This is a genomic window from Pseudomonas sp. NFACC56-3 (genome assembly GCF_900100025.1).
GTDB lineage: Bacteria > Pseudomonadota > Gammaproteobacteria > Pseudomonadales > Pseudomonadaceae > Aquipseudomonas > Aquipseudomonas fluorescens_AA.
The window spans coordinates 56539-113052 of sequence record NZ_FMTK01000005.1 but is presented as its reverse complement, the minus strand read 5'-3'; the positions used below and the strand labels follow the sequence as shown (position 1 = coordinate 113052).

Genomic DNA, 56514 nt, shown 5'->3' with positions numbered 1-56514 from the left:
AAGGCGCATTGGTCGAAAATCATCTTCACCGGCAGGGGCCAGCCGCCGCAGGCGGTTTCGAGCGGGGCGGAGGTCAAGAAACGTATCGCAGAGAACCCCGACACCATCGGCTATATCGAGGCGCGGGAGCTGGACGGCAGCGTCAGGGCACTGCCGCTCGAGTCGCAATGAGTACGGGCCTCTACGTACCGAGCCCCGTGTCAGCCGCCTGGGCTTGCAGCAACAGCTTGAACTGATCGGCGGGCACCGGTTTGTTGAAGTAAAAACCCTGGAACTCATCGCAGGCGTTGTCCCGCAGGAAATCGGCCTGCTCCTTGGTTTCCACACCTTGGGCCACCACGGTCAGGCTGAGGGTGCGGCCCATCGCGATGATGGCCTCGGTCAGGGCCTTGTCTTCCGACACGCTGCTGATATCGCAGACACACGAGCGGTCGATCTTGATGACATCCAGCGGAAACTGCTCGAGCGCCGAGAGCGACGAATAACCGATCCCGAAATCATCGATGGCGATGCGGACCTGCAGGCGCTTGAGCCCGGTCAACACACCCAACGCCCTCTTGACGTCCTGCATGAGCAGGTTCTCGGCAATCTCCAGCTCCAACAGGCGCGCGTCCATACCGGTTTCGGCCAGTATCTCGGCCAGGTCCGTCAGCAGGTTCTCATCGGCAAACTGCCGTGCCGTGAGGTTCACGGCGACCCCCAGGTGTGGCAGCCCCTGTCGTTGCCAGGCGACGTTCTGCCGGCAGGCAGTCTTGAGCACCCACTTGCCGATCGGCACAATCAAACCGGTCTCTTCCGCGACCGGGATGAATTGCATGGGCGCCACGATCCCCAGGTCGGGATGATTCCAACGCAGGAGCGCTTCCATACCGGTGATCTGGCCACTGGGAATGTCCCGCTTGGCCTGGTAATACAGTTGGAACTCCTGGCGCTCCAGCGCGTGGCGCAAGCTCAGCTCCAGCGTCAGCCTTTCCAGTGAGTCCGCGTTCAGCTTCGCGGAGTAAAACTGGAAGTTGTTCTTGCCGCATTGCTTGGCCTGGTACATCGCGATATCGGCGTTTTTCTTGAGTGTCTGCTCATCCAGGCCATCCTGTGGGAACACACTGATACCAACGCTGGCGGTCACACGGAACTCCTGGCCCTGGAGGTTGAAGGGCCGGGCAATGGCGGTCAGGATTTTTTGGGCGGTAGTCGCCACGTCGTGGTCCTGAGACAGCTCCGGCAGCAAGATCACGAATTCGTCGCCGCCCAATCGGGCCACCGTATCGCTGCCGCGCAGACACGCCTCGAGGCGCTGCGCGACCTCCTTGAGCAGTTGATCGCCGGCATCGTGCCCCAGCGTATCGTTGACTTGCTTGAAGCGGTCGAGGTCAAGAAACAGCACCGCCAGTTGCCGATCATAACGGCTGGCCTCGCGGATGCTCTGGCTCAACAGCTTGCTGAACAGACTGCGATTGGGCAAGGCCGTAAGGCCGTCGTGATAGGCCAGGTACTCGACACTTTCCGCGTAGGCGATCTTGGCTTCGCCGGCGCGCAAGCGGCTTTGCACCAGTTGCCAGCTCATCCGGGCGAGCAGCCCCGCCAGCAACACCAGCATCAGGCTGCCGCCCGCGGCGCGCCACAGATAGGTGCGCGCTTGCTGGTTCACTGTGGCCAGTTGTTCTTCTTCGGACAACCCGACGATCACCGCCAGTGGAAAGTCGTAGAGCTGGCGGGCACTGGTGTAGCGCCACACACCGTCCCCTGCATTGGTTGTGCGTACGGCTTCGGTGTTTTCAGTGTCCGGTACCACGGTTGCGTAATCGATCGAGTCGCCGGCCGATACCTCCTCTCCACTGCGCCGTGCTCGAAAAACACCGTCAGTTCCTAACAGGCCGAGCAAACCGTGGTTGCCGAGTTTCGAGGCGTCATAACTGCTGACGAAATAGGCCGCATCGACCTCGACCATGGCGATCCCGGCGAACGCGCCCTCCCCACCATCGAGCCGTCGGCTGAAACGCAATTTCCACTCCCCCGTCACCGGGCTTTTCCACGGGCGGCTGATCGACAGCGCCGTGTCCGGGCCCAGCGTTTGCAGCTCATCCTTGGCCATTCGGCTTCCGGCTTCGCTCGGCTGGGTACTGGCGACGACCCGGCCGCTGGCGTCGACCACACTGACGTCGAACAAGTAGGGAGAAGGCAACAAGGCGCGTGCCTTGAGCTTGGGCAGCGGGTTGGGCTGCCGCTCGGACTCGTAAGTGTATTTGACCAGCTTGAGGGTCTGATCGATTTCACGCACAGCCCGCAGGATCTGCGCTTCATAGGTAGCGCCGACTTCCAGGCTCGCCTCGGCGATCGCCTGCTGCGCGCGGGCCTGTTCGACCTTGATCAGGTACAGGGTGCCCGACCAGATCACCACCAACAGCAGAACAGCCAGCAGCGGGAACAGGATGTAGGCTTCCCTGGCCTGGCCGAAACCGCGCCTGAACCAATGGCTCGTCCCATCGGCCAGGGGGTTTTCATGATGGACGATATCCGGGGCCGACGTCATTACACTCGCCCGTTGGATCGCCATGGTGTGCTCCCTGCCTTGTTCACTGCTGACAGCCTGCGGTATCCGATGCAGCCACGGCGCGAGGCGTCCGCAGTCCCTGATCGCCGGCACGGAAAGATTCCGGACCTGCTGAAAACTATAGACCACAAACCGTTCCCGCCACGGCCAATCGCACGCCGACCGCGGCTTTGCGTGGGGTATGAATGACGAAGTGCAGTTGACGCCCTTGACTTATTGGTCCAGTTTCTAATGCAACCGTGTCCGCAGTTTTCGTGCAGGACGCTCAGCTTGATAAACCCGGTTCGTTAATCAAAGGGTCTTTGCAAGCCTATGAATGATGTCAGTAGCCCCTCCTTCCCTGCCAATGATCACCCATGGTCATTCCTGTGTCGTTGATTCCCCTGGTGGTGTGTGACGACTCCAATATGGCGCGCAAGCAGGTGTTGCGTGCACTGCCGACAGACTGGCCGGTTTCGGTCACCGAGGCGAGCAATGGGCGCCAGGCCATGGACGCCATACGCCAGGGCCTGGGCCATGTGGTGTTGCTCGACCTGACCATGCCGGAAATGGATGGCTACCAAGTGTTGAGCGCCTTGCGTGACGAAGGCTTGAAAGCGCAGGTCATCGTGATTTCCGGTGACGTCCAGGATGAGGCGGTGCGCCGCGTGCATGAACTGGGCGCGCTGGCGTTCCTGAAAAAACCGTTCGATGAAAACGACTTGCGCCAGACGCTGGCGCGGCTGGGGCTATTGGCCCAGGGCAGCCAGGTGCCGTTGCAGAATCGTTCGGCCACGAACACGGCCATCAGTTTCCACGATGCGTTCCGCGAGACGGTCAACGTGGCCATTGGCCGGGCGGCGGCCCTGATCGCCAAGGTGCTGGGGGTCTTCGTGCAATTGCCGGTGCCGAACGTGAACCTCCTCGAGGTCGGGGAGTTGCACATGGCCTTGACCGACGTCGGCAGCTCCCAGCAACTCACCGCGATTTGCCAGGGGTTTATCGGCAGTGGCATCGCTGGCGAAGCCCTGTTGATCTTCCATGACTCGGAAGTCGCCGACATTGCGCAATTGATGCAGCGCCAGAGCGCCGACTATTCGGACCTGGAAATGTTGCTGGACCTTTCCAGCGTCCTGATCGGTGCCTGCCTGAGCAGCATTGCCGAACAGATCGACGTGGTGTTTTCCCAAGGCCACCCGCAGATTCTCGGCCAGCACGCAGCCATCGAGGAACTGATCCGGGACAACAGCAAACACTGGAAAAAGACCCTGGCGGTGGAAATCAGCTACAGCCTGGAAGGGCACGATATTCGTTTCGACCTGTTGCTGTTGTTCACAGAGGACTCCATCGAACGGTTGACCCACAAACTCGCCTACCTGATGAACTGAGCCATGAGCGAATCCATCGATCTGAACGAATTCCACTGGTTGCTGGCCATCGTTCAGAGCATCGACGTCGGCGTGGTGGTGCTCGACCGCGAGTACCGCGTGCAAGTCTGGAACACCTTCATGGAGAACCGCTCCGGGGTGCAGCCCAAGGACGCGCACAACCAGGATTTTTTCAGCCTGTTCCCTGAAATCGATCGCCAATGGTTCAGCCGCAAGGTAGAAAGCGTCGCGACCCTGGGCACGCCAGCGTTCACCGTCTGGGAGCAGCGGCCGTACTTGATGCATTTCAAGAGCTACCAGCCGATCACCGGCCAGGAAGCGTTCATGTACCAGAACACCACGCTGTTGCCGCTGCGCTCGCCCGACAACACCATCAAGCATATCTGCCTGGTGATCTATGACGTCACCGATGTCGCCACCAACCGGCATCAGCTCCAGGCCGCCAACACACAGCTGCAGCGACTCTCCAGCACCGATCGGCTGACGGGGCTGTACAACCGTGGTCATTGGGAGAGCAACCTGAAAGCCGCCTACGCCCGGCACCAGCGCTACGGCCATGCGTTGAGCCTGGTCATGCTCGATATCGATCACTTCAAAAGGGTCAACGACACCTACGGTCACCAGGCTGGCGACAAGGTCATCGAGCACGTCGCCAGGCTGCTGCACGAGCATGTGCGCGAGTCCGACGTGGCCGGGCGTTATGGCGGTGAAGAGTTCGGCGTGGTGCTCTCGGACACCGACAAGGCCGGCGCACAAATTTTCGCCGAGCGCCTGCGCAAGGCTATCGAAGCGCTGGAAGTGCAGTTCAACGGCCAGACTATCCGCTTCACCGTCAGCCTGGGAGTGGCGGACCTGAGCCAGCCCTCGAACGACCACGCCGAGCTGATCGCCAGGGCCGACCAGGCGCTGTATACCTCGAAGAAGACCGGGCGCAATCGGGTGACAGTACACGATTAACGTGCCCACTTTTTTCCAGGATGACGGTGAGAGTTGATGCCCACCACATGGGTTCATTGGCACCCACTTGCCAGCTTTACCCTATTTACCCAGCAACTTGAGCGTCACCCCATTCGTCCAGCCGAAGCCGTCCTGCAATTCATATTCGCCACCTCCCCCGCCGTCGCCCCGTCCGGACAGGTCGTATTTCTCCACCAACCTGTTTTCCTTGCGGTAGAGGTTCTCGACTTGCTGCAAGAAGCGATCGCCTATCTGTTGCGCCAGCGCGGTGTGCCCGTAGCGGTCCAGTCCTTCCACCGCGACCCATTGCAGCGGTGCCCAGCCATTGGGTTCGTCCCACTGCTGGCCAGTGTTGACCTGGGTGGTGGCGATACCGGCGGCACGCAACAGGCCATCACGGACCGCATCGGCGGTGCGATTGGCATGTTCGATGCTGGCCAGGCCCGTGTACAACGGGAAAAGCGTCGCGGCCGTGAGCGGCTGGCGTTGTTGCTGGCGTTGCCAGTCGTAGTCCACGTAGAAACCTTTGTCGGCATTCCACAAGTGCTGCTCGATGGCCCGCTGGCGCAATTCGGCGCGCCGGCCGTAAGCCTGGACGCACAGGGTGTTCTGCACCGTCTCGCAGGCTTTGGCGATGGTCTGTTCCAGATGATAGATCAGGCTATTGAGGTCCACGGGCACAATGGCCGTGGTGCGAATACTCGCCAGGTTCTGGCCATCGTCCAACCAGCGCGAACTGAAGTCCCAGCCACTTTCGGCGCCAGCGCGCAGGTCACGCCAGACTTCCTCCTTGGGCCGGTCCGGCGCCTGCTCGGCGGTGCGGACATCTTGCAACCAGGATTCCTGTCGAGGCGTCGGGCTGGCATCCCAATAGCGGTTGAGCACACTGCCATCGGCGAGTTTGACCACGTGCCGATCTGCAGCACCGGGCTTGAGTGCCTGGGCACCCGCCATCCAATAGGCATACTCCTTCTGCAACTGTGGCAGGTATCGCCCATAGGCCTGGTCACCTTCGATACGCGCCTGCAATTCCACCATGTAGGCGAAGAATGGCGGCTGCGACCGGCTCAGGTAGTAGGTGCGATTACCGTTGGGAATGTGGCCGTAGGTGTCGATCATGTAGGCAAAGTTATCGGTCATCTGGCGGACCTGGGCCTTATTGCCACTCTGCTCGAGACCCAGCATGGTGAAATACGAATCCCAGTAATACATCTCGCGAAAGCGTCCGCCAGGTACTACATAGGGCTGCGGCAAGGGCAACAAACTGCTGTAGGCCGGCACCTGGCTGTAGGATCGGCTCAGTATCGGCCAGAGGCTGTCGATGTGTTCCTGGATCGGAGCGCCGGGCTTGGGCGCCGGGCTTTCGGCTTGGCCAGATTCAATGAAGTTGTCTTTCACGAAAGCCTCGATATCGAAGCCGTCGCGGTCACGTCGGGCCAGGTAGTCGGCGCGGATCTGCGCCGGATCACGGTTGGGCAGTGCGTCCACGAAATGCTTCTGGTCGCTGAACACCTGCCCACGCTGCACCGCTTCAAAGAGCTCGGGGTAGGCCTGGTCGGGGGGAAGATTGGCCCGTCCCTGGGCGTCGACGTAGCTCCATGTGACAGGCGGTTGGCTCGAACAGGCCACGCACAGCAGCGCGGCAAAGGAAAGGCTGGTGAGGTCGATCGGTCGCATCAAAGGGTCCATCCTGTTTTTCGTTCCTGACGAACGAGTGACCTGCAGGAATGGACCTGGGTTCAGTCAACGATGCAGTGTCGGGCGACGCCCAGATGAAGAATGCCCTGACGTGGGAAGCCGCCATCGCGAGCAAGCTTTGCTCCCACAGGTTTGAGGCTCAACTGACAGGCATTACTTTCCTAGGCCGCTTTTTCAAACTCCATCAATGCCGCCAACACCAACGGGTGCAGGACAGCGTCAGGATGTTTCGTTTGCCAGGCCATCAAGTCGCGACACATGGTTGGCGTCCAGAAGTTCTTGATGTGCTGGTACACACCACGCACCGCCACCGCATGGTCCGGCTCACTGGCGAAATACTGACCGATCTGGTTGGCCATCTTGATCAAGCTGTCAGAACTCATCGACGCACCTCGGCTTTTTCGGCATGGCGACGCTCCCTCAGCAGGCGGCCTTGTTCGTCACTGAAGGCCTGGTAACGCTTCTGCCATTCCGAAGGTTGGCTGACCCGCACAACCTCCACCGCTGTCACCTTGTATTCCGGGCAATTGGTGGCCCAGTCGGAGTTGTCGGTGGTGATCACGTTGGCGCCCGATTCCGGGAAGTGGAACGTGGTGTAGACCACACCCGGTGCCACCCGCTCGGTCACCCTGGCGCGCAGTACCGTCTGCCCGGCACGGCTGCCGATACCGACCCAATCTTCGTCGACGATCCCGCGGTTCTCGGCATCGGTCGGATGGATTTCCAGACGATCCTCCTCGTGCCACGCGACGTTTTCGGTGCGCCGGGTCTGGGCGCCGACGTTGTACTGGCTGAGGATGCGGCCGGTGGTCAGCAGCAGCGGGTAGCGGTTATTGACTTTCTCTTCGGTGGGCACGTAGCCGGTGAGCATGAAGCGGCCCTTGCCGCGCACGAACTGCTCGATGTGCATGGTCGGCGTGCCGTCCGGCGCGGCATCGTTGCAAGGCCATTGCAGGCTGCCGTGGCGCTCAAGTTCGGCGTAGCTGACGCGGGTGAAGGTCGGCGTCAGGCGGGCGATTTCATCCATGATTTCCGAAGGGTGGTTGTAGTGCATCTTGTAGCCCAGGGCATCGGCCAGGGCGATGGTGGCCTCCCAATCAGCCTTGCCGGCCAATGGGTCCATCACCTTGCGAACGCGGGAGATACGGCGTTCGGCGTTGGTAAAGGTGCCGTCCTTCTCCAGGAACGAGCTGCCCGGCAGGAACACGTGGGCGAACTTGGCGGTCTCGTTGAGGAAGATGTCCTGGACGATCACGCATTCCAACGCGGACAGCGCGGCCGTCACATGTTGGGTGTTGGGGTCGCTCTGGGCGATGTCTTCACCTTGGCAATAAAGCGCCTTGAAGGTGCCGTCCAGGGCCGCTTCGAACATGTTCGGGATACGCAGGCCCGGGTCAGGTTGCAAGGTAATGTTCCAGGCCTGCTCGAACTCGGCACGGACCGCTTCGTTGGAGATGTGCCGATAGCCTGGCAACTCGTGGGGGAACGAGCCCATGTCGCAGGAACCCTGGACATTGTTCTGCCCACGCAGCGGGTTCACCCCGACACCTTCGCGACCGATGTTGCCGGTCGCCATGGCCAGGTTGGCGATGCCCATGACCGAGGTGCTGCCTTGGCTGTGCTCGGTGACGCCGAGGCCGTAGTAGATGGCCGCGTTACCGCCGGTGGCGTAGAGCCGTGCCGCGGCGCGGATCTGCTCGGCAGGTACACCGCAAACCGGGCCCAGGACCTCGGGGGAGTTTTCCGGCTGGCTGACAAAATCGCGCCAGCGGGCGAAGTCCGACGCCTCGCAGCGGGCCTCGACAAAGGGCTGGTCGATCAAGCCTTCGGTGGCAATGACATGGGCCAGCGCGTTGAGCATCGCCACGTTGGTGCCGGGGCGCAGTTGCAAATGCAGTTCGGCGCGGGCGTGGGGCGAATCCACCAGATCGATGCGCCGTGGGTCGATGACAATCAGTCGCGCGCCCTGGCGCAGGCGGCGCTTGAGCTGAGAACCGAACACCGGGTGCGCGTCGGTGGGGTTGGCGCCCATCACCAGAATCACGTCGGCTTTCATCACCGAGTCGAAACTCTGGGTCCCGGCGGATTCGCCCAGGGTCTGCTTGAGGCCGTAACCGGTAGGCGAATGGCAGACGCGGGCACAGGTGTCGACGTTGTTGTTGCCGAATGCGGTGCGCACCAGTTTCTGCACCAGGTAGGTTTCTTCGTTGGTGCAGCGACTGGACGTGATGCCGCCGATGGAGTCGCGCCCGTACTTGAGCTGGATCCGCCGCAGTTCGCTGGCGGCGTAGGTGACCGCCTCGTCCCAGCTGACTTCCTGCCACGGGTCGTTGATGTGCTTGCGGATCATCGGCTTGGTGATGCGATCCGGGTGCGTGGCGTAGCCCCAGGCGAAGCGGCCCTTGACGCAGGAATGGCCGTGGTTGGCCTGGCCGTTCTTGTCCGGGACCATGCGCACCAGTTGTTCGCCTTTCATCTCGGCGCGGAACGAGCAGCCCACGCCGCAGTAGGCGCACGTGGTGATGACGCTGCGCTCCGGCTGGCCGATTTCCACGACGCTCTTGTCGATCAAGGTCGCCGTCGGGCACGCCTGCACACAGGCGCCGCAGGACACGCATTCGGAATCGAGGAAGTTGTCACCCCCGGCCGCTTCCACCCGGGAATCGAAGCCGCGCCCGCTGATGGTCAGGGCGAAGGTGCCCTGGATTTCCTCACAGGCACGCACGCAGCGGCTGCAGACGATGCACTTGCTCGGGTCGTAGTCGAAATACGGGTTGGAAACGTCCTTGGCCTCGTCCAGGTGGTTGGCCCCTTCGTAGCCATAGCGCACTTCGCGCAGGCCCACCTGCCCCGCCACGGTCTGCAATTCGCAGTTGCCATTGGCCGAACAGGTCAGGCAGTCCAGCGGGTGGTCGGAAATGTACAGCTCCATCACGTTGCGGCGCAGCGTGGCGAGCTTGGAGGTTTGCGTGCGCACCACCATGCCCTCGGTCACCGGCGTGGTGCAGGACGCGGGATAGCCGCGCATGCCGTCGATTTCCACCAGGCACATGCGGCAGGAGCCGAAGGCTTCAAGGCTGTCGGTGGCGCAGAGCTTGGGGATGGTGGTGCCGAGCAAGGCCGCGGCACGCATGACCGACGTGCCGGAGGCGACGCTGATTTCGCGCCCGTCGATGGTCAGGCTGACCTGCACGTCGCTTTCACGCGCCGGGGTGCCCAGGTCGATGTCGGTGCGGGGATCGAAGATGGTAATCATTGGTCGGCCTCCGTGGTCGCCAGACCGAAGTCGGCGGGGAAATGCTTGAGGGCGCTGGCGACAGGGTAGGACGTCATCCCACCGAGGGCACAGAGCGAACCGTATTGCAGGGTGTCGCACAGGTCCTGCAGCAACAGGGCCTGTTCCTGACGGGCACCGGCTTCAGTGCTGGCGATCAGGCGATCCACCACTTCCACCCCACGGGTGGAGCCGATCCGGCATGGCGTGCACTTGCCGCAGGATTCCTCGGCGCAGAACTGCAAGGCGAACCGGGCCATCTGAGCCATGTCCAGGCTGTCGTCGGCGACCACCACACCACCGTGGCCGAGCATCGCACCCATGGCGGCGAACGCTTCGTAGTCCAGCGGCGTATCGAACTGCGAAGGCGGCACCCAGGCACCCAACGGACCGCCCACTTGCGCGGCCTTCAGCGGGCGTCCGCTGGCGGTACCGCCGCCGTAACCTTCCACCAATTCTCGCAGGCTCAGGCCGAAGGCGCGTTCCACCAGGCCGCCGCGACGGACATTGCCGGCCAGTTGGAACGGCATCGTGCCCAGGGAGCGGCCCATGCCGAAGTCGCGATAGAACTGCGCGCCCTTTTCCAGAATGATCGGCACCGAGGTCAAGGTCAGCACGTTATGCACCAGCGTCGGCAAGCCGAACAGGCCTTGCAGCGCCGGCAGCGGCGGCTTGGCGCGCACCGTGCCGCGCTTGCCCTCGAGGGACTCCAGCAGCGCCGTTTCCTCGCCGCAGATATAAGCGCCGGCACCGACCCGCACTTCCAGCTCGAACGAGCGACCACTGCCGCCGACGTTCGCACCCAGGTAACCGGCCTCACGGGCGATGTGCAGCGCGTCGTTCAGGGTACTGACGGCGTCCGGGTACTCCGAGCGCACGTAGATATAGCCCATCGTCGCGCCTACGGCGATGCCGGCGATGATCATGCCTTCGATCAGCAGGAAGGGGTCGCCTTCCATCAACATACGGTCGGCGAACGTGCCGGAGTCGCCTTCGTCGGCGTTGCAGACCACGTACTTCTGCGGCCCCTGGGCATCACGCACCGTGCGCCACTTGATGCCCGCCGGGAACGCCGCGCCACCCCGGCCACGCAGGCCGGAGTCCAGCACGCTGGCGACGACATCCGCGCCGTCCATCTGGATGGACCGGGCCAGGCCCAGGAAGCCGCCCCGGGCACGGTAGTCGTCCAGAGACAGCGGTTGCGTGATGCCGGCGCGCGCGAACAGCAGGCGCTGCTGGCTCTTGAGATAGGGAATCTCCTCCACCGGCCCCAGGGCCAGCGGATGGCTACCGGGATCGCCTGCCAAGGCATCCAGCAGGCCCGGCACATCGGCCGGCGTGACAGGGCCGAAGCCCAGCCGGACGCCGGCGCTGTCCAGCTCCACCAACGGTTCCAGCCAGTAGAGGCCACGGGAACTGGTGCGCAACACCGTCAGCGGCAGCTGGCGACGTTCAGCCTCACGGACCAGCGCATCGGCCACCTTGTCCGCGCCCACGGCACGGGCTACCGAATCACGGGGGATACAGAGCGTCAGCATGCGCCCTCCTCCCTGCAATCATTGACCAACTGACGCAGACGCTCGGGCGTGATCCGGGCATGCAGCTCCCCGTCCAGTTCCAGGGCCGGCGAGCAGACGCAGGCCCCCAGGCAATAGACCGGCCGCAGGCTGATACTGCCGTCGGCGCTGGTGCCGTGATCGTCCAGCGCCAATTGCTCGCGCAACTGCGCAGCCAAGGCTTCGGCGCCCATGCTCTTGCAGGACTCGGCCCGGCACAGGCGAAGCGTATGGCGCGCCGGCGGCGTGGTGCGGAAATCGTGGTAGAAACTGATGACCCCGCGCACTTCAGCCAGGCTGAGGTTCAGGGCGTGGGCGATCTCCGGGATGGCGCTGTCGGGGACATACCCGCAGCCTGCCTGGATGGCATGGAGAATAGGCAGCAAGGCACCGGGGGTGTCCTTTTCGCGCGCAAGCACGCTATGGATCAAAGGCAGGTGAAGCGTCTCATCAGGCATAAACGTACCTCGGCATCTCGAACGACACCGCCGCATGGCGGCAGCCGTCCGGAGTCTTGGCTGCGGCGTCCGGCCCACGTCACGGTAGCGTGGCACATCCGATCGCCATTCTCGCTCTCCGGCCAGGTGTCTTTGGCGCACTTGGTCCGGGGCATCTTCACAGCTTGCCACTCCCGGGGGTTGGCGATTGCACATGGACGACGAAACGTGTCCTGAAAGCGACTCCTTGAAAGCCGTCCCCGTTAATCAGCGTGCTTGAACAAGTATAGGCATACGCCGTATCCGCTTATTCGAACCGTCACTGCGCCTTAATGGGCTTGGCGCAATGCATTGGCAACCAGCGTGAATGCAGGCGAAGGTTGCCGCCGGCTGGGATAGTACAAATAGTAGCCTGAAAACGGCGGGCACCAATCTTCCAGCACGCGCACCAGCCGCCCCTTTTGAAGTTGGCGAGCGCTGCGTGAAGCCCATGGCAGTGATCAGGAAAAATCCTGAGAAAACGGAAAGCTGATACCATCCGGCCATTGACACGCTGAGCAGAACGACATGAATCGCCGCAAGAAAATAAACCAGTTATTGAAGGCTAACGCCAAAAAGGCCAGTGCCAAGCTGGCACCCAAAAGCAAGAATCAATACATCAGCAAAGCCGACCGACTGAAACTGGCGGCTGAAGCCAGTGATGCGCCCATCACACCTGCGCAAAGCTGATCCACGTCCCCCCTTGAAGCGCTACGCCAAAACCGCCGCGCCTGGCTGCTGATCTCAAGCTTGCGCTTCAGTCCTGCCGGGCTGGCGCCCCTCCTCTCGAAATCATCTGCCCTCGGCGAAATTTCGGACCGTCAGTCACATTGCGTCTTGCGCTAAATATATGGAAATACGAATATGTATTTTTCCATATATCAGGTTTTCGAACGGACGGGAGAGGTGCAATGACTGAGTTTTCCAGCGAACCCCCAAATGACCTTCCAAATCTGGACCTGTCACTTTTCGATGTACCTACGCCGGAAAAGCTCGCGCAGAGCGCAGAACCACAGCACAAGCCGCGCATACTTCTACTGTACGGCTCAACCCGCGAGCGCTCCTTCAGTCAATTGCTGACCCGCGAAGCGGCACGCCTGTTGGAGCTCATGGGCGCCGAAACCGCAATCTTCGACCCCTCCGGGCTGCCGCTGCCGGACGATGCGCCCGTCGATCACCCCAAGGTGCAGGAACTGCGCGACTTGGTGGTGTGGTCGGAAGGCCAGGTATGGTGCTCGCCAGAACGCCATGGTTCGATGTCGGCGGTGTTCAAGGCACAGATCGACTGGATCCCGCTCGCCCTGGGCGCGGTTCGTCCCTCACAGGGCAAGACGTTGGCGGTGATGCAAGTGTGCGGCGGCTCGCAATCCTTCAATACGGTGAACCAACTTCGCGTGTTGGGTCGTTGGATGCGCATGGTCACGATCCCCAATCAATCCTCCGTCCCCAAAGCCTTCCTTGAGTTCGACGAAGCCGGGCGCATGAAGCCGTCGTCCTATTACGACCGGGTTGTCGATGTCATGGAGGAATTGATGAAGTTCACCTTGCTGGTGCGTGGCAGAGAAGCCTATTTGGTCGACCGCTACTCCGAGCGCAAGGAAAGTGCCGAAGCGCTGTCCAAACGCGTTAACCAGAGGTCCATCTAGGCGCAGCGGCAGAATCAGGATGTGCCGCGTTTGGCTTTTCGAGGCAAAATACGCCCTTGAACCGCAAGCAACGCATGGGTGAGCGCTATTACATCCAAACCCTCCAGCCCAACCCCGAGTCAGGGATCGAAACACCATGGATGAACGCCAAGCAGCCATCAAGCACAAGATCCGCGCCGTGGTGAGGAGTAGCGAATCCGACGAGATCACCTATCGATCAGAGTGGCTCGGTTACCTGCCCTTCCCGGTTTTTCAATGGGTTGAATATCAGGGCGAAAGCTTTTCCAGCGACTTCCCCTTCGATTGGACCCTTGAGGATTTGACCAGTCTTGAGCGGACGGGGTTCTTGGAAACACTGGAGGCTTACGAAAATCCGGAAGACCATTTTGATCGGGATATCAGGTATCGCGTTCATGTGGAATGCGCATAACGGTTGGCAGGGGAAAATGGACAACCTGAGGAAAGGAAATGGGCATTCTTGATCGCTTGTTCGGCGGCCGCTTCAGCCTGCCGCCACCGGAAGAAACGACTGTCAGCGACGCGGCGATCATGCGGGAGTTGCACCCCTATCGCTCCGGGCTCAAGGCCTTTGCTCAAGCCCTGTTGGCCCGCATGCCAGAGGGCGAACGCGCCCGGCTGGTCAGGCGTGTGCTGCGCATTTACGGCTCGGGCCAGGAGCCGGCCACGGCCCTGGTGGAAGGCCTGCTGGATGCAGACAAGGGCCAGAAGCTCGAACACTTGGCTTTGCTAGGCGTCGACTGGAAAGGCTTTGATGGTTTCGAATATCTGATGCCCTATCTGGTCAGCGCCAGCGGAGTGAAAGAAACTTACCCCTACCGCCATGAGGGCACGCTGTCGATGTTGGAGACGCTGGCCAATTTCGACCACTGGCTGGCGGCGTTCGATAAACGCTACCTGCACCTGGACTCCGGTGGCGACGAATACATCGGGTTCATCGCCGAGGCAGACCAGGTCGAAGCCATGATCGAACTCGCGCGGCAGGCAGGTCTTGAAGCGCACCTCGAGCGCTTCTGAACCAGAAGATGTATTCGCCGAGCATCGTTCTCCCGCTGAACGAAGCGAACAGCATGACAGTCGGAGCAACAGGACCCTCGACAAAGAAACCTGGCCCATGCTCCTACGCCCCACTGCCCTCGCGACCTTGTTCACCCTGGCTGCCGGCACCGCAACCGCTGCGCCGGAACCACTGCGCCTGGAAAGCCTGAAACGCTGTGGCGACCTGCTCGAAAGCCAGCACCAGGACTGGTGCCTGACAGCGCGCGGGTTGGGCGACGGAACGCCACAACTCAAGTTGGGCGCAAAGGCGCTACCCGTGGACACGGTCCAGCGTGACGGGGAAACCCTGCGCTTGCGCCTGGACAGCGCCGATTACCAGAGTGGCCCGCTCTGGCTGGAAGACGGCCCCCGCACCAGCAATGCCGCCTGGCTGACCTTGCGCAACAGTCATGTGCTGGCCGCCGGACCGGACGAAGTGGCGAAGAACATGGACGGCCTGACCACCTACGTCGACCTGGTCAGCGTGCTGATCGAAGAAGACCGTGATGGTCGTCAGGAAGCCGAGCGTCTGGCCCAGAAATATGGGGCGAAAGTGGTCGGTAGCATCGCGCCGCTGAACCTGTATCAACTTCGCCTGCCAGCCAAGGATCTGGTGCAGCGTGACGCCTTGGTCCTGCGTTTGGGCAGCGAGACCAGCGTGGATGCCGTGGTCACCGAGGAGTCCTCGGCCGAAGAAACCGAGCAGGCCCCTGCCCAGCCTGAAGAACCGAAGAAACCGGCCCTGGACTCCGACGAATGGGCCGCGAATCGTTTTCTCGACGCGGTGAATTATTACCAACGACGCATCCCCGGGCGACAACCGCCCATCCAGCCGCAACCGGTGCGCATCGGCCTGATCGAGCGCGATGTGGATTTCGACACGACGGATTTCGCGGACTACCTCGGCGCTTGCTCGCCACCGCGCACCTGCGTCTACGCCCGTGATGCGGACAGGCCGGACAACCACGGCACAACTGTCGCCGGCATCCTCGCCGCACGCTGGGACGACAGCGGCAACACCGGCTTTCTCCGTGGCCTGGACAAGGCCAGCGGTGGCTTCGAGGTCATCGTCGAACGTAATTCCGATGCCGGGATCACCGCCAACATCGCCGCCTCGGTCAACCTTGTGGAAGATGGCGTGCGCGTGCTCAATTGGAGTTGGGGCATCCATCGCGTCGGCGCCAAAGACATCAAAGGCGATGACGTCGACTCGCTGCTGCGCTCAGGCCTGGCCATGGGCGGCTACGAAGAACTGCTGGAAGAGTTTTTCCTCTGGCTGCGCAAGGCGCACCCCGACGTGATCGTGGTGAACTCCGCCGGCAATGGCTCCTCGTTCTCGGGTCGTGATGAATACCGCCTGCCCTCCTCCTTCATCACCGAGCAATTGCTGGTGGTCGGTGGGCACCAGCGCAGCGAACGCACCGACGTCGCCGTCGATGACCCGGCCTATGCGGTCAAGCGCAGCTCCTCGAACATCGACATGCGCGTCGACATCACCGCCGCCGCTTGCGCCCACGCCTCGACGACCAGCGCCGGCCAGGACAGCGCGGTGCATTGCGGCACGTCCTACGCCACCCCCATGGTCGCGGGCCTGCTGGCGGCGATGCTGTCCATCAACCCGCAATTGCAACCCGAGCAGTTGCGCATGCTGCTACGCCGCAGCGCCATGACCATCGGCGACAACCACGACTTCGAACAGATGGACGCCGAAGACCTCACCGCCCCCATCCTGCCGTCGGAGCGTCGCTACCAACTCAACGACAAGGACGTCGGCCGCTCGGCGCGGCTGGACATGCAAAAGGCCCTGGACCTGGCCGCGCAAAGCCGTGACCGCGTGCGCTGAACCGCTGGGTCATGGGGCCAGTCGGTGGATGGATCGCACCGAGTTCGAAGGAAAGTTGCAAGCCGTTACCTGCTGATGCCATTCGCCTTAAAGAGCCAGTCCAGTGCCTCTTGCACCGTTGGGGCAGCGACATCGGATGGGCTCGATTCGATCTGCCCGGCGGTGCGTTGAAACAGGTCTCTCACACCGGGAAGCACCGCTACAGGCATGTTGGCGGCACGCAACTGACGCTCGGCCTCTTCGACCTCTTTCAGGCGGCGCGGAGCATGGACAACGTGCGTGCGGATCAGGGCACCGAGAAAGTCGGGCAGACTCGCTTGATCAATGTCGCTCAAGGCGTCGTGCAGCTTGCCAGTCACCCCTTGTTTTTCAGCAGCCATGAAGCATTCGATCGTCAGGGCTTCCAGCCCTTTGGTGAAAACGCTACGCAGGATCTTCAGCGCCGCCGCGTCCCCCGCGACACCGTCTTCCACGGCCTTGAGTGGGGCTCCAGCGGACGCGAACAGCGTAATCGCCCGGTCCAGCCCCGCCCCCGCACCGAGCAGATTGGTTTTCTCGTGGGTCAGGGCAATAGCGCCAAGAATGGCGACGTCAACATAGGCAATGCCCAACGCCAAGGCGTGTGCGGCGGCGATTCTGATCTGGGCTGGATCGGCGGTGGTCATATCCACGAACAGCGCGTTCTTGCGCATGCTGCCGAGCGCCTGTTCGGCAACCGACAGGGAGACCGTTCCGAAGACGCACGACACCACCACATCGCACTCGGGCACTGCATCGGGGATGGACGTCGAAATATCCAGCCCCAATTGCGTTGCGAACGCCTGGGCACGAGGGGACGGCTTCAAATCACACAAAACGATGTCATGTCCCGCGCTTGACCAAGGCCGCGCATAGGTGAGGCCGACTTCGCCAGCTCCGATAATTCCGATTTTCATTGTTGAGGTTTCCGATTCAGTGCGCCGCATAGGCGCCTTTGTAAGTGCCGGCAGCAATTTGTGCCAACATCTCTGCCTCTTTTTGCTCGGTCGCCCAGCACCGTTGCAGCAGGCTTTCTGCCTCCGATGCCGGGAACGCCACGATGCCATCGTGATCACCCACCACGATATCGCCAGGTGAAACGAGCATGCCTGCGATGCTGACCGGCACGTTGATTTCACCAGGGCCGTTCTTGTACGGGCCACGATGGAATCCCGCTCGCGCGAACATCGGGAATGTTCCTTTCCCTATCGTCGCCAGATCACGAATGGCACCGTCCACTACGACACCGGCCGCACCGCGCTTTTCGGCGATTGCCGCCATGATGTCCCCCATCAAGGCCCGGCTGATATCGCCTCCGCCATCGACCACCAATACCTGGCCGGGACTGAGGATTTCCAGCGCTTGATGAATCGCACGGTTATCCCCGCAAGGGACTCTCACCGTCAGCGCGATACCCGCCATAGTGCCCTCTATTCGATGGAATGGCTTAAGCAGCGCGCCGGGTAAACGGTCCAGGCAGTCGCTGATAATGGAAGTGGACGTGCGGGTATAGGCCGCCAACAGGGTGCTGATGTCGGACGATGGAGCGATAGCGTTCATGTGGACTCCTCGGGTGTCTGATAGCTGCGAGGATAAAGAGGCTGCCAAATAGAAAAAGCGATATTATTCTATGACCATACATGCATTAAAGGAATGAACGTGATCACGCTTCGGCAACTCACTGCGCTTCACTGGATTGAACGCCTGGGCACCTTTGAGCGAGCGGCGGAACACCTGCATACCACCCAGTCCGCCATTTCCAAACGGGTGCAGGAGTTGGAATCGACCACCGGTCTTCAACTTTTCGATCGCACGCAGCGTGGCGCACGGCTCACTGCAACCGGCGAGGAGCTACTGGTCATTGCCCGGGAAATGCTCAGCCTTGCCGACCGGATCTCTTCATTGAAAGATGGCACGCATGTGATGACCCGGCGCCTGAGACTAGGCGTAACGGAACTCACCGCTCTCACTTGGCTGCCCCGATTGATCGCGCGGCTGGTGGAGGACTTTCCAGGGCTGACGGTTGAGCCAGAAGTAGACATGAGCCGCAATCTTCACGAGAAACTCATGGACGATCTAGTGGACCTCATCATCATTCCCGACACGTTCACAGCGCCGGAAGTGACGGCGGTCCAGTTGGCCATCGTGGAGAACGCCTGGATGGCTGCGCCCGGTCTGATCGCAGATTCAGGGGTCATGGCATTGGCCGAACTCGCCAAATATCCGGTACTGGTGCAGGGAAAGCGTTCAGGCTCCGGACTGTTCGTGAACAAGTGGCTGGGAGCACTGGGCATCGACCTTCCCAAGACACTTTCCTCCGACAGCCTCACTGCAATGCTTGGTTTGACTGCCGCCGGGCTAGGCGTGACCTACCTGCCGCTTGAATGCTTTCGCCCACTGGTCGACGAAGGGAAGTTGGTCATCATCAAGACAGACCCTGAGCTGCCGACTGTGCCCTATATGGCCATGTACCGAAATGACCGGCCCTCGGCCTTCGTCACCGAGGTGGTTTCCCGGGCGACAGAATTGTGCGACTTCTCCCGCCAACTGCAAAGCTGACGAGGAGCGCTGAATGGCTTCAATGCTCCTTGTTTGCCAGATCAGCAGGATCGCCAACGGGTCGCGAACCTAGTTCGTCGTGTTCTGCTCGCTGAGTCCGGCAGGCTCGTAAATGGACAACACGAAAACCAGCGCCGCCAAGGAACATACACCGAGGAAGACGAAAACGGCTGTCCAACTGTAGCTATCCAGCAGCATGCCGGTGATCAGGGGGGCCATGGCCCCGCCTGCCTGTCCGGCGCTGTTTACCAGCGAAGCCGCTACCGGGTAAGTGCTCCGCGTGGTCAGGCCCATCGAGTAGACCGAGAACGACGAATAGCCGATGTTCAACAGGAAGCCCGTACCAAACAGCAGCAGACTGACGGAGAGCAGATCATTCGGCGCGTAGACCAATGCGATCATCATCAGGCAGGTGGCTACGGCGCTGATCATCATGGTCGGTTTTCTACGGCGATCCAGAACCGTATCGGAGAGCCAGCCGCCGACTATGTTGCCCAATACGCCGCCAGCGAAAGGCAACGACGCCACGAAGCCGATCTGCATCAGCTCGAAATGCTTCACCTCACCCAGGTACTTGGGCAACCAGGCAAGCAGCACGTTGACCACGCCGGTCATCAGCAGATAACCCAGACCGCATCCCCAGATGTTCCACGATGCAAACACCGAGCGCGAGGTTGCCAGGGGTGCGGTGCGCTTGTATCGCAGAAACGTGTCCAGCGCTCCAAAGCTCTTCTGTGTGCGCCCTGGCTCATTGTCGCTCCTGCTTTGATCCTCGATATGACTCGCCTCTGCCTCGTTGACCCGCTGACTGGCGCGAGGATCATTGGGCACCAACCACCACCAGATCAATGCGAGCAGCAAACCGGGAACGGCGAAGGCAAAAAACATCGTACGCCAGCCATCGAGCATGATCAGCGCAGCACCGATGGGCGGAGCCAGGACTGCGCCCATTTTCGCAGCCGACAGGAACGCCCCCGTTGCCAGCCCCTTCTCACGCGGCGGAAACCAACGATTGATCGTACTGAGCATCGATAAAGGCAGTGCCGCTTCGGCTACGCCGAGAGCGGAGCGGTAGACTTTCAACACACCGAAGCTATGGGCGGTACCGATGAGCAGGGTGACAACCGAAGTCAGCGCAATCGACACCGGCGCCACCAAACGAACACCGACCTTACTGAGCAGGAAGCCAGCGGGAATCTGCCCCAGGGAGTAGAACAGAAAGAACGCACTGACGAGCAGGCCGGCCTGGGCGTTACTCGCGCCGAACTCCTTCTGGATGTACGGCAGAGCAATACCGATATTGGCGCGATCCGCAGCCGCCAGCATGTACACAACCACGATGACCGAGAGAACAACCCAACGATATTTGGAGCGTGCCGCTCGCGCGGCAGCGTCAGTGGTGGCGATTGAAGTCATGGGGCCTCCTTTTTTTATGCTTATTGGAGGTGTCATGGTCGACATTCCACAAAGGGATAAAAAGCGATAAATAAGAAACCCTAATCATGCCCAAAAAGAATGATTAATCCCATCCCATGGGTCCCACGTGCATGAGCAGAACCGCAGCAGGCCTCCCCCCGCTATCCACGTCTCATTGTTGCAGCGTGGACTTGAAGACAGGGTCGTTCAGATACGCCACATTGAGTCTCGTCCATGGATTGATACGTGATTGCTCAGGCGAAAAAATGTGCCCGGGAGCGATCATGAACCCCTTCGGCAACAGCAGCCGGGTCAACTCCCTGGCATCGTCGAAATGGGGAAACCTGGCCCATAAATACAGGCTTTGCTCAGGACGACAGAACACCTCGGCCCCCATCTCGTCCAGCATTTCCAACCCTGCGGCGGTAGCCGATTTGACCCGTTCCTGAAGCCGAATCAAGTGCCTCAGGAAATGCCCCTCCATTAACACCACGTCGACCGTTCGCTCGCAAAGCTCGGAAGAACTGGTGTGCAGCAACATTTTCAGGTCACCCAACTCATCGATAACCTCCTTGCTACCCGCGATGAACCCCACTCTCAGGGCTGCGGAAACGGATTTCGAAAAGCTCCCCACGTACAGCGAACGCTTCAGTTGGTCCAATGCCGACACTCTGATGGCTGCGGCGGGCTTGAAATCAGCCAACGCGTCATCGTCCACCAAAATGAAATCATGCTCCTGTGCCAATTGAACCAGTCGATGCGCCTTACCCGGCGAAATGTCAGACCCTGTCGGGTTATGGCCAACGGACTGCAGGAAAAACAGTTTCGGTTTATGCAGGCGCAGGTGTGCTTCCAGGGCATCAAGATCCGGACCATCGGGCAAGCGCGGCACGGACAGCATTCGAGCCCCCTGCAATTGCAGCTTGCCGAACAAGGGGTAATAGCCTGGATCCTCGACAAGTACCGTGTCCCCGGACGCAAGGAAGCGTCGGATGATCAGGTCCAGCCCATGATTCGCACCGTGAGTCGTGACGATTTGCCGGGGATTCGCGCTAATGGCGTAAGACGCCAATTTTTGCACCAGATGCTGGCGCAGGCTGGCATTGCCCAGGCGATTTCCGTACCTGAACAACGTGGTAACCCCCATCCGCATGATTTGCCGGGTGAACTTGTCCAGGCGCATGTCCATTAACCACTCTACGGGAGGGAATCCTTCCCCAAGGGGCGAATGCCCAGGCTCGCGGACGAATTGCTGGCGCATTAGCCAGATGGTATCCATCGCCCTGGCATAGGGCGGTGGTTCCTCAGGTTCGTAGTGACCGCTGGTGCCTTGTTTGACGAAAAAGCCCTGCCCATGCCTGGCTTCAACCAAGCCTTGAGACGCCAGCGCTTCATACGCCGTGATGACCGTATTCTTTGAATGTCCCAACAAACGCATGCATTCACGAAGTGACGGCAAACGGTCGCCCACACGATAAGTCCCGTCGTCGATCCGGGCTGCCAACGAAGCGGTGAGCTGCTGAGCCAGGGTCATTCTGCTCATGTCGAGAATCCTTCCGGGGCCAGCGTCAAGGGTACAGCTTAGGTACTGTCCGTCCAAACTGTACCTTCTTTATAGGCACAGAGCGGAATAGTGTGACTTCAACTTAAAACAACAACCGCGACAGGATTTTCCAGATGAGCATCGACTCTCGCCTTCCCAATTTTCGCAGCTTGACGCCTGCCGAGCGCCTCAATCACCTTCAAGACCTGCTCGACCTCCCGGCCGCTGACGTTGCCCTGCTTAGCGAGGAAGGCGCGCTCCCGCTCGAAATAGCCGATGGCATGATCGAGAACGTGATCGGCAAGTTCGAATTACCGTACGCCGTCGCCAGCAATTTCCAGATCAATGGCCGAGACGTCATTGTCCCACTGGTCGTAGAAGAGCCTTCCGTCGTTGCCGCAGCCTCTTTCATGGCCAAGCTTGCCCGTGACGCGGGTGGATTCCTGACGTCCAGTTCGCAACCGCTGATGCGCGCACAAGTCCAGATCGTCGACATTGAAGACCCTTTCAATGCCCGCCTCAGCCTCCTGCGTCGCAAGGACGACATCATTGAATTGGCAAATCGCAAGGATCAATTGCTCAATAAGCTAGGGGGCGGTTGCCGGGACCTCGAAGTCCATACCTTTGCCCAAAGCCCGAGAGGCCCCATGCTCGTGGCTCACTTGATCGTGGACGTGCGTGACGCGATGGGTGCCAATACCGTGAACACGATGGCGGAAGCGGTCGCCCCGTTGATGGAGGAAATCACCGGCGGGAAGGTACGCCTGCGCATTCTCTCGAACCTCGCCGACTTGCGCCTGGCCCGTGCCCAGGTCCGCATCGCCCCAGCGTTGCTCACCACTGCCGCTTATAAAGGTGAGGACGTGATCGAAGGCATTCTCGACGCCTACAACTTTGCCGTCATCGACCCCTACCGTGCCGCGACCCACAACAAGGGCATCATGAATGGGATTGACCCGCTGATCGTCGCCACAGGTAACGACTGGCGCGCAGTGGAAGCGGGGGCTCACGCCTACGCTTGCCGCGATGGGCACTACGGCTCGCTGACAACGTGGGAAAAAGACAGCGAAGGGAATCTGGTGGGCACTCTCGAAATGCCGATGCCTGTCGGGCTGGTCGGCGGCGCTACGAAAACCCACCCACTGGCGCAACTCTCCTTGCGCATTCTGGGGGTGAAAACCGCTCAGGAACTCGCCGAAATCGCGGTCGCTGTCGGCTTGGCCCAAAACCTCGGCGCATTGCGAGCGCTCTCTACGGAAGGCATCCAGCGTGGCCACATGGCGTTGCATGCACGCAATATTGCGCTGTCAGCCGGCGCGAAAGGCGATGAAGTGACTTGGCTGGTCAAAGAGATGGTCGATGCACGGGACGTTCGCTCCGACAAAGCGGCGGAGCTTCTCAAGCAAAAACGGGCCGAGTGATGAAGAGCCATCTCGAACTGCCCATTCGATTGCTGGTTGACGCCGGGGAGTTCATTGACGCTCATCTGGATCATGAAACGGCGTCCAGGGTTGCGCGAGCGCTCTTGGCAAAACGACGACGAGAGGCCTGACTCCGCTACGTTCCTTGATGTTCATAACAATAAAAGCTCGCAAGGGCAGTAGGAGAAATCCTTGAAATCCGATCTCTATGAATTATGGGGTGACACCGTAAACGGCCGTCACCTGATTTACGCCATTGCCATAGGCGCATCCGTCAGCCTGAGTGCTTTTTTCTTGGCCAAACACCTGCTCGTGGGGTGGGTAGACAATGTCCAGATGGCCAAGGCCTACGCCATGCTGGTGGGCATCGTCGGCTGCCTGGTGGGGGGAGCCATCAGTGCAAAGCTCTTCAAACCCAAGCGCAATGTGGTAGAGCACCAGGCAGATCCTGCGTGGCGAGCAAAGGTTTTGGCGGAATTGCAGGACGAATTCGGAGACCTTGGAAGTCTGTCGGATCTACCCGCAGAAACACTCGCTGAACTGCATGAAATGGACCTTTATGAGGTGTTTGCAGAGTACGAGACAAACCTCACGCGTGCCGCTAACGCTCAAAAAGACGTAACGGTAGCTCCGGTCGCTCCGATCCGGGCCGACGGTGGCCGGTCATGATGACACCCCTGTTGGAGCAGATTCTCATTGCGTTCGGGATGGGCATATTAGGTGCAGTGATCTTCGCCGGGATTGGCCTCATTTCGGGCAGCGATGAAACCACCACCCTCGCCCCGCTCACATTGCTCGTGGTGCTGTTGGGTGTACCTGCGCCCGGTGTCCTGACGTTCTTTCTCGCAGGGGCAGTGGCCAAACACATGACCCACGCCGTGCCCACGGCATTACTGGGCATCCCCGGCGACACCCTGGCAACCCCCTTGATGCGCGAGGCCAACTTCCTGCGCAACCTGGGCGTACCCCACGTCGCCCTGCGCAAGATGATTTCAGGCGCTGTGATCGCGGCGCTGATTGCAGTGCCCACGGCGGTGCTCTTCGCCGTGATGCTCGCGCCTTTTGGCGACACGATCAAACGCGCCGCCCCCTGGGTCTTCCTGCTCGCTGCGATCGCCATTGCATGGTTTTCCAAGGGGCGGCTTGCGGCGGTGCTCGCGCTTGTCCCCTTCGTGATGGTCATCGTCGGCCTGCAAAGCATCACCGGACAATACGGCGTCAAGCTGAGCGTCAGCTATTTCCTCGGTATCGCCATTGGCCCGCTGATTGCCGCGCTATTTTCAATGCTCGCCCCCGCTGAACGGGAGACGATGAGACGCCAGCAAGTGCGCACCTTCTCGCTGTCTGCGGACGTGAAAGGCTGGGGCGGTTTTTTCCCCAACCCGCTCAAGGTGCTGGACAGCAAACAAAGCCTGTGGACTGCGATCACGGCCATTATCTCCAGCGCAACGTTCGTCTTCAGCCCCGTGGCGATGACCGTGATCATGGGCGAACTCGTCGGGTCACGGGTCAAGCATGTCTACCATCGGCTGACAACGGTGATCACGGCCCGTAACGGTGTCACTGAAGCGACCTACATCGCTGAAGCCTTGATCCCGTTGATCGCGTTTGGCTTGCCGTTGAGTCCGGTCGCCGCAGGGCCGGCCGCACCGCTGTTCAACGCCCCGCCTCGCTTCAGCGTTGACACCGCCACCGGGCAGGTCAACAACCTCCATACCCTGCTCAGCACGTGGGAGTTTCTGGGTTATGGGATGCTGGCGGTGATCGTGGCGATCCTCATTGCCTATCCCTTCACGATGAATTACGCCCACCGGGCAGCGTCCTTCGTCTCACGCAAAATCAGTCACGAAGCGGTGATCTCGACATTTGTCGGCCTGATCCTGGTGATCGGCATCTGGGAGGGCGGAGCACTCGGCTTACTGGTCATTGTCACCGTCGGCCTGCTGGGTGGTTTTCTATCGCGCTTCCTTGGCTTCAACATCGGCGTGCAGTTCATGGGGTACTACACCGCTGTACTGACGGTGCCCGCCATCGTCGCCCTATTGAACGTATGAGCCACTTCAACATAACAACAACACGAAGGTAACCAACATGCGCAAAAACCTCTTGGCGTCCCTGTGCCTGGCCTTCAGCGCTGGCATCTTACAAGTCCACGCGGATGCTATCCCCACCCTGAACTACCCGGCGGACGGCCAACAACTTCAGGCCATTGGGTCACCCGAAAAAGAGTTGCCGACGGTGACAGCCGATCTGTGGCTGAAGGTGTCCGACGGCCCCCTGCAACTGGAAGGGCCATCGTTCGACAGGGCCGGCAATCTGCTGTTTGTCGAGGTGTTCGGGGGGCAGGTTCTAAAGGTCGATCCCGAAAAGAAACTCAGTGTCGTCGTGCCGAAAAACGCGCTGGGAAGTGCGGGACTGGCTATTCATAAAGACGGCAGATTGTTTGTGGCAGGACTGGGTAATTTCAAAAATACCGGCAACCTGACAGCCTACAAACCGGACGGCTCGGGAAAGCAAGTCATCATCCCGGCAAGCAAAAACCATCTGGTGGATGACCTCGTTTTCGACAGCACGGGGGGATTTTACTTCACCGACTTCAAGGGCACATCGACTCAGCCCACCGGCGGCGTCTATTACGTCCCAGCTGGCGGCAAGACAATCGTCTCGATCCTGCCCAATCTCGCGATCGCCAACGGCATTGCGCTCTCTCCCGACGGCAAGACCCTTTGGGTCACGGAGTTCGCGACGGGGCTGCTGCACCGAATCGAACTGAAAGATGCCAAGACAATCGCGCCCTTCGGGGAAGCCGTTGTCTACCGGTTTAGCGGCCCATCACCTGACTCAATGCGTGTCGATCAAGATGGCAATCTGTACGTGGCCCTGTACAGCCAAGGCCGCGTGCTGGTACTCAATCCTAACGGCTTGCCCATCGGCCAGATCTTGATTCCAGGACGGGAAAAGGGCCACTTTCTTCGCTCGACGAGCATGGCGCTCAAGCCCGGTACCAATGAGGTTTATCTCGTGAGCAATGACGGCAGTCTCGGCGAAGGCAGCGCTATTTTCAGAGCCAAAGGCTTTGCCAATGCTGCGAAACTGTACTCCCATCAATAGCGAAATCCCGACGCACTTCGTCACGGCAGCTGTGTCGGTTTTTCGATACCGAGGGCTTCACTGATTGGCGCGGTCATGCGCCTGCCAGCATCAGGTCCAGATTCTGCACCGCCGCGCCCGCGGCGCCCTTCCCAAGATTGTCAAACACCGCGGCCAGCAAAACCTGCCCGGTCTCATCGTTCTCGAACACCGACAATCGCAAATCATCTGTGCCGTTCAGCGCTTGGGGATCGAGGAACGTCAACTCTTTAGCTTCCTGCATCGACATCACGTGTACATGGCGCGCATCGGCGTAGTGCTGGGTCAGACACGCATGCAACTGCACCGCGCTCACGCCAGGCGCCAACAAGCGGGTTTGCACAGGTATGGTTAGCGCGATCCCCTGCCGAAAAGCGCCATAGGCCGGCACAAACATCGGCCGTTCCGTCAGCCCGCTTTGCTGCTGGATCTCCGGAACATGCTTGTGTGCCAACCCCAGCCCATAGACCTGAAACGCCGGCGCCTGCGATGCGCCCTCCCCCTCATATTCTTCTACGCCGGCACGCCCTTTTCCGGAATAGCCCGACACGGCGTAAATATTCATCGGGTAGTCCGTGGGCAGTAGCCCAGCCTCCAGCAGTGGACGTAGCAGCCCTATCGCGCCCGTGGGATAGCACCCGGGGTTGCTGACCCGCCGCGCCGTGGCGATTCGTCCGGCCTGCTGCGAGTTCATCTGCGCGAAACCGTAGACCCAGTCTGGATGGGTACGGTGCGCGGAACTTGCATCGATCACCCGTACAGCCGGGTTTTTGATGCTCGCGACCGCATCGCGCGCAGCCGGGTCGGGCAAGCAAAGAATTGCGATGTCGCAGTCGTTGATGATTTCAGCGCGGCGTTGCGGATCCTTGCGATATTCGGCGCTGAGGGTGATAAGCCGCAGATCGCTCCGGTCGCGCAGACGTTGATGGATCTGCAGCCCGGTGGTGCCTTGGTCGCCATCGATGAATACAAGGGGACTTGCCATGGCCATGCTCTCGAACATTGAAATCAGGAGTTCCAATGTTCAGCAAGGCGCTAAGATAGGAAAAGTTGAATTTATTAACGCTGGAATTCAGTTTTCCTGAACAAGGGCTCACTTATGCGGGAAATCAGCCTGGACCGGCTGCGTACGTTGGTGGCGATTGTCGACCTGGGATCGTTTGCCGAAGCCGCGCGCGTGCTGCACCTTGCGCCACCCACTGTCAGCCTGCATATCGCCGACCTGGAGTCGCGGGTGGGCGGCAAGCTCTTGTCGCGCACACGTGGGCGCGTTCAGCCTTCAGCGATAGGAAATACCCTGGTGGAGCGCGCGCGGCGCCTGTTGGCGGATGCGGAGCAGGCGCTCGAGGACGTGGAGCGTCAGGTACAGGGATTGGCCGGACGTGTGCGGCTAGGCGCCTCTACCGGGGCCATCGCACAGTTGCTGCCAAACGCTTTGGAAACGTTGAGCCAACGCCACCCCGCTATCGATGTGCAGGTCGCGGTACTCACCTCCCAGGAAACCTTGAAGAAGCTTGCCGAGGGCTCCTTGGAGATCGGTCTGGTCGCGCTGCCGCAGTCGCCGGTGAAGGGCCTGCGGATCGAGCCGTGGCGACGGGACCCGGTCATGGCCTTCTTGCCGGCTCGCTGGGAATGCCCGGATACCGTGACACCCGGTTGGCTGTCCGCTCAGCCGTTGATTTTGAATGACCCCGCCACTCGCCTTTCGCGCTTGACGTCGGAGTGGTTCGCCAATGATGGCCGACAGCCTGTGCCGCGCATCCAACTGAACTACAACGATGCGATCAAAAGCCTGGTGGCGGCGGGATATGGTGCGACGTTGTTGCCCCATGAGGCCTCCACGCCATTGCCCGATGCCCGGATCGTCATGCGGCCATTAAAGCCCTTGTTGTGGCGTCAACTGGGTATCGCCCACCGCAGTCTGGACATCGAGCGGTCTACGCAACATGTACTGGATGTGTTGTGGGAATTAAGTGCGCAGTAATGCCCTCGAATGCGTCTGCGCACGGCGATCCGGCGCCGGATGAGTGCCAATCCCTGAGAGCGCTCAATTCGACCACAGCGCCACAGAACCCTCAAAGCAGCCTTTAAGTGGCAGAATCTCCTGATCGATCGTTTCGGAGACCCCCATGCTTCGCGTATTTGAACAAAGGCTCGACCCTTTCCCGCCCGACGAGGTCCCCCCGCCGCCCGAAGGCCTGGCTCGGTTTCTCTGGGCCTGCACACGGGGCGCCCGCGGTTACATCCTCGCGTTTGCGCTGCTCAGCGCCGGTGTCTCGATCTATGAAGCCTGGCTGTTTTCCTTCCTCGGCCAGGTCGTGGACCTGCTTTCGACCTGGCAGGCCGGCGGTGAGGCGGCGGCGCAGGAAAGTCGCGTGCTGTGGGGCATGGGCCTCGTCATGCTGGCCAGCATCGGGCTGGTAGCGTTGCGTACCATGGTGCAGCACCAGGTATTGGCGATCAATCTGCCGTTGCGGCTGCGTTGGGACTTTCACCGCCTGATGCTGCGGCAAAGCCTGTCGTTTTTTTCCGACGAGTTCTCTGGCCGGGTCACCACCAAGGTGATGCAGACTGCGCTGGCCGTGCGTGACGTGCTGTTCACCCTGATCGAGATCGCCCCCGGAATCGGCGTGTATTTCATCGCGATCATCGCATTGGCCGGTGGCTTCGCCCTGAAACTGATGCTGCCTTTCGTGGCCTGGATCGTGCTGTTCGGGCTGGCCATGCTCTACTTCGTGCCCCGCCTGGGGAAAGTCGGACAGGAACAGGCCAATGCGCGCTCTTCGATGACCGGACGTATCTCGGACGCCTACACCAACATCACGACCGTGAAGCTGTTCTCCCACTCCAATCGTGAAGCGCACTTCGCCCGCGCGGCCATGGAGGATTTCAAACAGACCGGCTTTCGCCAGATGCGTCTGGTCAGCCAATTCGAGATCGTCAACCAGGCGTTGGTGGTGGGCTTGATCATGGCGGCAGGCGGTTATGCCCTGTGGCTGTGGCACCAGGGCGACGTCGGCGCCGGTGCCGTGGCGGCGATCACCGCCATGGCGTTGCGTATCAACGGCATGTCGCACTGGATCATGTGGCAAATGACCTCGCTGTTCGAGAGCATCGGCACCGTGCAGGATGGCATGGCCACCCTTACTCGCGGCCCCAAGGTGCAGGATGCGCCGGACGCGGGAGTGCTGGTGACCTCAGGCGGAGCGGTCACCTTCGACAATGTGAGCTTCAACTACAATGGCGAACGCCAGGTGCTCGATGGCTTGAGCCTGAACATTCGCCCGGGGGAGAAAATCGGCCTGGTGGGCCGCTCCGGCGCGGGCAAATCCACGCTCATCAACTTGCTGCTGCGCTTCTATGATGTCGACAGCGGGCAGATCCGCATTGACGGGCAAGACATTGCGCACGTGACGCAAGACAGCCTGCGCAGCGCCATCGGCATGGTCACCCAGGATACGTCCCTGCTGCACCGCTCCATTCGCGACAACATCGCCTATGGCCGACCCGATGCGAGCGACGCACAAATCCGCCGTGCCGCAGCCAATGCCCAGGCCGATGAGTTCATCAGCCAACTGAGCGACCGCCAGGGTCACACCGGCTACGACACCTTGGTCGGCGAGCGCGGCATCAAGCTGTCGGGCGGCCAGCGCCAGCGCATCGCGATTGCCCGAGTGATGCTCAAGAACGCCCCGATCCTGCTCCTTGACGAGGCGACCAGCGCGCTGGATTCTGAAGTCGAAGTGGCCATCCAGGAAAGCCTCGATGAAATGATGCAGGGTAAAACCGTCATCGCCATCGCCCATCGGCTGTCCACGATTGCGGCGATGGATCGACTGATCGTCATGGATGATGGACGCATCATCGAACAGGGCACCCACACCGAATTGCTCGCCAGGAACGGCATCTACGCGCGGCTGTGGCACCATCAGAGTGGCGGGTTCCTGGGTGAGGACCGGTGGGTGAGCGAGGCGATGGATCAGGTATGAGCTATGGATGGCCCGGGGGACAACGCGTCTTACCTTTTCTCTACCAATCGCAGTGACTGTGCCCCTTCCAGGGATAGGTGAATCACAGCAGCCCTGCTCGGGAAGTTCGGCGCATCGTCATCGGTATTTTCCATCACAGGAATGTCGATCAGCGTCTGCTCACCCGTCGGGTCGCTGACCAGCTTGGCATCCAGTTTGTCGATGGCACGCCAGCTGTCGCCCCCGATGCGCATCACGTCCAACAGGCTGTAGTGCGGCACGCCGTCCTCGTTCTCTTCGGGCGTAAAGGCCGCCAGGTATTGGCTGTAGTTGTTGCCCATACCGAAACCCTCGATGGTGAAGACCGCGAGGGTGACCTGGCTGTCCTCGCCAGTGTCCAGCGTCTGCACCAGCGTCGCTTCCGGGTAGCCGGTGGCATAGCTGTCCTTGATGAGCGCTACCAAGTGCCCGATCTGTGCTTCCAGGGCTTTCGGAACGGGTTTCGATTCAGCGGCGTGAGTCAGGGTGCAGGTGAAAAACAGGGCAGCGGTCAGCAGGCGCAATTTCATGAAAGTGAATGTCCAGGGGCGTCGGGAGGTCTGCGCCCAATGGTAGCGGTTGCCAAGGGATTTGGTAGCCCAGTGTCGATAGGTTTTTGTGGTGGGGTGCACAACCTTGCTCGCCAAAGCGGTGGGTCAGTGCGCATTGGGGTTGGATGTACTGCCGCCATCGCGAGCAAGCTCGCTCCCACACTGGGTTTGTGGTGCTGCACGGTATTTGAAACCTATGCAGGCCCCTTGTGGGAGCGGGCTTGCTCGCGAAAGCGGTGGGTCAGTTCGCAATCGATGTAGGATGCTTCAAGTCATCGATCAACACCTCGACATCCTCCAACCCCAGTATTGTCCACTGCCAGCAAGATGCCGCGCGGCTTGCAGCGCAGCGATGGCCGGCAAGTCGCAGAGCTCGTACAACAAGGAACCGGGCACTTCGGTGTAGATCATTTTGGTGTTGGCCTGCAACCGTCCGGGCAGGTCGCTCAGGGGCACGGGAACTGATACGGCCCGTGCCCCTTGGCAGGAACTTGACCGGCGTCAGGCCCCTGAGCGAATGCGCTCGACCAGGCGAGCCTGGAGTGTTTCCAGTTCCTCGGGATCGGCCTTGCCCCGGCCATGCACACCCGGCTCTTCACCTTCCCAGCGAGGAATGATGTGCATGTGAATGTGAAAGACCGTTTGCCCGGCCACAGCGCCATTGAATTGCGCAACCTGGACCCCGTCCGGCTGCAACTCGTCCACGATGATGCGCGTCAGGCGCTGTACGGCAGACATCATCGCGCCCAGGACAGCGGGCTCGACTTCGAGGATGTTGCGCGCCTGGGAGGCTTTGGGAATGACCAGGACATGACCGCGCGATTGAGGAAAGATATCCAGGAAAGCCAGCACATCGGCGTCTTCGTAAATCTTGTAGCACGGCGCATCGCCGCGAAGGATCAGCGCAAAGATGTTCTGCGGATCGTAATGACCGTGGAGACTCATGTTCACTCCTTGAATGGGTTTGGAGAGGTGGGTTGCCGGTAAGAGATTTAGCACAGTCCAGCGGCAACGTCTTGTAGAGGCCTGCTTGAACATCAGGGCTGGGCTTGCTGGGGAGGGTGTCGTATCCGTTGGTATCGGTGCTGGAGCCGGACCGCTATCGCGAGCAAGCTCGCTCCCACAGGGGATTTGCGGGGGGCACTCCATCACGGTTCGCCGCCGGCCATTGTGGGAGCGAGCTTGCTCGCGATAGCGGTGGGTCAGTGGGCGTCAGGGCTGATTGTCGGGTCACTTTTGCCGGCTTCTTTCAGCGTAACGGCAATTTTCCGCTGCAATTCACTTTCCGAAAACGGCTTGTGCAGAACCGGCCGCGCGGCGTACTCGGCCGGCAACCCGCTGGCGCCGTATCCGGTGCTGAATAGAAAGGGGATTTGGCGACTACGAAGAATGTCGGCCACCGGGAACACACGCTCGCCGGCCAGGTTGACGTCCAGGATCGCCAGGTCCACCTGCACCGAGCCGGCGATCTCACATGCGGCAGCGAGGCGGGCGACCGAGGCCACCACTTCGCATCCGAATTCTTCCAGCATCTCCTCGATCAACAGGGCAATCGCGCCTTCGTCTTCGACGACCAGCACCCGGGTTCCAGCCAATGGGCTCATGCCCCGTCCGCTCCAATCGGGAACGAAAAGCGACAGCAAACGCCCTGTGGGGCATAGATGAGGTCAAACGTGCCACCCAGGTCGCGCTCGATGCAGCGCTTCATCAGGCGCGAACCCAGCCCCTCCCGTTCCGGCGGGGATACCAGCGGCCCTCCACGCTCCTGCCAGTCGAGGGTCAGCCATGTTCCGTCCGCCTGGGTCTGCAAGTGCCAAGTGACAGCAAGCGTCCCCGTCTCGACCGACATGGCCCCGTACTTGAGTGCGTTGATCGCCAATTCATTGAGGGTCATCGTCAGGTTGAGCGCCATGCGGGTGCCGACGTCCACGCGAGCGCCCTCGATCACGACACGGCCAGGCTCATGCCCAAAGACCGGCAGCAGCACTTCATGGGCCAGGGTGTCGAGTGGCGTCTGCCCCCAGTGGCGCTTGGTCAAGAGGTCGTGTGCACGGGACAATGCCAACAGCCTGGCCTCGAAACGCCTGTAGCCATCTTTCGCATCCTCGGCATTGCGCGCGGTCTGGGCCGCCAGCGATTGCACCGTGGCCAGGGTATTCTTGACCCGGTGATTGAGCTCATCGATCAGCGTTTTCTGCCGGTTCTCCGCCTGTTTTCGTTCGGAAATATCGACCAGCATGTTGATGGCGCCCACCAGGTTTCCATCGGCGTCATGCAACGGCGTGGGAAACGGCGTGAACGGTACATGGCTGCCATCCGGCCGCTCTGCGATGGCCTCGACGCCGCGTATTGGCCGGTTTTCCTTCAGCGCCACCGCCATCGGACATTGATCGTGGGGAAGCGCGGTTCCGTCCGTATTGAACAGCTTCCAGGTCACGCACCACATGTCGCCCAACTGCGGGGTGCGCCCCGACAGTTCGACAGCGGCACGATTGTAGAACGTGATGCGCCCCTCGGCGTCGGTGGTGTACACCGCGGCGGGCAATGCTTCGAGCAGATTGCGCATGTGCCGTTCGCTTTCGCGGATCTGGTTTTCCATCCGCCGCGCCAGCGTGACGTCCTGCAGCACCCGCACGCCATAACGAAACGCACCGTTGGCGTCCCTCACCGACGAGCTGTGGATGTCGAGGTAGACCACCTCGCCATCGGGCTTCAGGGCGCGTTTGCGCAGCACGTAGTTATCCAGTTCACCGGCCACCTGGCGGGTGTACAAGCCCGCATCCTGCGCGATGCAGTCCGGGTGGGTGTAGTCCAGGAACGTCATCGACAGGAGTTCCTCCCGCGACCGACCCAGCATGTTGCACAGGGCGTCGTTCACCCGGAGCAAGCGACCGTCGATATCGACCTCGGAAATCCCGATGGTCACCGCCTCATAGGTCGCAGAAAGCCGCTCATCGCTCTCCTGGCGCGCCGCCTCGGCCGCGTGGACGCAGCTCCTGTCAATCGTGAAGCAACGGGTGTTGAAAAGCCTTCCGTCCTCGAAGCGCCCGTTCGAAGTGATCGTGACATGCTTGATCGAGCCGTCTTTCGCCCTCAGCCGCGCCGGATAACTCTCCAGGCAGTCGCCACTGCCCAGCTTGGTGAGGATGTCGCCGATAACCGGTTCGTCGACATGAAACTCGGTGATGTGCCGCCCGATGTATTCCTCTGCCGGATATCCCAGCAGCGCCAGCTCCGCCTTGTTGGCGCGCAGGATGATGCCCTCGCCACTGACGATATGCAGGCCCACGGCGCTGTTTTCGAAAAAGTCTTCCAGGTCGGCACTCTTGCGCCGAAGCTCCTCGGCCATGGCATGGTGCGCCGAAACATCCTGGAAGCAGTTGATCACCCCTTGAATGACGCCCCGCCGATCCCTGAGGGCGCGGATGTTCATCAGCGCCACGAACCGCGAGCCGTCCGGACGTTGGATGATCACTTCCTGGTTGCGCGGCGCAATGCCTGTATTGAGCGCCGCGGCCGTCGGGCAGTGTTCGAAGGCCAGCGGCGTGCCATCGGCCTGGAACAATCGATAGGCGCCGCAAAAACGGTCGCCGTGCTCTCCGAGTGCTGGCGCCCTTCCCCACAGCTCGGCCGCCTCACTGTTGTACCGCACGAGCCAGCCCTGGTGATCGCAGAGGTACACCGCACCGGGAATCGCATCGAGCGCGCTCGTCCCCATCGCGATCAAGCTTTCGTATTCGCTCGGCGCATGGGTTTGCGTGGGTAGCTCTTCAATGTTCGACATCAGTCATCCTCAAACCGCCTGGCTGAAACACCCTCGCTGTCCTTCGCCCCAGTGCATCGCCTGGGTCGGTGGTTCCAGCTCGCAGAAATCCCTTTTAAAGACCGATACGGCGACTGTTCACAGGGCTTCAATGGAGTCTAGATCCCTATTCATCGAACGAGTTCAGCAAAACTCGACGCCACGACCTTCGCGCCTCAAAACTTGAAGAGCGCCTGGGGTGTCTGGACCATTAACGCATGCATCAGCGACGCCGAGCATGCCAACGCGCGCAATTGCGCCATGACCGTCTCGAAGCCGACATGCGCTTCATGCTGAGTGTGCGGCCAATCGCTGCCCCACACCAGGCGTTCGGGACCGAAACTGCGTTCCAGCACCGCCAACGAGGCGCGGGCGAATTCAAGGTTGCGCGGGGCCGTTGCGCCCAATCGATAGATGCCGGACACCTTCATCCACACCTGCCCGCCCTGCCCCAGCGCCATCAATTGGGCGAAGCCAGGTTGATCCAGCCCCGAGCGCGCATCCGGGCGGCCGAAATGATCGACCACCAACTTGATGCCCGATGGCAACAGCTGAGCCATCAACCCCGGCAAGTCCACCAGGTTGGCATGCAACTCGACATGCCAATCCAGTTCCGCGATGTGGCCCAACAAGCCGCTCCAGGCGGCGTCTCGAAAATCAGGCAAGGCTTTGCCCATCAGGTTCAAGCGCACACCGACCACGCCCAACCGGGCCATGTCGTCCAGCTCGGCGCGGCTGACGTCTCGCTCCACCACCACGACCCCGCGCAACTGCTCCGGTGCTTGCCGTAGCGCGGCCAGCAGGTAGCGGTTATCGGTGCCGAGAAAGCTCGGCTGCACCAACACGCCATGGCTCAATCCATGGGCGTGCAAGTGGCCCAGGTATTGAGCGAGCGTGGCGTCATAGTCGGGTGTGTAGCGCCGGACAGCGGCCAGTTCCAGCTCACGACTGAACACGTGGGCGTGGCAGTCAATGCCGGTCATCGGTTTGGTACAGGTATCAACCATGGGTTTCATCTATCGACAATAAGGGAAATCAGGCCCGGGCGCTCTGGCTGTCAGGCTCAACCACAGGCGCCGATGCAGCGGTGGCTTCCAGGCTGCGGCCGCGGGTTTCCGGCAGGCACAGCGCCGCGATCACCGCCACGCCGTAGGCAATCCCGGCGTCGATGCCAATGGCCGAGCCCAAGGACATGGAATCACTCATGTGGCCGACCAGGAACGGGAACACCGATGAGAGCACCCGGCCGAAGTTGTAGCAGAACCCCACACCGGCGCCGCGCACATCCGCCGGGTACAACTCGTTGAAAAACGCCCCGAGGCTCGCCGGAATACCGGCCGCGAAGAAGCCGAGCGGGAACCCCAGGAACAACATCTGGGTGTTGGTCAACGGCAGGAACACATAGCACTGCACAGTGACCACGCAGCACAGCGCAAACAAGACGATGTTCTTCCGACGTCCGATGCGATCGATCAGCAGGCCGCTGACCACACAGCCGCACCAGAAGGCGAAGATGATCACCGCCAGGTAGCCGCCGGAGTTGAGCACCGACAGGTTGCGCTCGGTCTTGAGAAAGGTCGGCAACCAGGTCATCACCGCGTGGTAGCCACCGTGCGCCCCTAGCCCCAGCAACCCGCCAAACAAGGTCACGCGGATCAACTCGGGGCGAAAGATACCGGCCAGGGATTTGAAGAAACTTTGCGGGATGACGTTGTCTTTTTTCAGGCGCTGGAAACTGTCCGGCTCTTCAACGTTGCGCCGCACCCAGATGATCAGGAACGACGGCAGCAGGCCCACGACGAACATCACCCGCCAAGCCATGTCCTGCGGCACGAGGGAATAGATCAAGGTAAAGACGCCGACCGCCAGCCCCCAACCCACCGCCCAGGCGCTTTGCACCGTGCCCATGACCTTGCCACGGTACTTGGGGTTGATGGTCTCGGCCATCAATACCGCGCCGGCGGCCCATTCTCCGCCAATCCCGAAGCCTTGCAGCGCCTTGACGATCAACAGCTGGTGGAAGCCCGTGACGAATGCCGACAGGAAGGTGAAGAACGAAAACCACAGGATCATCCATTGCAGCGTGCGCACCCGACCGTAGCGGTCCGACAGCGTGCCGCCGACCCAGCCGCCAATGGCCGAAGTGACCAGGGTCACACCGCTGACCAGCCCGGCATCGCCCTTGGTCAGGGCGAACGCGGCGATCAACGCCGGTATCGCCAGGCCGAACATCTGTACTTCCAAGGCGTCGAGCGACCATCCGCCGAAACAGGCCCAAAACGTTTTGCGCTCCCGCGCAGTGACTTGGCGATACCAACTGAACATGATTCTTATCCTTGTAAGTGAAACGAAAGGCAGCCGAGAGCGAACCGCGCCGCTACAGGGCCAGTCATGACAAACAAAACGGTAAGAACAGCGGCGACCGACTCGCCGCTAGCCGGGTCGGGTCAGCGAATTTCCACCCTGTAGCGGAAGTGCTCGGCATGCCCGCGAGAGCGTCGCCACTCCAGGGGATTGCCAGCGTAGTCCCGTGCCAGGCGCTCGATCACCACCACCGGGCTGTTGACCGGCACCTGCAGCAATCTTGCGTGCACCTCATTCACCGATTCGGCGGTGAGGGTTTCTTCGGCATAGGCGACAACCTGGCCGCAAACCTCTTCATAAATGGGATAAAGCAATGGGCCTTTTTGCCTCAGGTCGATGTCGAGCAAGGCTTGGAAGCGGCTACGAGGCAACCAGATTTCTTCGGCGAGCACTGGCTCCACTTCCAGCAGACGCACCCGCACCAGGCGAATCACCGGCGCATCCACCGGCAACCCCAGGGCCTGGGCCACCGCCGACGGCGCGATCACCGGCTCCACGGACAAGATCCGACTCTCGGGGACCCGGCGTTCACCAGAAGCGCTTTGAAAACGGAAGAAACGGAACAACGACGATTGAAACTGCGGCCGGCGAATGAAAGTACCGCGCCCCTGCTGGCGCTCCAGGATGCCCTCGCTGACCAGCGCATCGATGGCCTTGCGCACTGTGCCGGTCGACAACCGGTACTCCGCTGAAAGGGCGGCCTCGGTCGGAATCGCCTCCCCCGGGCGCCAGCGGTTATTGGCGATCTGCTCAGCCAATTGGTCGCGCAGACGTTGGTAAAGCGGCAGACGGACATCGCTGGAGAGAGAGCTCATTGACCTTATTCACCTTGTTATCTAGTCATATATATGAATATGAGCGGCGAGTATTTACCCAGGTTCGATGGCTGTCAAGAAGTGCCAGGGTGTCTCGTTGACGAATGGTGAATCCAACTATGCAGCCGCCCGCCATTTGCCGGGCGGCGTGCGGCCAACTCAGTTGAGATGAGCCTTGAGCTCAGTTCCGGCCTGCCTCATCGCGGCTTTCACTTCCGGTACCTGGCTCAGCGGATTGAGCAAACCGTAGTCATGAATCATCCCGTTGTAACGAACCGCCGTGACCTCCACGCCGGCAGCATCGAGCTTGCGGGCATAGGCTTCGCCCTCATCCCGCAGGACATCGAGCCCTGCGGTCTGCACGAGCGCTGGTGGCAGACCTTTCAACTGATCGAGGCTTGCCTTGAGTGGCGAGGCATGAATCTGCGCACGCTCGTTCGGGTCTGCGGTGTAGTTATCCCAGAACCACGTCATCATGTTCCTGGTGAGGAAGTGCCCTTCGGCGAATTGCCGGTATGAATCGGTATCGAAGCTCGAGTCGGTTACCGGCCACAGCAGCAGTTGGAAGCGAAGCTTCGGCGTGGCTTTTTCCTTCGCCATCAGGCTCACGACCGCCGCCATATTGCCGCCGACGCTATTGCCGGCCACGGCCAATCGCTTGCCATCCACGTTGATCTCCTGCCCATGCTCGGCGACCCATCTGGTCGCGGCGTAGGCTTGGTTTATCGCGGTAGGGTAATGGGCTTCGGGAGACGGCGTGTAATCGACATACACCGCGACGGCGCCCGAAGCGACGACCAGGTCGCGAATCAATCGGGCATGGGTCGGGTAATCCCCCAACACCCAACCACCGCCGTGAAAAAACATGAATACGGGCAGCGGCCCTTTGACCTTCTCCGGCCGTACAACCGTCAACTTGATCGCCTTGCCATCGGCCATGATCGTTTTGTCACTGACCTCAATGCCCGACATATCGACCTGGACCGACTTCTGGGCGCCGGTCAGGACCGCACGCGCCTCTTGCGGGCTCAACTGCTCGAGAGGTTTGCCACCCCCTGCCGCCAACGCGCTCAAGAACGCTTGGGTCTGATGCTCAGGTACCGGATTCGCGGCAGCCATGGTTGCCCCCACAGACAGCGCGATCATTGCAGGCACAGCTTTCGATAGATGTTTCATGTTTGCTCCTGAAGCGATGGGTGTGATGTGAAGCGATCGAGGTGGCCTTCCCTGACTCAAACCAGGCGAGCTCCACCATCGACATTGATCGTGGCGCCGTTCATGAAGCCGTTGCTCATCAGGAACACCACCGCCGCACCTGCTTCATCAGCGGTCCCCAGGCGATGCAGCGGCAGGGTCCGCTCAAGCGCAGCGACGAAGCCATCACGCGCGTCCCCCATGGCTTTAGCGAGGATGGGGGTATCGATCGGACCGGGTGACAGCGTATTGACGCGGATAGGCGCCAGCTCCAGGGCGAGACCGCGGGCAAGGGCTTCCATGGCGGCAGATGCAGCGGCGAGCACGGCGGTACCGTAGGCATTCGGGCGATCCGCCAGAGAACCGGAAATGAAGGTCACCGAACCATCCCGGGAGAGGCGATCCCCCAGGGCCTTCAAGACATGGATCGCGGCCCAGATTCGCTCGTCAAAGGCGCGATGCAGGTAGGCAATGTCCGCTTCCAGGGTCTTGCCAGCCACAAAGGTTCCGGCCAGGAGTACCAGGTGGTCCACTTTTTCGATGTCCGACAAAGCGGCATACAGGGTTTCACTTTGGGTGACGTCCGCGACCCGCCAGCTTTCAAAACCATGCTGCGCAGCAATCTTTTGCGCTCGGACGGCGTCCAGGCCCACTACATGGACCTTGCCTCCAGATTGTTTCGCCTGGATGGCGGCAGCCAGACCGATCCCGGAGGTACCGCCAAATATGACGATAGTCTTACCCGTCAAGTCGCCCGTTGCGCTTATGTTTGTCGAAAGAATGGAGTTCATTTGATTTTCCTCATGCACGGGTTATCAGATTGAGCAACTTGCCAATCTGCCTCGAATAATGTCATTAGTGACCTGATCGGTTGCGTAGCCAACTGGACACTGCCTGGGCAAATGCTTCAACGTCCTTTCCGCTACCGGTAATGATCCACTTCAACATCACGACATCATCAGGGACGAAAATCGCCCCATAACTTGCCAACTTAACCATCAACTCGGCCGACTCACCGACTGCGGCCTGTTTACCAACCAGAACACCCGATTGAGCAAGAACAATGGCGCCCAGCCCTAGCCCCGCAATTAACTTGCGCGCCTTGTCAAACCGTTGAAGTTCAGCGATGACTTTTATATCGTCCCACAGGTAGTCTTTTGTACCGACCCCATCCATGACCGCCACCGCATCGAAACATTCGTTATGCAGTTCTTCCAGATCCTCTGCTTTAACATCGTCGAATGTCATTACACCGACACGGCGAGTGTCGACAGAAAAAATCCTGAGGTCATATTCCTTACGCCACATCCCCATACAGGCCATCAGCATCGCGACGTCAAGCCGCTGTGGCGGGACAATAATGGCTAAACGTTTCATCATGGTGTCCTTGCAAACGCAGCCCTGACTGGGCATGCCACTTAAGAAACACGTACGCATCGAGTAACGCTGCCCCTTTCAGCCACTGCGCCGACTGCAGGGGTTGAAAGAGCATTGACCAGAGGGCTTTTAAAATACAGTCACCCAAGGGCTTAGGAGCTAAACCGTAGCGGTTTAAATGGTTCCAACCCAAGACTGCCAGGGCCTGATGTTACTTACGCAAATTTTGTGCAAGTGTTAAACCTCTCGGTCTATTCCTTTTCCGGCGATCAAGCAAATATGATCAAGCCGCACAGTGAGTCGCGCACGACGCCTTATATAAAATGGGGATTTTTCAAGCAACGGCGCCGTTCCAATCAACTACATTACGCCTGCGGGGTGTTAAATGGACAGGACCATGGCAACGCATCGGACCTTATACAGTTACAATCAAATCAGTATTCGCTTCCCTATTCTCCCCCCGCTGTCTTGCCCCGAAACTCAAGCAGCCCTGGCACACATTGCGCTTCTTCCCGGATGTCTCGATTACGCGCTGACTTGCCGGGAACAAGAGGTCTTTCAGTGGTCGATTTCAGGTATTTGGGTGAACGAAGAGGACCGGCAACGTCATTATTGCAGTGAGCAGATACAAGTCTTGTTTCGCTGCCTCATCCAGCGAAACGCTTCGATGATCTGCTGCAGCGAGGGCCAAACCGAACATCTCTGGTCAACCTGCCTTGGCGAACAGTTAGCCGTAAGGCAACGCTAGGGATGAACATCCCTGGCCACTTCGATCAGCGAATCCCAAGGCGTGGGTGCAGGGAATATCTCCTGCAGGAATTCCAAAAATGCCTTGACGTTCGGACTGCCCCGTCGGCTCTCTGGCCAGAGAGCGGTAATGGTGAACCTGTCCACGGCGAATTCCGGGAATACGGGGACCAGTTCGCCCCGCTGGACATAAGGTGCGGCCACGTAGGTCGGAGAAATGCCTATGCCTGCGCCTGCCGCGAGCGCCACGGCGACAGCATCGCTGACATCAATGATCATGCTGGCGTTCGGCGTAATCTCCACCACGCGCTCCCCGACCTGAAACGGCCAGCGCAGGGCCTGCCCGGTGCTTTGATAACGGAAGTTGACACAGTCGTGATTGACCAGATCGTCGATGCTGCGCGGCATGCCTTTTCTGGCAAGGTACGCTGGCGAAGCGAAGGTGCAGATTCGATGAGGGCCGAGCGGCCTGGAAACGAGCCTTGAATCAGTCAGGTTTCCGACGCGAATCGCTACGTCGATGCCCTGTTCGATAATGTCTGCAAATTGATCGCCTAAACGCAAGTCCACCGTCAGTTCAGGATAGCGTTCGCGGAACGCCGGGAGCGCTGGCGCGAGGATGTTGACACCGATGGGCAGGGGCGCAGTCACCTTTAACGTCCCGGACGGTTCTCCTCGCGCAGCAACGGCGGCCTGCTCGATCTGTTCCACTTCGCGAATCACACGCAAGGCACGCTCGTAGAGCTCGCGCCCTTCCGGTGTCAGGACCAATGAACGGGTGGAGCGACTGAAAAGCCGCAGTCCAAAGTGCTCCTCCAATCGCTGGACACTTTTACTGACGGCCGAAGGCGATACGGAGAGATCCCGAGCAGCAGCCGAGTAGCTACCCAGGGATGCCGTGCGTGCAAACGCTATGAGACCGGTCAATCGGTCTAGACCCATTTGTGCTTTCATGGAACAAGAATACCCATTGCAGCGCCTCATTATCAAACTGGTCGCAGGGAAGCCTTCGAAACACGATCCCCCCATTTGTGCCATTGCGGCATGTCTGATTTTCCGTTGAAGCCTGTTTCAACGACCTGCGTAAATCCCTATGTTGTCGCCGTGCGCCTTGCCGTCTTTGCGGGTCTGAAAGCGCCTCTGTGGATACCAGGCAAAGGGTGCTCGGGAAATGATAAGAATTAATGACCTCGCCATTTTTGTGCGAGCGGCGACCGTTGACAGTTTTTCGGTCGTGGCGCGGGAAATGGATTTGTTTCCTGCGCAAATAAGCGCCGCCATCAAGCGCCTGGAGTGCGAGCTCGATACACGCTTGTTTGCCCGGTCCACCCGCAGTCTTCGACTCACCGCTGAGGGGGAACGCTACCTGCCCTATGCCCGGGACGTTTTGAATACGCTGAATGAGGGAAAAGCCGGTCTGCAGCAAAGCGACCCGCAACTGCGTGGGGTCTTGCAAATCGCCAGCGCCTCGGACTTCGGGAGAAATGTCCTGCTGCCCTGGCTGATCGATTTCCGGCGGGACAACCCTGGCCTGGTTCTTCGAATCATGCTTTCAGATCAGGTTTCGGACATATTCCGCGATCCGATAGACGTCGCGGTCCGCTATGGCACCCTACAGAATGCGGACTTCATCTCCATGCCGCTGGCACCCGCCAACCGCCGGGTAGTTGCAGCTTCACCTGCCTATCTGGATGAGCATGGACGGCCTGAGACCGTGCAGGATTTAATCGAGCACGCTTGCCTGCGCTTTCATTTGAACGGCAAGCTGTACGACCGCTGGATATTCCCCAAAGAGCCGGAGAGCGATTGCATCATCATCAACGGTCCAGTGCTGAGCGACGATGCGGATGTCATTCGACGATGCGCGATCGCGGGAGAAGGCATCCTGTACAAGTCGTGGCTGGACATTTGCGAGGACGTACGGGCTGGAAGGCTTGAGGTCTTGCTGCCTCACGTCGCGGGCGAGCCTTATCCCCTCAACTTCGTTTGCCCCCATCGAAAGCAATTCACTCCTGCCATACGCACGCTGTACGCCTACTTGAAGGACCGGTGTGAAATGCTGTTGAAGGAACCTTTGTAGCCCTGCGCTGAGTGAGTGCAGCGTCCGGTGCCGCAACTGAACGCAATTAACAACGTTTAACTCGCACGCTCGCGCCCCGCCCCCAAGAATGAAGCCCTCTGCCCAGACCTGCTTTCTCAAGCGGGAACTGCCGGCCCATCTTGCGGTGCGCCGGACATTTCCCTGCTGGCAGCGGGTAGTACCGCCCCTTCGCCCGCCCAATTTCACATGGAAATGAAGCATGTTGCCTGCACCCCACCACTCAATCGCCGCCCTGAAGCCGCTCTGGCTGCTTGCCCTGCTCACAGGCAGCGCCGCACCGGCGATGGCAGCGGAACTCGCGCAAAGTACATCTGGCTTTCTCGACGGGGCGACGCTGGAAGTCCTCAGCCGCAACTTCTACCTCAACAATGACTATCGCACCCCGACCCCGGCAGGCAAAAGCTACAAACAGGAATGGGCCCAGGGCTTCATCGCCTCGTTCGAGTCCGGTTTCACCCCCGGCACGATCGGCATAGGCATCGATGCCCACGGGTTCCTGGGGTTGAAACTGGACGGCGGCAAGGGGCATTCCGGAACGGGATTATTGCCGCTGGATGAGGATGGGCGAAGCGAGGAGCATTACTCCAGTGCGGGCGGCGCGCTGAAATTCAACACCTCACGCACCACCCTGGCGGTCGGCGAAATGACCGTGCAGAGCCCGGTATTCGATACCGCAGACAAGCGCCTGCAACCCGAATACGCCAGCGGCCTGCTGCTCTCGAGCCGCGAGTTCAACGGGGTCGACCTGCAGGCGGGCCACTTCAGTGCGTTCAAGAATCAGGACGCCTCGACCAGCAAGGGTGATTTTTCCGGGTATGGCGCGACGACGCGCAACAGCGCCATCGACTTCATCGGCGCCGACCTGTTTACCGGGCAAGCCCTGGGCGGCGCGCTCTACGCCTCCGAACTGAGCGATACCTGGCGCCAGTACTATGCCAACCTGCATGCCACCCTTGGCGAACTGCTCCTTGACGGCAACCTGTACCACACCCGCGACTACGGCAAGGCCAACGCCGGGGCCATCGACACCACGGCCTATAGCCTGAGTGGCAAGTATCGGCTCAATGCCCAGGCGTTCACCCTGGCCTATCAGAAAATCAACGGCGACACGCCCTTCGATTTCGTCGGCGGCGACTCCATCTACCTGGCCAACTCGATCAAATATGCCGACTTCAACGGCCCGGGCGAGCGCTCGTGGCAAGCGCGCTACGACCTCGACCTGGGCACCCTGGGCATCCCCGGCCTGAGCTTCATGGCCCGCTATGTGACTGGACGCGGGATCGACGGCAGCCATGCCCCTCAAGGCGGTGCCTACAACCCGTTCGATAGCGACACCGGCACTTACAGTCCGCAACAAGGCGCTGGCGGACGCCATTGGGAGCGCGACCTGGACCTGCACTACATCGTGCAGTCAGGCCCGGCCAAGGACCTGTCGTTGCAACTGTCCCACGTCACCCATCGTGCCAACAGCAGCCAGGGCGGCGATGACATCGACCGGCTGTATATCGTCATCGAGTACCCGCTCAAGCTGGGGCCGTTCTGACGTTGCTACATTGACTGAATCAGCGGCGCCTTTCAGTGCTTGTATCGCTCATGGAGCGAATCGAAGCATGCCCCACCGTGACCCGGCCAAGGTGTTGGCGAGCTACGCCGCGCCCCATGACATTGATGGCATTGTCATGGGGCGCGTGCGCTACAGTGGCCTGGACAAGCTGATCGGGAGCACCGTGGAAGCACCACGGTGTTGGAAAATCGACGTGGCCGCTGAGGCGCTGCGCTGATCGTTGATCCTGCCTAAGCCGTTTCTTAACGAGATATCGAGGTGGGAAATTTTTCTACACTCTAGAAGACGTCCGGTAAACCGGGACTGCCCTTGATCGTTCTTCCGTAGTACAGTAGGCAAAACCCGATAAATATCCACCTTTAGATGACCTGAAGTGCCAGGCCCCCATGTCAATGGACCCGCACAGCCATCATCCTTCCACCGCGGCGGTAACTGCATGATCGACATCACCGAAGTTTCCATTGCCCAACTGCGCGCCGCGCTGGAATCGGGCCAGACCACGGCGGTAGCGCTTGTCCAGGCCTACCTCGCCAGGATCGATGCCTACGACGGTCCTGACACACCCACGGCCCTCAACGCCGTGGTGGTGCGCAATCCCGATGCGCTGAAGGAAGCGCAGGCCTCCGATGCCCGTCGGGCCAGTGGCCAGACCCTCGGCCCGCTCGACGGCATTCCCTATACGGCCAAGGACAGTTATCTGGTCAAAGGGCTCACCGCCGCCTCCGGCAGCCCGGCGTTCAAGGACCTGGTGGCCTATCGCGATGCGTTCACCATCGAACGACTGCGCGCCGCCGGGGCCATCTGCCTGGGCAAGACCAACATGCCGCCCATGGCCAATGGCGGGATGCAGCGCGGGGTGTATGGCCGTGCGGAAAGCCCGTACAACGGCGACTACCTCACCGCACCCTTTGCCTCCGGCTCCTCGAATGGTGCGGGCACGGCAACCGCCGCCAGTTTCGCGGCGTTCGGCCTTGCCGAGGAAACCTGGTCGAGCGGACGCGGCCCGGCGTCGAACAACGGCCTGTGCGCCTACACGCCGTCGCGGGGGGTGATTTCGGTGCGGGGCAACTGGCCGTTGACGCCGACGATGGACGTCGTCGTGCCCTTCGCCAGGACCATGGCTGACCTGCTCGAAGTGCTGGACGTGGTGGTCGCCGAGGACCCGGACACCCGTGGCGACCTGTGGCGGCTGCAACCCTGGGTGCCGATTCCGAGCGTCGAGTCGGTTCGTCCCGCCTCGTATCCGAGCCTTGCCAGCAACCCGAGGGCACTGGCCGGCATTCGGTTCGGCGTGCCACGGATGTACATCAACGCGGACCCTGAAGCCGGCACCGCCGAGGCCCCTGGTATCGGTGGCCCGACCGGGCAACGAATCGTCACCCGCGCCTCGGTGATCGACCTTTGGGAGCAAGCCCGCAGGGCCCTGGAAGCTTGCGGCGCCGAAGTGATCGAGGTGGATTTCCCGCTGGTGTCCAACTGCGAGGGCGACCGTCCCGGCGCACCGACGGTGTTCACCCGCGGCCTGGTTTCCAAGGAGTTCCTGCACCATGAGTTGTGGGACCTGTCGGCCTGGGCATTCGATGACTTCCTGCAGGCCAACGGTGATCCGAAATTGAATCGCCTGGCCGACGTCGACGGACCGAAGATCTTCCCCCACGACCCGGGCACCCTGCCCAACCGGGAGGACGATCTGGCCGCCGGCATGGACGAGTATGTAAAGATGGCCCAGCGCGGCATTACGCCCTGGGACCAGATCCCGACACTGCCCGACGGGTTGCGGGGGCTTGAAGCGACACGCCGGATCGACCTGGAAGACTGGATGGAGCGGCTAGGCCTGGACGCGGTGATCTTCCCGACCGTCGCCGACGTCGGGCCGGCGGATGCGGATATCAATCCGGAATCTGCCGATATCGCCTGGAGCAACGGGGTCTGGGTCGCCAACGGCAACCTCGCCATCCGCCACCTGGGCGTACCCACGGTCACCGTGCCAATGGGCATCATGGCGGACATCGGCATGCCCGTCGGGCTGACATTCGCCGGGCGTGCCTATGACGATTCGAGGCTGTTGCAACTGGCATCGGCGTTCGAGTCGATTGGCTCCAAGCGCCTGGTCCCGCCTCGGACACCGCCATTGTCGGCTTGAGCCGATCATGGGGGCTGCTACGCAGCCCAGCGAGAGCAAGCTCCCTCGCCACAAAAGCCCAGAGGAGCAATACCTGGGGGCCATTTTGGCGAGGGTAGCGTTTGAATGATCCACACGGTCACCCAGCCGAGCAAGCAACCGTGGCGAGGGAGCTTGCTCCCGCCGGGCTGCGCAGCGGCCCCCCGGCTACATGCCTACAGCCGGAAATACTGCTGCATGGCACGGGCCAGCAGGTTCACGGCTTCATCGCCGCGTGACGCCTGGGCTCGCATGAACACCACCTCATGCTCCGCGATCACCGGCAGGCCTTCGAGGATCCGCATGGCATCCGTCACCCGTCCACGGTCGATCAGGCTGATCGCCAACCCGGCCTCCACACAGGCCTTGACGGCCTGGTTGGAGGGGCTTTCCAGAACGATGCGGGTCTTGCGCCCGCTTTGCCTGAGGGACTCCAGCATCGCTTGTCGATAAGGGCATTGCGCCGCATGTACCGCCAGCGGCAGCGGTTCCATCGAGGCCGCCGTCGTGTGGGCCGGCCCGACCCAGACCGGCGTGGTGGACACCAGTACTTGCACCTCTGCATTCGCCTGCCCCTTCGGCTGGGCGACCACCGCCGCCTGGAGCTTGCCGCGCTGCACCAGGTCGCGTAGCGCATAGCTTGGCGCAGTCTTGAGCTCCAGCACCACGTTGGGCCACGCGGCGGCGAAGGTCGGAAGGATGTCGCGGATCACATGGTCTGCGTACTCATCCGGCACCCCCAAGGTGATACGTCCCGCCAAACGAGTTCCGTGCAGGTCCGCCAGCACCCGGTCATGGGTGCTCAACAACTCCGTCGTCGCGACGAGCAAACGCTGGCCCAACGCGGTGAGGGATACCGATTGGTTGTCCCGGTTGAGCAAACGCCCGCCAGCGACCGCTTCCAAACGCTGGATATGCACGCTGACCGCCGCCGGGCTTTTGTGCAGTTGGTCTGCCGCCGCACTGAACTTGCCGATCCGCGCCACCGCATGAAAAGTACGTATCAAGTCGATATCGAGTATGGCCGTCATGATTCAATCTTCGTGAACAACTGATGCATTACATTTTGATTTATTAGATTAGCCGGGTTTCGTAGCCTGTGGCCATGAACCCGAATAAATCGATGACCTGCACGTCCCTGCCCCGACCCGCCTGGTACTGGCTGATTCCATTGCCGTTGCTCGAAGCGGCATTGCTGGTGTCGTGGAGCTCGGGCTTCGTCGGCGCGCGCTTTTCCATCGATTACGCGCCGGCCCTGCTGGTGGTCTTCTGGCGGTGTGTCGTGGTGACGCTCGTCCTGTTTCCTTTCGTCGCCAGGTCGCTACGCCGGACCTCGCCCGTCGCACTTTTGAAGAATGCCGGCATCGGCCTCCTGGCGATGGCGGGCTACCTGGGCGGCATCACCCAAGGCATTGCCCTGGGCGTGCCGGCGGGCTTGGCCGCGCTGGTCGCCGACCTGCTGCCAATGGGCCTGGCGCTGCTGGCCGCAGGTGTACTCCGGCAACGACTGGCCTGGCAGGTCTGGACGGGGCTGCTCATCGGCCTGCTCGGCGTCATGCTGGTGACCCAGGGCGCACTGGCGTGGGGCAATGCGCCCTTGTGGGCCTATGGCCTGCCGCTGCTTGGCATGTTCTCGCTCGCCGTCGCGACCCTGTGGCAGAAATACTTACCCGCCGAACAATCGCTGGGCCTGCTGCCCAACCTGTGGCTGCAGTGTTGCGTGTCGGGCCTGGCCTTCGCGCTGGTCGAGGGCGCCCATGGCAGCCTGGCTCCGCTGCCCAGCACAGGCTTTGCACTGAGCGTGTTGTGGACCGCGGGCCTGTCGACCATGGGCGGCTACGGCCTCTATTGGTTGTGCCTGCGCCGCGCAACCGCCACCCGCGTCGCCAGTGTCCTGTACCTCAGCCCGCCCATTACGATGCTCTGGGCCTGGGCCATGTTCAACGAACCGCTTTCCTGGCAGATGGTGGTGGGGATGGCGGTGTCCGGGATCGGCATCTGGCTGGTCGTCGGCACCGAAGCCCGGCAGGCTGCAAGTTCAAGATAGCAAGATCGGTCGAGCGCATTGTGCTCGCCGGCCTCATGCTGGTGGCCTTTACTGGGAAAGACCATGACCGACACAAAAAAGCATTACCAATCCCGCATGCGCAAGGTGCTCGATTACATCGACCTGCACCTTGATGACTGCCTGGACCTGGATACGTTGAGCGGCGTTGCGGCTTTTTCGAAATACCATTTTCACCGGCAGTTCATGGCGACGTTCAGCTTGCCCTTGAATCGCTACCGATTACCGCGCTCTTTCTGCCACTCAGGTGATCGTCTAGTGGGTAATGCCAGTCAGTTAAAGATCAAACGGCACAAAACCTGTGGGAGCAAAGCTTGCTCGCGATAGCGGCAAACCCGTCAATGGGTTGTCGACTGGCTCACCCCAATCGCGAGCAAGCTTTGCTCCCACGGGTATGAGGCTTAACTGACTGGCACTATCGTCTAGTGAGCGCTTTTTTCCTGTCTAGCCGATGTACGAGTAAACGGCGAAATCGAACCCATTGAATGGAAAGGAAGCCACTTCTTTCATACCCATTTTCAAATGCGCACGGAGCGAGGGTTCATTGTCCTTGCGTATGAAAAGAATACCTTCACGCCCCCGTTCGAGTCGCCGGAGTTCCGCGAACATTCGCTGGGCCAAACCCTTGCCACGCTCCGCCTCGCCCACGCAAATCGGGCCATAGACATAGGCATCCGGCGCTCCATGATAAGCGGCGAACATCGCTTGTACGATCGGCAGGTCGGCATTCATCGCCCGCGTGGTAGTCATCAGGAAACCGGTGATACGGCCCTCTCGACGCGCAACAATCAGAGGCATTTCCTGCATCATCGCTGCCACACGAGTCCTTGGCAGGCTCGCAGAAAGCGAGCCGCCACGGGCCATCTGATTCGCGGCCTGAAGCGCCAGGATCCCGTCCAGGTCGGCCTCATTGGCTCTGCCGACATCGGTTTCATGGTTCGTCATTCGAGATATCTCTTCTGGCTAGTTAAATGACTACTTCTACCGTGCCTGCCAAGAGATTAGTACACGGCAACAATTACAGGATTTTATACCTCGACAACGTGGGCCCCAATCCATAGGCAACACCAATACATTGCATTGCATATCGGTCTTGGACGCTATAACCAAAGCGGCAGATGATGGCTTCAACCAAGCGACATCAACCCGATCCAAACCGATAGGAGCTACGCCATGCAACAGTCCCACGCCTACAACGACATCAGCCTGGCCCTGACCACCGAAGTGCTGGATGCCAAGGCACGCAAGCACCTGTCCTGGCAGGACTTGGCCGATGGCACCGGCCTGAGCCTCGCCTACGTCACCGCCGCCCTGCTCGGCCAGCATCCATTGCCGGAACACGCGGCGAAGGTGATTGGCGAGAAGCTCGACCTGACCGCTGACTCGGTCGCCCGCCTGCAGATCATTCCCCTGCGCGGCAGCCTCGCTGGCGTGCCGACCGATCCGACGATCTATCGCTTCTACGAAATGATCCAGATCTACGGCACCACCCTCAAGGCCCTGGTTCATGAGCAGTTCGGCGACGGCATCATCAGCGCGATCAACTTCAAGCTCGACCTCAAGAAAGTCGAAGACCCTGAAGGCGGCTCGCGAGCGGTGATCACACTGGACGGCAAGTTCCTGCCCCTGCGTCCGTTCTGACCTATCGCGATTCCCAAGGTGAACCCCACATTCTTGAATACAGCCTGGTCGGCGACGGCTGCACGAGCTGATACCCGGCTGGGCAACCACCCTGTTCATTGGAGGTAAGCAGCATGAAAGCACTGATCGAGGGTTTCCTGAAGTTCCAGCAGGAAGTCTTTCCACAACGCACGGACCTGTTCAAACACCTGGCTACCACGCAACACCCGGGCACCTTGTTCATCACCTGTTCCGACAGCCGCGTTGTGCCGGAGCTGCTGACCCAGCAGGAACCCGGCGAACTGTTCGTGATCCGTAATGCCGGCAACATCGTGCCGTCCTATAGCCCGCACCCAGGCGGTGTTTCCGCGACGGTGGAATATGCCGTCGCGGTGCTGGGCGTGAGGGATATCGTGATCTGTGGTCATTCCGATTGCGGTGCCATGACCGCCGTCGCCAAATGCGCCTGCATGAATCACCTGCCGGCGGTCAGCGGTTGGCTGCAACACGCCGAGTCGGCACGGGTCATCAATGAGTCACGGCCGCACGTCGATGACGCAGCAAAAGTCAGCTCGATGGTGCGTGAAAACGTCATCGCCCAATTGGCGAACATCCAGACGCACCCGAGTGTGCGGCTGGCCCAGGAGAAAGGCTTGCTCAACCTGCACGGCTGGGTCTATGACATCGAGACCGGCTCCATCGACGCCCTGGACGCCGACAATCGCAGCTTCAGGTCCTTGGCGGACAATCCCCAGGCGTGTGCCGTACCGGCCCGGACGGCGACTGCCGCGTGAGGGTCGCTGTTTTGTCTAGGGCAGTTGCCCACCTCGATCAGCGGCCCCAAAGCCATCCATCCCGTGCAACAGTGTCTCCATGAAAGCCACGGACGCCGCGCTGTGATAGTTGTTCTTGCGCCGCAACAGCGAAGCTCCACGCCGGGGCGCCGCGTCCTGCAGCGCCAGCTTGCGCAGTGCGCGCTCCTGGGTGGCGATGGGTTCCGGAAGAATGGTGGCAACGGCCGAATGCCCGATCACTTCCAGCAACGTGCTGACCGAGTTCACCTCAATGCTCACCTTGGGCGTGATCCGAGCCTGGACGAAGTAGTCGTCGATGCACGTACGGGTGGCAAAGTCCGGGCTCAACAAGGCGAACTCCAGTTGCCCGATCTGCTCAGCCGTCAACGCGGCCTGACAGTCATACAACGGGTGATTGCGCCCCACCATCAGCCCCAGGGTTTCGGTGAATGCCGGGATCGATTCGATATCGGCGCTCCTGACCTGATCAAATGCGATGGCAATGTCTAACGTGTCATTCGCCAAGCCCTCCTCGATATCGACCATCGACAACTCGAAGATTTGCAGGTGGATATTCGGGTATCGCGCGCGGTAGTCACGCACCAGCGGCCCGACCAGATAAGCCATGAACGTCGGGGTCATCGCCAGCCTCAAGCTGCCGCGGGATAAATCCTTGACGTCGTGCAACGCGCGCTTGCCAGCGGCCAGTTCCACCAGCACCCGCCTGGCGCATTCGATATAGGCCGCCCCGGCATCCGTGGGCCTGACTGTGCGAGACGTGCGGTCGAACAGACTCACGCCGAGGGTTTCTTCCAGTTGCCGGATCTGTTGCGACAGGGTCGGCTGCGACACGTGCAGCACCTCGGCGGCACGCGTGAAACCGCCGTGGTCAGCGACCGCCAGCAGATAGCGCAAGTGACGTAGCAACATCGGAACCACCACCTGGAGCTTGGGTAATTGCGATGCATTGTATAGGGGACATGTCGCGTCCACATCCGCCACGAACGCGATGGCCAAGCCCCCAACCGTGGCGAGGGAGCTTGCTCCCGCTGGGCTGCGAAGCGGCCCCAAACCTGCCAAATGCGGAGTATCAGACACACCGCACCCGCCGGTTTACGACGGCTTCGCAGCCGAGCGGGAGCAAGCTCCCTCGCCACAAATCCATCATTTTTCTTAAGTGCACGGCAAACCGGGCTTGGGACCGGCTATAAGTCACACCGGTTTTTTCAGCGTGTCATACGCTTCAAGCGAGCGCAGCGAGTAAATGTAGGCAGCCCCCGCATTCAACGAAATCGCAGTGGCCAAGGCCGCTGCGACCTCCTCACGGCTCGCCCCCGCCTTGATCGCCGCATCCGTGTGGGCGGCGATACAACCGTCGCAACGGGTGGTCACGGCGATGGCGATCGAGATCAGCTCGCGGGTCTTGGCATCGAGCACGTTGTTTTCGCTGGCGGCTTCCCCGAGCGCCATATAGGCCTTGACCATTTTCGGGTTACTGCGGCCCAGCGCGCCAAACGCCTTTTGAATAGTGGGCAACAATTCGGACCAGTTATTGAACATGGCATTAACTCCTGAGTGGGTTGGGTGTACTGTTTTGACGCCCTCAGTTTTTCACCCTGGCGCCACTCGGTTTTGCTCAATCCGCTCAGTTTTTTTGGCGAAACGCTCAAATGAATGCGATCGATAAACTCATCAGCCTGGCCAACGTTCGCGGCAGCCTGGACCTGCGCTGTCAGTTCCAGGGCGACTGGGCCCTGGAACACGGCCAGCAGGCCCTGGGCACGGCGCCCTATCACATCGTGCTGGCCGGCGAATGCCGCGTCGAGTTTGCCGATGGGCAGCGCTTGCCCATGCGCGCCGGTGACATCCTGCTGCTGCCGCGAGGCGCCCCGCACCTCATGCACAGCCCTGGGAAAATGGTGACGCCGACCTTACCTCGGATCGTGACCGGGGGCGCCCTGCCGATTCACCGCATTGGCGGTGCCAGCGCGGAACTGGACATGCTGTGCGGTGGTTTTCACTTCAACCGGGCTTCGTTGCTGTTCAGCGCCCTGCCCGACTACCTGGTGATTCCCAGCGGCGCATTACCGGCCAACGGACCTTTGCCGGCGTTGGTGGAGATCCTTCGCGGTGAAGCGGATGGGAACCAGCCCGGCGCTCGCTTCCTGCTCGACGCCTTGTCCCAGGCCCTGTTCACCCTGATTCTGCGTGCGCACCTGGCGAGCCATGGCCAGGACAGCGGCTCGCTGGCCCTGCTCGGCGACAAGCGCCTGGGCCGGGCCTGGCAGGCGATGCTGGCGGACCCTGCGCACGAGTGGACCATTCAAGGCCTGGCGGATCTCGCGAGCATGTCCCGGGCCAATTTCATGCGCGCATTCGTCAAGCTGGCCGGCGTCTCGCCGTGGGTACTGTTGACGCAAGTGCGAATGGAGCTGGCCTTCAGTCTGCTCAGCCACTCACACCTGGGGCTGAGCGACATTGCCGTACAGGTCGGCTACCAATCCCAGGCTGCGTTCAGCAAGAAATTCAAGGAAATCTACGGCGAGGCGCCAGGGCGGGTGCGCCGTGGGATCCAGGCCCCGAACGCGCGCTGACAATCAACAGATATCCGCTCGCAGGGCCGGGTGCTCGCGCAGGTGCTCGACGATGTAGTCCACGAAACTGCGCACACGCATCGGCGCCTTGCGTCTTTCACGGTAGACCACATGCACGGGCATGGAGGGCGGCTCATAGGCTTGCAAGACCCTGCACAGGCGTCCGCTGCTCAGATAGTCGTACAACGGATAGCTCAAGCAGCGCGTCAACCCGGCCCCATGAGCCGCAGCCTCGATGGCCGCCTGTAGCGTGGCGCAACTGAGCCGCGTGCGGGCCTTGAAGCCGTTGGCCTCGCCCTGCTGTTGAAAAGACCACTGGACCCAGTCCTGGTTGGCCTGCGTGGCGATCAGTCGGTGATCGTGCAAATCCCGCGGCACAACCGGCTCACCATACCTGGCCAGGTAACCCGGACTGGCGCAGACGAGCGAGCGAACACTGCCGACAGGTCGTGCGATCAATGAGCAACTGGGCAGATGCCCGACCAGCACCGCGACATCCAGCCCTTCCTCATGCATGTTCGGGAAACGATCATGGTAGTGGGCCAATACCCTGATCTCGGGGAAGTGATCCATGTAGCCGGCCAATACCGGGGCCATGACATAACGGCTGAACAACGTGGGCAACAGAATCGTCAAATTGCCCTGCGCCTGGACATGCCAGCCCTTGGCCGATGCTTCAGCCTCGTCAACGGCCTTGAGAATGCGTGAACAATCGGCCATGAAGCCGACCCCGGCTTCCGTCAGCACCACCCCGCGCGTGCTTCGTGACAGTAACCGCACACCCAGCCGCGCTTCCAGTCGAGCGACCGCACGCATCACGGTCTGTCCGGAGACGTTGAGGCGCTGGGCGGCCGAGGCGAGGCTGGGGCACTGCGACAGCGCGTGGAATACCAGCATTTCATGGTGGCGCGCCATCAGCCGGTGCCTTTCACGACAGGCTTGAGCGTGACGTCGTCCCCCAGCCGATCCGCGAGGAAGTCCACGAACGTACGCACCTTGGCCGGCACTCGATTGCTCTTCTGATACACCACGTGAATCGGCAACGCCGGGGGTTCGAAGGCCTTGAGCACCACTTCCAGTTCACCCTCGGCGACCTGCCGGGCCACTTGATAGGACAATACCCGGGTAACGCCCCAGCCTTGGCGGGCGATATTGATCGCAGCCTGATTCGCGGTCACCACCAGGCGTGGGTCAACCCGCAGGCTCAGCGAGTTCGCTTCGTCCATGAACTGCCAGTGGCTCAGCAAATGACTGGCTGAAGACATCACGATATTGGCCTTGCTCAACTCGCCAGGATGGGTTGGCCGTCCATGGCGCTGGAAATAGGCCGGGGCGCCGCAAATCACTTGGCGTACCTCACCGACCTTGATGGCGTGCTGATTGTTTTCCTGCAAATGGCCGATGCGGATCGCCACATCGATGCCCTCGTCCGCGATATTCACCACACGGTCGACCAACAAGGCATTGAGATGCACCGAGGGAAACTGATCCAGGTAATCCGTCAGCAAGGGCGCGATGTACAACTCGCCAAACAGCACCGGCGCGGTGACCGTCAGATACCCGCACGGGATCGAGTAGCTGCCGGCGGCGGCCTCCTCGGCCTCTTCGAGCTCACTCAGGATCCGCCGGCAATCTTCCAGGTAGCGTTGCCCCGCTTCGGTCAGGTGCACAGTGCGGGTGGTACGGGACAACAGCTGGGTGCCGATCCGTTCCTCCATCGCCGCAATGGCTCGCGTCACGCTCGGTGGCGAAATGCGCAAGCGCCGGGCGGCAGCGGCGAACCCTTCCTCCTCGGCCACCACCATGAAAATCTGCATTTCCTGAAAGCGATCCATGGGTGATCCAGCCTTGCTTGAGGGAGATTGAACATAGGTGGCGGTTACGGCCTCAAGGCTTGCCGGAAGATGGCCCCGGCAAGCGCCTGCGGTTTGACTCAGGCTTGCTGCAAGCCCTTGGCGGTGCGCTGCATGCCGACGAAATTCGGCAAGGCTTCGATGCTGCCCAGCCAGGCACGGACGTTCGGGTAGTCGGTCAGCGCGACGTTGCCTTCCGGTGCGTGGGACACATAGGTGTACGCGGCCACGTCAGCGATGGTCGGTTGCTCACCGGCCAGGAACCGGCTTTGCCCCAGCTCCGTCTCCATCACCTTCAACAGGGCGTGGGAACGCTTGATGGCGTCTTCGGCGTCATAGCCGGCACCGAACACGGTGATCAATCGGGCGTTGGCCGGCCCCTGGTTGATCTGGCC

The 56514-nt window shown here is 60.9% G+C and carries 53 protein-coding genes and 2 pseudogenes (2 of these 55 cut by a window edge); 24 read left to right on the top strand and 31 right to left on the bottom strand.

The window, feature by feature from the left end:
- Positions 1 to 171 carry the 3' portion of a type 2 periplasmic-binding domain-containing protein gene (locus tag BLO80_RS09760; protein WP_092327722.1) on the top strand. It extends 267 nt beyond the left edge of the window, so 171 of the gene's 438 nt are visible here — the last part of the coding sequence; its start codon lies beyond the left edge, outside the window; the stop codon is at positions 169 to 171.
- 10 nt (positions 172 to 181) lie between these two features.
- Here BLO80_RS09760 and BLO80_RS30050 read toward each other — a convergent pair whose 3' ends face one another.
- The gene (locus BLO80_RS30050; RefSeq protein WP_092327720.1) at positions 182 to 2554 is read right to left on the bottom strand and encodes a bifunctional diguanylate cyclase/phosphodiesterase; all 2373 of its coding nucleotides are present in this window, start codon (positions 2552 to 2554) and stop codon (positions 182 to 184) included.
- A 353-nt stretch (positions 2555 to 2907) separates the two neighbouring features.
- Between BLO80_RS30050 and BLO80_RS09750 the strand changes: the two genes are divergently transcribed.
- Together BLO80_RS09750 and BLO80_RS09745 are read left to right on the top strand one after the other, a co-directional pair.
- Positions 2908 to 3918, top strand: coding sequence for a response regulator (locus tag BLO80_RS09750; RefSeq protein ID WP_092327719.1), 1011 nt, complete (start codon positions 2908 to 2910; stop codon positions 3916 to 3918).
- Positions 3919 to 3921: 3 nt separating this feature from the next.
- On the top strand, positions 3922 to 4875 hold the full coding sequence (locus BLO80_RS09745) for a sensor domain-containing diguanylate cyclase (protein WP_092327717.1): 954 nt from the start codon (positions 3922 to 3924) through the stop codon (positions 4873 to 4875).
- An 81-nt stretch (positions 4876 to 4956) separates the two neighbouring features.
- Here the strand turns inward: BLO80_RS09745 and treA are convergent, their stop codons facing one another.
- From treA to BLO80_RS09715, 6 genes and pseudogenes are all read right to left on the bottom strand, one after another.
- Positions 4957 to 6552, bottom strand: a complete 1596-nt coding sequence (treA, locus tag BLO80_RS09740) for an alpha,alpha-trehalase TreA (RefSeq protein ID WP_092327934.1) — start codon at positions 6550 to 6552, stop codon at positions 4957 to 4959.
- Between the two features lie 182 nt (positions 6553 to 6734).
- The gene (locus tag BLO80_RS09735; protein ID WP_092327716.1) at positions 6735 to 6956 is read right to left on the bottom strand and encodes a formate dehydrogenase subunit delta; all 222 of its coding nucleotides are present in this window, start codon (positions 6954 to 6956) and stop codon (positions 6735 to 6737) included.
- Positions 6953 to 9829: a formate dehydrogenase subunit alpha gene (gene fdhF, locus BLO80_RS09730; RefSeq protein ID WP_092327714.1), complete on the bottom strand. Its 2877-nt coding sequence runs from the start codon at positions 9827 to 9829 to the stop codon at positions 6953 to 6955. Before fdhF ends, BLO80_RS09735 begins: the two co-directional genes overlap by 4 nt.
- Entirely contained in the window at positions 9826 to 11385 is a 1560-nt protein-coding gene (locus tag BLO80_RS09725; protein WP_092327713.1) for a formate dehydrogenase beta subunit, read from the bottom strand. Before BLO80_RS09725 ends, fdhF begins: the two co-directional genes overlap by 4 nt.
- Positions 11379 to 11861, bottom strand: a complete 483-nt coding sequence (locus BLO80_RS09720; RefSeq protein WP_092327711.1) for a formate dehydrogenase subunit gamma — start codon at positions 11859 to 11861, stop codon at positions 11379 to 11381. Before BLO80_RS09720 ends, BLO80_RS09725 begins: the two co-directional genes overlap by 7 nt.
- Before the next feature lie 308 nt (positions 11862 to 12169).
- Positions 12170 to 12316, bottom strand: a pseudogene (locus BLO80_RS09715) (LysR substrate-binding domain-containing protein); the annotation flags it as partial.
- A gap of 91 nt (positions 12317 to 12407) precedes the next feature.
- Here BLO80_RS09715 and BLO80_RS09710 point away from each other — a divergent pair.
- The 5 genes from BLO80_RS09710 (at position 12408) to BLO80_RS09690 (ending at position 16424) form a co-directional block, all read left to right on the top strand.
- Positions 12408 to 12569 carry a DUF2986 domain-containing protein gene (locus BLO80_RS09710; protein WP_092165259.1) on the top strand — a complete coding sequence of 54 codons (162 nt, stop codon included), beginning with the start codon at positions 12408 to 12410 and terminating at the stop codon, positions 12567 to 12569.
- Positions 12570 to 12790: 221 nt separating this feature from the next.
- On the top strand, positions 12791 to 13525 hold the full coding sequence (arsH, locus tag BLO80_RS09705) for an arsenical resistance protein ArsH (RefSeq protein ID WP_092327710.1): 735 nt from the start codon (positions 12791 to 12793) through the stop codon (positions 13523 to 13525).
- A 136-nt stretch (positions 13526 to 13661) separates the two neighbouring features.
- On the top strand, positions 13662 to 13955 hold the full coding sequence (locus BLO80_RS09700; protein ID WP_092327708.1) for a hypothetical protein: 294 nt from the start codon (positions 13662 to 13664) through the stop codon (positions 13953 to 13955).
- Between the two features lie 38 nt (positions 13956 to 13993).
- Positions 13994 to 14560 (top strand): DUF6630 family protein, encoded by a 567-nt coding sequence (locus BLO80_RS09695; protein WP_092327707.1) that lies wholly within the window; start codon positions 13994 to 13996, stop codon positions 14558 to 14560.
- A gap of 97 nt (positions 14561 to 14657) precedes the next feature.
- Positions 14658 to 16424 carry a S8/S53 family peptidase gene (locus tag BLO80_RS09690; protein WP_092327705.1) on the top strand — a complete coding sequence of 589 codons (1767 nt, stop codon included), beginning with the start codon at positions 14658 to 14660 and terminating at the stop codon, positions 16422 to 16424.
- Positions 16425 to 16489: 65 nt separating this feature from the next.
- On the opposite strand, the gene BLO80_RS09685 is transcribed toward BLO80_RS09690, so the two are convergent.
- Both BLO80_RS09685 and BLO80_RS09680 read right to left on the bottom strand, forming a co-directional pair.
- Entirely contained in the window at positions 16490 to 17359 is an 870-nt protein-coding gene (locus tag BLO80_RS09685) for an NAD(P)-binding domain-containing protein (RefSeq protein WP_158264736.1), read from the bottom strand.
- A 16-nt stretch (positions 17360 to 17375) separates the two neighbouring features.
- Positions 17376 to 18002: an RraA family protein gene (locus tag BLO80_RS09680; protein ID WP_218189369.1), complete on the bottom strand. Its 627-nt coding sequence runs from the start codon at positions 18000 to 18002 to the stop codon at positions 17376 to 17378.
- A gap of 93 nt (positions 18003 to 18095) precedes the next feature.
- Between BLO80_RS09680 and BLO80_RS09675 the strand changes: the two genes are divergently transcribed.
- Complete coding sequence (locus tag BLO80_RS09675; RefSeq protein ID WP_256574178.1) at positions 18096 to 19001, top strand: LysR family transcriptional regulator; 906 nt, start codon at positions 18096 to 18098, stop codon at positions 18999 to 19001.
- A gap of 69 nt (positions 19002 to 19070) precedes the next feature.
- Here BLO80_RS09675 and BLO80_RS09670 read toward each other — a convergent pair whose 3' ends face one another.
- Positions 19071 to 20417 (bottom strand): MFS transporter, encoded by a 1347-nt coding sequence (locus BLO80_RS09670; protein ID WP_092327700.1) that lies wholly within the window; start codon positions 20415 to 20417, stop codon positions 19071 to 19073.
- Between the two features lie 172 nt (positions 20418 to 20589).
- Positions 20590 to 21960, bottom strand: a complete 1371-nt coding sequence (locus BLO80_RS09665; protein WP_092327699.1) for an aminotransferase-like domain-containing protein — start codon at positions 21958 to 21960, stop codon at positions 20590 to 20592.
- Between the two features lie 134 nt (positions 21961 to 22094).
- Between BLO80_RS09665 and BLO80_RS09660 the strand changes: the two genes are divergently transcribed.
- The 4 genes from BLO80_RS09660 (at position 22095) to BLO80_RS09645 (ending at position 26492) form a co-directional block, all read left to right on the top strand.
- A complete protein-coding gene (locus tag BLO80_RS09660) occupies positions 22095 to 23381 on the top strand; it encodes a hydroxymethylglutaryl-CoA reductase, degradative (protein WP_092327697.1) in 1287 nt (428 codons plus the stop codon).
- Between the two features lie 192 nt (positions 23382 to 23573).
- Positions 23574 to 24050, top strand: coding sequence for a hypothetical protein (locus tag BLO80_RS09655; protein ID WP_256574177.1), 477 nt, complete (start codon positions 23574 to 23576; stop codon positions 24048 to 24050).
- Complete coding sequence (locus BLO80_RS09650) at positions 24047 to 25435, top strand: tripartite tricarboxylate transporter permease (RefSeq protein WP_218189368.1); 1389 nt, start codon at positions 24047 to 24049, stop codon at positions 25433 to 25435. The genes BLO80_RS09655 and BLO80_RS09650 overlap by 4 nt, the downstream gene beginning before the upstream one ends.
- Positions 25436 to 25472: 37 nt before the next feature.
- The gene (locus BLO80_RS09645; RefSeq protein WP_092327696.1) at positions 25473 to 26492 is read left to right on the top strand and encodes an SMP-30/gluconolactonase/LRE family protein; all 1020 of its coding nucleotides are present in this window, start codon (positions 25473 to 25475) and stop codon (positions 26490 to 26492) included.
- A 73-nt stretch (positions 26493 to 26565) separates the two neighbouring features.
- Here the strand turns inward: BLO80_RS09645 and argC are convergent, their stop codons facing one another.
- Positions 26566 to 27495 carry an N-acetyl-gamma-glutamyl-phosphate reductase gene (gene argC, locus BLO80_RS09640; RefSeq protein WP_092327931.1) on the bottom strand — a complete coding sequence of 310 codons (930 nt, stop codon included), beginning with the start codon at positions 27493 to 27495 and terminating at the stop codon, positions 26566 to 26568.
- Positions 27496 to 27609: 114 nt separating this feature from the next.
- On the opposite strand from argC, the gene BLO80_RS09635 reads away from it, so the two are divergent.
- Positions 27610 to 28494, top strand: a complete 885-nt coding sequence (locus tag BLO80_RS09635) for a LysR family transcriptional regulator (RefSeq protein ID WP_092327695.1) — start codon at positions 27610 to 27612, stop codon at positions 28492 to 28494.
- 145 nt (positions 28495 to 28639) lie between these two features.
- The gene (locus tag BLO80_RS09630; RefSeq protein WP_092327693.1) at positions 28640 to 30499 is read left to right on the top strand and encodes an ABC transporter ATP-binding protein; all 1860 of its coding nucleotides are present in this window, start codon (positions 28640 to 28642) and stop codon (positions 30497 to 30499) included.
- Positions 30500 to 30528: 29 nt separating this feature from the next.
- On the opposite strand, the gene BLO80_RS09625 is transcribed toward BLO80_RS09630, so the two are convergent.
- The 12 genes and pseudogenes from BLO80_RS09625 to BLO80_RS09575 form a co-directional block, all read right to left on the bottom strand.
- Positions 30529 to 31047 (bottom strand): hypothetical protein, encoded by a 519-nt coding sequence (locus BLO80_RS09625; RefSeq protein ID WP_092327691.1) that lies wholly within the window; start codon positions 31045 to 31047, stop codon positions 30529 to 30531.
- A 314-nt stretch (positions 31048 to 31361) separates the two neighbouring features.
- Positions 31362 to 31515, bottom strand: a pseudogene (locus BLO80_RS30215) (PLP-dependent transferase); the annotation flags it as partial.
- A 54-nt stretch (positions 31516 to 31569) separates the two neighbouring features.
- The gene (locus BLO80_RS09620) at positions 31570 to 32013 is read right to left on the bottom strand and encodes an HIT family protein (RefSeq protein ID WP_092327690.1); all 444 of its coding nucleotides are present in this window, start codon (positions 32011 to 32013) and stop codon (positions 31570 to 31572) included.
- Between the two features lie 257 nt (positions 32014 to 32270).
- Positions 32271 to 32672, bottom strand: coding sequence for a response regulator (locus tag BLO80_RS09615; protein ID WP_092327688.1), 402 nt, complete (start codon positions 32670 to 32672; stop codon positions 32271 to 32273).
- Complete coding sequence (locus tag BLO80_RS09610; RefSeq protein WP_092327686.1) at positions 32669 to 34852, bottom strand: PAS domain-containing sensor histidine kinase; 2184 nt, start codon at positions 34850 to 34852, stop codon at positions 32669 to 32671. Before BLO80_RS09610 ends, BLO80_RS09615 begins: the two co-directional genes overlap by 4 nt.
- Before the next feature lie 194 nt (positions 34853 to 35046).
- Positions 35047 to 35877 carry an amidohydrolase family protein gene (locus BLO80_RS09605; RefSeq protein ID WP_092327685.1) on the bottom strand — a complete coding sequence of 277 codons (831 nt, stop codon included), beginning with the start codon at positions 35875 to 35877 and terminating at the stop codon, positions 35047 to 35049.
- 28 nt (positions 35878 to 35905) lie between these two features.
- Positions 35906 to 37195, bottom strand: a complete 1290-nt coding sequence (locus BLO80_RS09600; protein WP_092327683.1) for an MFS transporter — start codon at positions 37193 to 37195, stop codon at positions 35906 to 35908.
- Positions 37196 to 37317: 122 nt separating this feature from the next.
- Positions 37318 to 38049, bottom strand: coding sequence for a GntR family transcriptional regulator (locus BLO80_RS09595; RefSeq protein WP_092327682.1), 732 nt, complete (start codon positions 38047 to 38049; stop codon positions 37318 to 37320).
- Positions 38050 to 38208: 159 nt separating this feature from the next.
- Positions 38209 to 39225: an alpha/beta hydrolase gene (locus BLO80_RS09590; RefSeq protein ID WP_092327680.1), complete on the bottom strand. Its 1017-nt coding sequence runs from the start codon at positions 39223 to 39225 to the stop codon at positions 38209 to 38211.
- A gap of 56 nt (positions 39226 to 39281) precedes the next feature.
- Positions 39282 to 40034, bottom strand: coding sequence for an SDR family oxidoreductase (locus tag BLO80_RS09585; RefSeq protein WP_092327679.1), 753 nt, complete (start codon positions 40032 to 40034; stop codon positions 39282 to 39284).
- 64 nt (positions 40035 to 40098) lie between these two features.
- Positions 40099 to 40620 (bottom strand): DJ-1/PfpI family protein, encoded by a 522-nt coding sequence (locus BLO80_RS09580; protein WP_175459476.1) that lies wholly within the window; start codon positions 40618 to 40620, stop codon positions 40099 to 40101.
- Between the two features lie 744 nt (positions 40621 to 41364).
- Positions 41365 to 42321: a LysR family transcriptional regulator gene (locus tag BLO80_RS09575; protein WP_092327675.1), complete on the bottom strand. Its 957-nt coding sequence runs from the start codon at positions 42319 to 42321 to the stop codon at positions 41365 to 41367.
- 217 nt (positions 42322 to 42538) lie between these two features.
- On the opposite strand from BLO80_RS09575, the gene BLO80_RS09570 reads away from it, so the two are divergent.
- From BLO80_RS09570 to BLO80_RS09560, 4 genes are all read left to right on the top strand, one after another.
- Positions 42539 to 43447: a LysR family transcriptional regulator gene (locus BLO80_RS09570; RefSeq protein WP_092327674.1), complete on the top strand. Its 909-nt coding sequence runs from the start codon at positions 42539 to 42541 to the stop codon at positions 43445 to 43447.
- A 220-nt stretch (positions 43448 to 43667) separates the two neighbouring features.
- A complete protein-coding gene (locus tag BLO80_RS09565; protein ID WP_092327672.1) occupies positions 43668 to 45011 on the top strand; it encodes an OprD family porin in 1344 nt (447 codons plus the stop codon).
- 67 nt (positions 45012 to 45078) lie between these two features.
- Positions 45079 to 45249 carry a hypothetical protein gene (locus BLO80_RS29885; protein ID WP_175459471.1) on the top strand — a complete coding sequence of 57 codons (171 nt, stop codon included), beginning with the start codon at positions 45079 to 45081 and terminating at the stop codon, positions 45247 to 45249.
- A gap of 219 nt (positions 45250 to 45468) precedes the next feature.
- Positions 45469 to 47175, top strand: coding sequence for an amidase (locus BLO80_RS09560; RefSeq protein ID WP_092327670.1), 1707 nt, complete (start codon positions 45469 to 45471; stop codon positions 47173 to 47175).
- Positions 47176 to 47369: 194 nt separating this feature from the next.
- Here the strand turns inward: BLO80_RS09560 and BLO80_RS09555 are convergent, their stop codons facing one another.
- Positions 47370 to 48224, bottom strand: a complete 855-nt coding sequence (locus tag BLO80_RS09555; RefSeq protein WP_092327669.1) for a LysR family transcriptional regulator — start codon at positions 48222 to 48224, stop codon at positions 47370 to 47372.
- Between the two features lie 74 nt (positions 48225 to 48298).
- Here BLO80_RS09555 and BLO80_RS09550 point away from each other — a divergent pair, with 74 nt between their 5' ends.
- Both BLO80_RS09550 and BLO80_RS30045 read left to right on the top strand, forming a co-directional pair.
- Positions 48299 to 49240 carry a DMT family transporter gene (locus BLO80_RS09550; RefSeq protein WP_092327667.1) on the top strand — a complete coding sequence of 314 codons (942 nt, stop codon included), beginning with the start codon at positions 48299 to 48301 and terminating at the stop codon, positions 49238 to 49240.
- Between the two features lie 63 nt (positions 49241 to 49303).
- Positions 49304 to 49585: a hypothetical protein gene (locus BLO80_RS30045; protein ID WP_218189367.1), complete on the top strand. Its 282-nt coding sequence runs from the start codon at positions 49304 to 49306 to the stop codon at positions 49583 to 49585.
- 117 nt (positions 49586 to 49702) lie between these two features.
- Here BLO80_RS30045 and BLO80_RS09540 read toward each other — a convergent pair whose 3' ends face one another.
- On the bottom strand, positions 49703 to 50203 hold the full coding sequence (locus BLO80_RS09540) for a GNAT family N-acetyltransferase (protein ID WP_175459475.1): 501 nt from the start codon (positions 50201 to 50203) through the stop codon (positions 49703 to 49705).
- Between the two features lie 228 nt (positions 50204 to 50431).
- Here BLO80_RS09540 and cynS point away from each other — a divergent pair, with 228 nt between their 5' ends.
- Both cynS and BLO80_RS09525 read left to right on the top strand, forming a co-directional pair.
- Positions 50432 to 50899, top strand: coding sequence for a cyanase (gene cynS / locus BLO80_RS09535; protein ID WP_092327666.1), 468 nt, complete (start codon positions 50432 to 50434; stop codon positions 50897 to 50899).
- 113 nt (positions 50900 to 51012) lie between these two features.
- Complete coding sequence (locus BLO80_RS09525; protein WP_092165144.1) at positions 51013 to 51672, top strand: carbonic anhydrase; 660 nt, start codon at positions 51013 to 51015, stop codon at positions 51670 to 51672.
- 15 nt (positions 51673 to 51687) lie between these two features.
- Here the strand turns inward: BLO80_RS09525 and cynR are convergent, their stop codons facing one another.
- Positions 51688 to 52602, bottom strand: a complete 915-nt coding sequence (cynR, locus tag BLO80_RS09520) for a transcriptional regulator CynR (protein WP_092327664.1) — start codon at positions 52600 to 52602, stop codon at positions 51688 to 51690.
- A gap of 282 nt (positions 52603 to 52884) precedes the next feature.
- Positions 52885 to 53232, bottom strand: a complete 348-nt coding sequence (locus BLO80_RS09515; protein ID WP_092327663.1) for a carboxymuconolactone decarboxylase family protein — start codon at positions 53230 to 53232, stop codon at positions 52885 to 52887.
- Between the two features lie 110 nt (positions 53233 to 53342).
- Between BLO80_RS09515 and BLO80_RS09510 the strand changes: the two genes are divergently transcribed.
- Entirely contained in the window at positions 53343 to 54266 is a 924-nt protein-coding gene (locus tag BLO80_RS09510; RefSeq protein WP_092327661.1) for an AraC family transcriptional regulator, read from the top strand.
- A 3-nt stretch (positions 54267 to 54269) separates the two neighbouring features.
- On the opposite strand, the gene BLO80_RS09505 is transcribed toward BLO80_RS09510, so the two are convergent.
- The 3 genes from BLO80_RS09505 to BLO80_RS09495 all read right to left on the bottom strand — a co-directional run.
- Positions 54270 to 55181 carry a LysR family transcriptional regulator gene (locus BLO80_RS09505; protein ID WP_092327660.1) on the bottom strand — a complete coding sequence of 304 codons (912 nt, stop codon included), beginning with the start codon at positions 55179 to 55181 and terminating at the stop codon, positions 54270 to 54272.
- A complete protein-coding gene (locus BLO80_RS09500) occupies positions 55181 to 56101 on the bottom strand; it encodes a LysR family transcriptional regulator (protein ID WP_092327658.1) in 921 nt (306 codons plus the stop codon). The genes BLO80_RS09505 and BLO80_RS09500 overlap by 1 nt, the downstream gene beginning before the upstream one ends.
- Before the next feature lie 98 nt (positions 56102 to 56199).
- On the bottom strand, positions 56200 to 56514 hold the 3' portion of the coding sequence (locus BLO80_RS09495; protein WP_092327657.1) for a glutathione S-transferase family protein. It continues 315 nt past the right edge of the window; the window shows 315 of its 630 coding nt (coding positions 316-630); its start codon lies beyond the right edge, outside the window; its stop codon occupies positions 56200 to 56202.

What these genes read in the sequence shown, in the direction of transcription:
- BLO80_RS30050 (WP_092327720.1), bottom strand. Translation starts at nt 2,554, where the DNA reads ATGGCGATCCAACGGGCGAGTGTAATGACGTCGGCCCCGGATATCGTC.
- BLO80_RS09750 (WP_092327719.1), top strand. Translation starts at nt 2,908, where the DNA reads ATGGTCATTCCTGTGTCGTTGATTCCCCTGGTGGTGTGTGACGACTCC.
- BLO80_RS09745 (WP_092327717.1), top strand. Translation starts at nt 3,922, where the DNA reads ATGAGCGAATCCATCGATCTGAACGAATTCCACTGGTTGCTGGCCATC.
- treA (WP_092327934.1), bottom strand. Translation starts at nt 6,552, where the DNA reads ATGCGACCGATCGACCTCACCAGCCTTTCCTTTGCCGCGCTGCTGTGC.
- BLO80_RS09735 (WP_092327716.1), bottom strand. Translation starts at nt 6,956, where the DNA reads ATGAGTTCTGACAGCTTGATCAAGATGGCCAACCAGATCGGTCAGTAT.
- fdhF (WP_092327714.1), bottom strand. Translation starts at nt 9,829, where the DNA reads ATGATTACCATCTTCGATCCCCGCACCGACATCGACCTGGGCACCCCG.
- BLO80_RS09725 (WP_092327713.1), bottom strand. Translation starts at nt 11,385, where the DNA reads ATGCTGACGCTCTGTATCCCCCGTGATTCGGTAGCCCGTGCCGTGGGC.
- BLO80_RS09720 (WP_092327711.1), bottom strand. Translation starts at nt 11,861, where the DNA reads ATGCCTGATGAGACGCTTCACCTGCCTTTGATCCATAGCGTGCTTGCG.
- BLO80_RS09710 (WP_092165259.1), top strand. Translation starts at nt 12,408, where the DNA reads ATGAATCGCCGCAAGAAAATAAACCAGTTATTGAAGGCTAACGCCAAA.
- arsH (WP_092327710.1), top strand. Translation starts at nt 12,791, where the DNA reads ATGACTGAGTTTTCCAGCGAACCCCCAAATGACCTTCCAAATCTGGAC.
- BLO80_RS09700 (WP_092327708.1), top strand. Translation starts at nt 13,662, where the DNA reads ATGGATGAACGCCAAGCAGCCATCAAGCACAAGATCCGCGCCGTGGTG.
- BLO80_RS09695 (WP_092327707.1), top strand. Translation starts at nt 13,994, where the DNA reads ATGGGCATTCTTGATCGCTTGTTCGGCGGCCGCTTCAGCCTGCCGCCA.
- BLO80_RS09690 (WP_092327705.1), top strand. Translation starts at nt 14,658, where the DNA reads ATGCTCCTACGCCCCACTGCCCTCGCGACCTTGTTCACCCTGGCTGCC.
- BLO80_RS09685 (WP_158264736.1), bottom strand. Translation starts at nt 17,359, where the DNA reads ATGAAAATCGGAATTATCGGAGCTGGCGAAGTCGGCCTCACCTATGCG.
- BLO80_RS09680 (WP_218189369.1), bottom strand. Translation starts at nt 18,002, where the DNA reads ATGAACGCTATCGCTCCATCGTCCGACATCAGCACCCTGTTGGCGGCC.
- BLO80_RS09675 (WP_256574178.1), top strand. Translation starts at nt 18,096, where the DNA reads ATGAACGTGATCACGCTTCGGCAACTCACTGCGCTTCACTGGATTGAA.
- BLO80_RS09670 (WP_092327700.1), bottom strand. Translation starts at nt 20,417, where the DNA reads ATGACTTCAATCGCCACCACTGACGCTGCCGCGCGAGCGGCACGCTCC.
- BLO80_RS09665 (WP_092327699.1), bottom strand. Translation starts at nt 21,960, where the DNA reads ATGAGCAGAATGACCCTGGCTCAGCAGCTCACCGCTTCGTTGGCAGCC.
- BLO80_RS09660 (WP_092327697.1), top strand. Translation starts at nt 22,095, where the DNA reads ATGAGCATCGACTCTCGCCTTCCCAATTTTCGCAGCTTGACGCCTGCC.
- BLO80_RS09650 (WP_218189368.1), top strand. Translation starts at nt 24,047, where the DNA reads ATGATGACACCCCTGTTGGAGCAGATTCTCATTGCGTTCGGGATGGGC.
- BLO80_RS09645 (WP_092327696.1), top strand. Translation starts at nt 25,473, where the DNA reads ATGCGCAAAAACCTCTTGGCGTCCCTGTGCCTGGCCTTCAGCGCTGGC.
- argC (WP_092327931.1), bottom strand. Translation starts at nt 27,495, where the DNA reads ATGGCAAGTCCCCTTGTATTCATCGATGGCGACCAAGGCACCACCGGG.
- BLO80_RS09635 (WP_092327695.1), top strand. Translation starts at nt 27,610, where the DNA reads ATGCGGGAAATCAGCCTGGACCGGCTGCGTACGTTGGTGGCGATTGTC.
- BLO80_RS09630 (WP_092327693.1), top strand. Translation starts at nt 28,640, where the DNA reads ATGCTTCGCGTATTTGAACAAAGGCTCGACCCTTTCCCGCCCGACGAG.
- BLO80_RS09625 (WP_092327691.1), bottom strand. Translation starts at nt 31,047, where the DNA reads ATGAAATTGCGCCTGCTGACCGCTGCCCTGTTTTTCACCTGCACCCTG.
- BLO80_RS09620 (WP_092327690.1), bottom strand. Translation starts at nt 32,013, where the DNA reads ATGAGTCTCCACGGTCATTACGATCCGCAGAACATCTTTGCGCTGATC.
- BLO80_RS09615 (WP_092327688.1), bottom strand. Translation starts at nt 32,672, where the DNA reads ATGAGCCCATTGGCTGGAACCCGGGTGCTGGTCGTCGAAGACGAAGGC.
- BLO80_RS09610 (WP_092327686.1), bottom strand. Translation starts at nt 34,852, where the DNA reads ATGTCGAACATTGAAGAGCTACCCACGCAAACCCATGCGCCGAGCGAA.
- BLO80_RS09605 (WP_092327685.1), bottom strand. Translation starts at nt 35,877, where the DNA reads ATGGTTGATACCTGTACCAAACCGATGACCGGCATTGACTGCCACGCC.
- BLO80_RS09600 (WP_092327683.1), bottom strand. Translation starts at nt 37,195, where the DNA reads ATGTTCAGTTGGTATCGCCAAGTCACTGCGCGGGAGCGCAAAACGTTT.
- BLO80_RS09595 (WP_092327682.1), bottom strand. Translation starts at nt 38,049, where the DNA reads ATGAGCTCTCTCTCCAGCGATGTCCGTCTGCCGCTTTACCAACGTCTG.
- BLO80_RS09590 (WP_092327680.1), bottom strand. Translation starts at nt 39,225, where the DNA reads ATGAAACATCTATCGAAAGCTGTGCCTGCAATGATCGCGCTGTCTGTG.
- BLO80_RS09585 (WP_092327679.1), bottom strand. Translation starts at nt 40,034, where the DNA reads ATGAACTCCATTCTTTCGACAAACATAAGCGCAACGGGCGACTTGACG.
- BLO80_RS09580 (WP_175459476.1), bottom strand. Translation starts at nt 40,620, where the DNA reads ATGAAACGTTTAGCCATTATTGTCCCGCCACAGCGGCTTGACGTCGCG.
- BLO80_RS09575 (WP_092327675.1), bottom strand. Translation starts at nt 42,321, where the DNA reads ATGAAAGCACAAATGGGTCTAGACCGATTGACCGGTCTCATAGCGTTT.
- BLO80_RS09570 (WP_092327674.1), top strand. Translation starts at nt 42,539, where the DNA reads ATGATAAGAATTAATGACCTCGCCATTTTTGTGCGAGCGGCGACCGTT.
- BLO80_RS09565 (WP_092327672.1), top strand. Translation starts at nt 43,668, where the DNA reads ATGTTGCCTGCACCCCACCACTCAATCGCCGCCCTGAAGCCGCTCTGG.
- BLO80_RS29885 (WP_175459471.1), top strand. Translation starts at nt 45,079, where the DNA reads ATGCCCCACCGTGACCCGGCCAAGGTGTTGGCGAGCTACGCCGCGCCC.
- BLO80_RS09560 (WP_092327670.1), top strand. Translation starts at nt 45,469, where the DNA reads ATGATCGACATCACCGAAGTTTCCATTGCCCAACTGCGCGCCGCGCTG.
- BLO80_RS09555 (WP_092327669.1), bottom strand. Translation starts at nt 48,224, where the DNA reads ATGACGGCCATACTCGATATCGACTTGATACGTACTTTTCATGCGGTG.
- BLO80_RS09550 (WP_092327667.1), top strand. Translation starts at nt 48,299, where the DNA reads ATGAACCCGAATAAATCGATGACCTGCACGTCCCTGCCCCGACCCGCC.
- BLO80_RS30045 (WP_218189367.1), top strand. Translation starts at nt 49,304, where the DNA reads ATGACCGACACAAAAAAGCATTACCAATCCCGCATGCGCAAGGTGCTC.
- BLO80_RS09540 (WP_175459475.1), bottom strand. Translation starts at nt 50,203, where the DNA reads ATGACGAACCATGAAACCGATGTCGGCAGAGCCAATGAGGCCGACCTG.
- cynS (WP_092327666.1), top strand. Translation starts at nt 50,432, where the DNA reads ATGCAACAGTCCCACGCCTACAACGACATCAGCCTGGCCCTGACCACC.
- BLO80_RS09525 (WP_092165144.1), top strand. Translation starts at nt 51,013, where the DNA reads ATGAAAGCACTGATCGAGGGTTTCCTGAAGTTCCAGCAGGAAGTCTTT.
- cynR (WP_092327664.1), bottom strand. Translation starts at nt 52,602, where the DNA reads ATGTTGCTACGTCACTTGCGCTATCTGCTGGCGGTCGCTGACCACGGC.
- BLO80_RS09515 (WP_092327663.1), bottom strand. Translation starts at nt 53,232, where the DNA reads ATGTTCAATAACTGGTCCGAATTGTTGCCCACTATTCAAAAGGCGTTT.
- BLO80_RS09510 (WP_092327661.1), top strand. Translation starts at nt 53,343, where the DNA reads ATGAATGCGATCGATAAACTCATCAGCCTGGCCAACGTTCGCGGCAGC.
- BLO80_RS09505 (WP_092327660.1), bottom strand. Translation starts at nt 55,181, where the DNA reads ATGGCGCGCCACCATGAAATGCTGGTATTCCACGCGCTGTCGCAGTGC.
- BLO80_RS09500 (WP_092327658.1), bottom strand. Translation starts at nt 56,101, where the DNA reads ATGGATCGCTTTCAGGAAATGCAGATTTTCATGGTGGTGGCCGAGGAG.